Below are 56,579 nucleotides of genomic sequence, written 5' to 3'. Positions count from 1 at the left end.
GTGGTCGTCCCAGTGGCCGTCGTGAGCCGCGCGCCGGTGGCCGTCGTGGGCATGGTCCACGTGGTCACCGTGCGGGACCGCCACGTGACCGCGTTGGCGATTCTCCAGTGCGCGCGTTCATGTCCCGGGACGCGGCGTCCGTGCCTGCGACAGGTCAGCGCACGCGGCGTTCCTCCAGGGGCGCCGCGTGCAGGATCTCGTCACTCACGTACGGGAGATGCGGCGTGTGGTTGACCAGGCGGGCGGAGTTGCCGACGACGGCGATGCTGCTGGTGTTGTGGAGCAGCGCCGCGAGGACCGGGTTCATGGAGCCGCCCGCGCCCGCGACGAGACCGAGCAGGTTCACCCCGATGGCGAGGCCGTAGTTCTGGCGCACGACGCGCAGGGTGTGGCGGCTGAGTTCGACGACCGCGGGGACCTGGCGCAGGTCGTTGCCGGCGAGGGCGATGTCGGCGGTCTCCAGGGCCACGTGCGAGGAGTGTTCGCCCATGCTGATGCCGACGTCGGCGAGGGCGAGGGCGGGGGCGTCGTTGGTGCCGTCACCGACCATCGCGACGACGTGGCCCTCGGCCTGGAGGTCGCGGATCAGCTGGAGTTTCGCCTCGGGCAGCGCGTGCGCGTGGACCTCGGTGATGCCGAGTGCGTCCGCCACGACCTGGGCCGTCTCCGGTGCGTCGCCGGTGAGCAGGACCAGCCGTGAGACGCCGAGTTCGCGCAGTTGCCGTACGACGGTGTCCGCGCCCGCGCGTACGGCGTCGGAGACACCGAGCAGGCCGATGAGGTCGGCGTCGTGGGCCAGGCAGATGACGGTCTCCCCGCCGCGGCGCAGGCGGTCGGTCCAGTCCTGGGCGGCGTCGGTGAGGTGGATGCCGTGGCTGCGCAGGAGGGCGGGGCTGCCCACGAGGAGTCGGCTGCCGTCGAGTTCGGCGCGCATGCCCATGCCGAGGACGACCTCGCACGCCTGGTGGAGAGGGACGTGCAGGTGCTGTTCCTCGGTGTGGGCGACGATGGCCTGGGCCAGAGGGTGGCGGGCGTGGAGCTCGCCGGACGCGGCCAGGCTCAGCACCTCGTCGGCACCGAACTGTTCGCTGAGCGTGACAACGCTGGTGACCAGGGGCCTGCCGAAGGTGAGTGTGCCGGTCTTGTCGAAGACCACGGCCGTCACCCGGCCGACGCCTTCGAGGTGGGTGCCGCCCTTGATCAGGGTGCCGCGCCGTGCGCCGTTGCCGATGGCGGCGCTGATCGCGGTCGGGGTCGCCAGGCCCGCGGCGCAGGGGCAGGCGATGAGAAGCATCGTCATCGCCCGGCGCGCGTCACGGGTCACCGCGTACGTGAGCGCGGACAGGGCGAAGGAGACCGGGACGAAGCGCCGGGTGAAGCGGGCGGCGACGGTCTGGATGGGGGCCCGGTCGCTCTGCGCCTCCTCGACCCGGGTGATGATCCGGCCGACGGTCGTGTCCCGGCCGACCGAGTCGGCCCGGACGGTCAGCGAGCCGGAGGTGACGATGGTGCCGGCGTACACGTGGGCACCGGCACGCGCGTACACCGGCAGGGCCTCGCCGGTGACGGCGGCCTGGTCGACGAGTGCCTCGCCGCCGGCCACGTGCCCGTCGACGGGGATGCGGTGGTGCTCGTACACGGCGACGGTGTCACCGGGTTCCAGCTGATCCAGCGGAACCTCGGTCTCCGCGCCATCCTCCCCGACCAGCCGGACGCGCTCCTCGCCGATGGTGAGCAGGTCCTCGATCGCCCGGCGGGTGCGGCGCAGGGTGAGGGTCTGGAGGAATTCCCCGATGTTGAGCAGCCACAGGACGGTCAGTGCGACGACGTTCTCCCGCAGGATCAGGGAGATGACCGTGGCGGCGGTGACAAGGGTGTCCGTACCGGGACTGCTCCGGCCGCGCATGGTGCGCAGGGCACCGCGGAAGAACGGCAGCCCGGTGAAGACGGTGATCGCGCCGAGGACACCGGAGGAGCCGACGCCGATACGGGGGCGGGCGAGCAGCCTGCGCACCGCGACGACGGCCAGCACGGCTCCCCCGATCACGAGCCGGGCCACCTCTCCGGTGGACGAGTCGGGTGCGGAACGGGTGGGCTTGGCGGGTACGGACTGTGGCGGCTCCTCCTCGAGGGCGGCGACCAGGGCGTCCACGTCGAGACCGGCAGGGTCCATCCAGACGACGACGCTGCCGGTACGGGGGAAGACGCGCAGCGCGCGGAACCCGGACAGACCGGTGAGCCGGTCGTCGACGAGCCCGGCGCAGCCGGGACGGTCCCGCAGCCAGGGCACGGTCAGCCTTGCCCGGCCCGTCGCGACCGAGCGGACGAGCACCGTCGGCATGATCAGTGCCCGTGGCCGTGATCGTCGTGGTCGACCTGGACGGCCGAGGGCGGCGGAGCCTCCTCGCCGAGCGAGGTACGGGCCTCCGCGAGCAGGTCCCCGGCCTGCAGCCGGGCCTCCTCTGCGGCCGAGGACAGCCACCGGCTTGCCACGATGCCCCCGGCGAGCCCTCCGACGAGCGCCTTCCGGGCGGCCGGCTTCGCATCAGGCAGCTTCTGCACGATCAGTGCGCCCACGACACCGGACACCGCGTAGTGGGCCAGCTTGCCGGCGGTAGCGCCGACGACGGCGAGGGGATGCATGAAAGCCTCCTTCCGCGCACCCCGGGGGGCGCTACGGACTCCCCCTCCAGTCTGGCTCCCCGGGCAGCCTCAGTCGAATGGGCCCTCTCAGGCTCCGGGAACGCGCGGGCCCTCGGCGGCCGGGACGGATCGAGCGGTTCCGGCGGCCCTGCGCGCGCCCACGAGGCGACAGGCCAGATAGATCAGGAACGCGAGGGTCGTCACGTACGGGCTGATGGGAATGGAGCTGCCCAGGGAGAGCAGGATGCCGCCCTCCATGGAGACCAGTGCGAACAGGACGCTCAGCAAGGGCAACAGCACCGGGGAGGTGGTGACCCTGGCCGCGGCCGCCGCGGGGGTGACGAGCAGGGACAGCACGAGCAGCGCACCCACCATCTGCACGCACAGCGCCACCGCCAGCCCGAGGACGACCATGAACGCCAGCGAAAGGGTCCGGACGGGCACTCCTCGGGCCTCGGCCACGTCGGGGTCGGCACTGGCGAAGGTCAGTGGCCGCCACAGCACGGCGAGGACGGCCAGCACGACCACGGAGGTGCCCACGAGCCAGGCCGTCTGGGGGGTGTCGACGGCCACGATCTGCCCGGTCAGGATGCCGAACTTGTTGGCCGCGCGGCCCTGGTACAGCGAGAGGAACAGCACCCCGAGTCCCAGCCCGAACGGCATGATGATCCCGATCACCGAATTGCGGTCGCGGGCGCGGACCCCCAGCAGGCCGATCGCGGCGGCCGCCAGCAGTGAGCCGGCGATCGACCCGGCGACGATGTTGACCCCGGCCAGCAGGGCGGCCGCCGCACCCGCGAACGACAGCTCGCTGATGCCGTGGACCGCGAAGGGCAGGTCTCTCATGATCACGAAGACGCCGACGAGGCCGCCCACGAGGCCGAGCAGGGCTCCGGCCAGCAACGAGTTGTGCACCAGGGCCAGCAGCTCTCCGTAGTCCGTGAAGTCGAAGATCCGCTGCCAGAGGCCCGGATCGCCGCCGTCGACGGTGGGCGGCGGGCCGGTCGGGATGCTCATGGCGGTGCGGCCCCGTTCGGCCGGGCGGCGTGGTGCCGGGAGGAGGCCGCGTCCGGCGCCCCCACGACCACGATGCGGCCGCGGACCCGGAGGACGTCCACCTGGGTCCCGTACAGCCGTGACAGGACGGCGCTGGTCAGCACCTCTTGCGGTGGGCCGATCCGGAAGCCGCCGCCGGCCAGGTAGAGAACCCGGTCGGCCGGTCCGAGGACCGGATTGATCTCGTGGGTCACGAAGACGACGGCGGTGCCGGCAGCCCGGCGCCGCCGGTCGACGAGGCCGGTGACGGTGCGCTGGTGCTGGAGGTCGAGGGAGAGCAGCGGCTCGTCGCACAGCAGGACCCGGGGATCCGTCGCCAACGCCTGGGCGATGCGCACCCGTTGCTGTTCACCGCCGGAGAGCCGGCCGACGGGGACGTCGGCGTACGGGAGCGCTCCGACGGAGTCGAGCAGTTCGTCCACTCTTCGGTGGACCTTGGCCCGGGCGAGCGGGAGGCCCCAGCGGTGCCCGTCGAGGCCGAGCCGGACGAGGTCCCGTGCGCGCAGCGGAGTGTGTGCGAGCAGTGCCTTCTGCTGGGGGACGTAGCCGACGAGTCCGCCGCTGCGGCAGGGCGGGCGGCCGAGGACCGCGACGGATCCCGAGGTGAGGGCCAGTCTGCCGAGGAGGACGCGCAGCAGGCTCGTCTTGCCCGAGCCGTTGGGGCCCAGCACGGCGAGGAACTCGCCCGGTCGCACATCGACGTCGAGGCCGGTCCACAGGACGCGCTCGCCGTAGGAGAGCGCGGCGCCCCGGAGGCTCACCGCGGGCGCGTCGCCGGCGCCGCCTTCGCCCCGCTCCGTCCGAAGGGGCCGGGGCTGCGGCTCGGGGACGTCGGTGCGCCGCATCAGCGGTCCAGGGCGCGGTCGACGGCCGTGATGTTGGCTCCCATCCAGCTGAGGTAGTCCTCCCCCTGGGATAGCGTCTCGGTCACGGGTACCACGGGTATCCCGTTGTCCTCGGCGGCCGCCCTCACCCTCTCCGTCTGCGGGCCGGTGGTCTGCTCGTTGTAGACCAGTGCCCGCACGCCGCGGTCGTTGAACAGCGCCAGCGTCTCGCCGAGCACCCGGGGCGGCACGTCGTCGCCCTCCTCCACGGCCTCGCTGAAGGCCTCGGGGGTCTTGTTGACCATGCCGCACGCCTCGGTCAGGTAGAGCGGGACGGGTTCGGTGACCGCCACCGGCGTGCCGGCGTGGTCGGCCTCGATCTGGTTGGTCCGCTGTTCGAGTCCGGCGAGTCCGTCCTTGAAGTCCTCGGCGTTCTTCTCGAAGACGTCGGCGCCGGCGGGCGCGATCGCGGCGAGGGTCCGGGCGATCCGGTCGGCGAGAAGGCTCATGGAGGGCAGGTCGTACCAGACGTGCTCGTTGAACTCCCCACCGTCACCGGGCGACTTGCCCGAGACCTGCACAGCGTTGATCACCTCCGCCGATGCGTTGTCCGTGCTGCGCAGCATGGTGCCGACGAAGCCGTCGTAGCCGCCGCCGTTCTCGACGACCACCCTGGCCCGGGAGAGCTCCAGCTGGGTACGTGTGTTCGCCTCGTAGGAGTGCGGGTCCTGCGCGGGGTCGTTGATGATCGAGACGACGGACACCCGGTCGCCGCCGATCCGCTCCACCACGTCTCCGTAGACGTTGGTGGAGGCGACCACGGGGATGGGGGCGGGCGCCGCGGACACGGGGCCCGGCGTCCACGCGCACATCAGGGCCACCGAGGCTCCGAGGAGAAGTACTCGCGGGGGGCTGATCGACACGCCACGCATGGATCCTCCCTGGTCAGGGGATCTGAAATGGAAATCACTTCGATTGTCCACCCGTACACCCGGGCTCTCCAGTGGACCGCGCGAGGGACTCGCGTCGACGGTATTGAAAATGGATGCCATTGGCGCTTAGGGTCCGACCGTCCGCGCGTGGCGCACCCCGGGCCCGCGAGGGGGGCCGGCGGAGCCACGCGCGGACACCTCGGCGCCCCGGGGCCGGACCGCACAGGCCCCCCGGGGCGGAGCGCGACCGGCAGCCGTCGCCCGCCTGCCCGCATGCGCGGCTCGCCTCCACCGCCGGCACCGCGGAACGCACATCCCCACGGCCGCCCCTTCCGGGGCCACGACAGGGCGCGAACGGCTCGGCACCCACACCACGCTTTACGACAATGATTATCATGTGAGCTACCGTGAGGTCTCGTGCCGGACCGCTCCATGTCGGCCGACCGACACCGTTCCAACCGGCCCCCGCTCCCCGGGAGGTGGGCGTCCTGCGCGACGCACCGACACCGAAGCGATCCGCGCCTCCGCGCAGCACCCGGCAGCGGCAGGCCGTTCTGGGCGCCCTGCACGCCCGTGGCACCTTCACCTCCGCGCGGGACCTCCACGAGGCGCTCGAAGCCGACGGGGTCGCCATCGGCCTGACCACGGTGTACCGGGCGCTGCACGTCCTGAACCAGTCGGGACAGGTGGACGTCATTCGCGAGAGGTCGGGGGAACGGCTCTACCGGCCACGCCCCGTCGACGGACACCGCCACTATCTCGTCTGCCGTACCTGCGGTCTCAGCACGGTGGTGGAGGCGGACGCGGTGGAACGCTGGGCCGAGAACGTGTCCGAGGCCACGGGATTCGCCGAGGTGGAGCACACCGTGGAGCTGACGGGCGTCTGCACCGACTGCCGCCTCGGTCCGGCCGCGCGGGAGCCGGCCGGCCAGACCCTCCACCCGGTGGAAACCTCCCGCGCGGGGCGCGCCCGCCCACGGCGGAGAACGGGCGACACCGGACCGCTCAGCGGCCGGTGAGGACGGCGGTCGGCCCGCTGGTGCTCTTCGACGGGGTGACGCCGCGTAGCTTCCTCCCCGACTCCTTGTCACAGGCGTGCAGTTGGCGCCTGCCTCGCCCGGACACGTACGCGATGCGGTCGCGATGCGGTCGCGATGCGGTCGCGGACGAAGGTCCGGCCCGGCCTGCCGCCAGTCCAGCGGCCCCGCCGGTCGCCCGCGGCTGTGGGCCTGCCGGTCAGTCCTTCACGGCCACGAGCACGCAGCTGTCCCCCACCTGCCACACCGGCGCGACATGACGGAATCCCGCCTGGCGCGCAGCAGTTCGGCGTGCCGGTGGACCGGCAGATGGTGGTTGGCTCCACCGGCACCGGCACCGGCACCGGCACCGGCCTGGGGACGGCCCCGCCCCCGGCGTTCGAAGGAGTCCGCCAGTTCGGGGTCCGCCGCGGCCGCCAGCCACCACGACTCCCGGCCCTCGTACCGGTGACCACCCGCCCGCTCCGCCCGGCGGCGCCCCACGTGGGAGGTCGGATGAGAGCAGGGCCCGAGGCCGGCGGTGCGCCCGCGTCCCGCCGGGCGACGGCCGCGAGCCAGAGGAACTCCCGGCCCTTTCGGGGCCGGTCGCCATCACCCGATCACCGGTGAACCCGCAGCTCAACGCGTGCCGCAGCTCCTCCAGAGAGGCCACGTCGATCCCCACGCCGGCGGGATCGCAGGCGGCCGGCCGCCGGACCAGGGCGCTGGACCGGTGCGTCTTGTGCGCGAAGTACACCCGGCCGCCGAGGTGGTGACGCCGGTGGACGGATTGGAAGCGGGCGGCGTTCTCCGCGACGGCCTCCGGCAGCAGCACGTTCAGCGGCGACCCCAGGGCGTCACACAGCGCGTGCAGGAACGGCCCGTCCCGCAGGAGCGACGCGAGCGCCGCATCCACCCGCGGCCGCAGGTACAACGGCTCCTCGTCCACCAAACCCCCCTGGCCCAACGGTCACCGCCCCGGCGTTCACGGCAACCGCTCCCCCGTAGTCGTTTCCCGGGGCAGGTGCCGCCAAGCCCGGAGAGCCGGAGAGGACGGAAATCAACTATTCACCCCGCGCGACGGATCGGCCCCTCGCACGACACCTCGCGCTTCCCGGTCCCGTCCCCCGGGCACCATGATATAAAAATGGGAACCATTTTCATTAGGGGCATCGATGCGCGAGACCGGACACGACACGGCGGGCGGGGAACACTCCTGCCCCTCCTCCCGCAGCAGCCGCGCCGCGCGCGGCGAGCGGACCGACGAGGCGGTCCGCCGCATGCCGCACGCCGCATGCGCGCCGAGCCGGCAGGCCACCCCGCGCCCCGGGCGCACTCGGGGCGCGTGATGCCGACCGACGGCCCCAAGGGGCTGTTGAGCGTCGTGGTCGGCAATACGCCCGGGATACGCGGCGAACTCGTCGCCCAGCTCCAGCGGACCCATCCGGAGTCGCTCACCCTCTCCGTGTCCGTACAGGAGAGCGCCTCCGGCCACCACCCCGTGGTCCAGCGCATGATGACCACCGCCGACGGGCGGCCCGCCGCCACGGCGAGCCTGGGCGCGACCGGCGACCCGGCGATCATCCTGCGGCAGGACCTGGTCTCGCTCCGGCGGGCGCGGAAGTCCGTCCACGTCATCCTGGCCCTGCCCGAACACCTCGACCCGCTGCCCTTCCTGCTGAACCTCTGGCGCTCCCGCGTGGGGGCCGACAACCTGGAGGACCACTACGACGCCGCTCTCGTCCTCGCCGGCGTCACGGCGAGCACCTTGCTGGCGGACATCACGTGCGTCCACCGGGCGGTCCGCGTCTGGAGCGGTGACGGACACAGCGAACCGCTCACCCCCGCCGAGATCGCCGCCCGCCAGGTGGAGGCGGCCGACGCGGTCGTCCTCGCGGGCACCCCGACGGAGGACGGAGCACATACGCAGGAGGCCGCCACACTCCTCCGCCACCTCAACCCCCGCGCCGGCATGGTCACCCTCGACCGGGTCATCGCCAGGCAGCCGGCGTCCGGCCGGGTCCTCGCCCGCGCACAGCCGCACGCCCCCATGCGCGCCCAGTGGGAGGCCCGACTGAATCCGACGGGCTCTCCCTACGCGGCCCCGGACCCCGGCCTGAACGTGTCCACGGTCGTCTGGCGGGCCCGCAGGCCGCTCCATCCGGAGCGCCTGGCCGACGCGCTGGGCGAGGTCATGCTCGGCGTACTGCGCAGCCGCGGCCATCTCTGGCTCGCCAGCCGCCCCGACGCGGTCGTCACCTGGCGCTCGGCGGGCGGCCACCTGGAGCTCGTCGAGGCGGACCGCTGGCTGGAGGCCCACGCCTCGCCGGCCTGGGAGGCCGCCTCTCCGCAGCGCCGCACCCTGGCCTGCTGGTTCTGGGACGACCGGTACGGCGAGCGGCGCAACGAGATCGCCTTCACGGGCACGGGTCTGGACACCGGCCGCATCACCGGCGCACTGGACGGCGCCCTGCTGGACGAGGCCGAGGTGGCCCTCGGCCGTGAGAGGTGGAACCGCTGGGACGACCCCCTGCTCGGGAACGCATGAACCCCCTGCCGGGTCGGGCGAACCGGAATCCCGGTCCCCCTCGGCCGGAACGGTACGAAAACGACCGGGCCCACACCCCGCCAAAGGTGTGGGCCCGGTCCACCTGCGCCGACAGCTACCAGGAGGACTTGGTGACTCCGGGCAGGAATCCGGCGTGCGCCTGTTCGCGCATCCGGACGCGCGAGAGGCCGAACTTCCGCAGGTGCCCGCGGGGCCGGCCGTCGACGCTGTCGCGGTTGCGCACCCGGGTGGCGCTCGCGTTACGGGGCTGCTTGCGCAGCTCCGCCTGGGCGGCCGCACGCTCCTCCTCCGTGGAGGACGGCCGCCGGAGGATCTCCTTCAGCTCCGCGCGCCGGGCGGCGTACCGCGCGACGACCACCTTGCGCTTCTCGTTCTGCGCGATCTTGCTCCTCTTGGCCATCAGACCTTCACTCCCCGGGCGCGGATACGGGCCACCGCGGCCTCGATACCGATGGTGTCGACGGTCTTGATCGCCTTGGCGCTCAGCGTCAGACGGACATGACGTCCCTCACTGGGCAGCCAGTAGCGCTTGCGCTGGATGTTGGGGTCGAAGCGACGGGAGGTCCGCCGGTGCGAGTGGGAGATGGTGTTGCCGAATCCCGGCTGGGCGCCGGTCAGCTGACAGTGGGCGGACAAGGTGCTACCTGCCCCTCTCTGGATAGCTATTGGAAACGATTTCCATTCCCGTATAGTACCGGCATGGCACGCAACGAAGTACGCCCGGTCATCAAGCTCCGCTCCACGGCCGGCACGGGCTACACCTACGTCACCCGCAAGAACCGCCGCAACGATCCCGACCGCATGGTGCTGCGCAAGTACGACCCGGTTGCCCGTCGCCACGTCGACTTCCGCGAAGAGCGCTGATCCCCTCCCCCCTCCCCCGCCCCACCAGCCCCGAGGACACTCATGAAGCCCGGCATCCACCCCGCCTACGGCCCCGTCGTCTTCCGCGACAAGGCCGCGAACCACGCGTTCCTCACCCGGTCCACCATGTCCAGCGAGAAAACCGTCGAATGGGAGGACGGCAACACCTACCCGGTCGTCGACGTCGAGATCTCGAACGTCAGCCACCCCTTCTACACCGGCACCGCCCGCGTCATGGACACCGCCGGACGCGTCGAGCGCTTCGAGCGCCGCTACGGGGGCCGCAAGTGACCCTGCCCGTCGTCATCGTCGCCGGGCTCCACAGCGACGCGCGCGGCGAGGTCGTGGAGCGGCTGCTGCGCACCGTCCCGGGCAGCGTCGCCCTCCACCACGACCTGTCCACGGCGGCCGACGGCACCGTCCAGCGCGTCGTACGCGATGCCACCGGCGAGCTGTCCCGGGGCGAGGCTCCCCTCGTCAACGACTGCGCCTGCTGCGCGCTCCGCGAGGACCTGGTGCCCGAGCTGGAGCGGCTGGCCGACGGCGACCTGACCCGGCTGGCCGTCGTCGAACTGTGGGACTCCGTCGAACCCAAGGCGATGGCCGAGGTCGTCGCCCAGCACGGAGCCGACGCGCTCGACCTCACCGGGGTGATCACCGCGGTGGACCCGGCCCTCGTCCTGCCCTACCTCGCCAACGGAGACGACCTGGCGGAAGCGGGCCTCGCGGCGGCCGCCTCGGACCAGCGCACGGTCGGCGACACCTGGGCACGCCAGCTGGAGTACGCGCCCGTACTCGCCCTCGTCGACAGCGGGGAGGCCGACGACGAGGACCGCGCCCTGCTCGCCCAGCTCCACCCGACCGCTCGACGGGTGGATGCCGGATCCGGCGAGCTGGCCGCGCTGGCCCTCGCCGGCTTCGACGTGGAAGCGGCGGCCGCCGCACAGCACCCGGCCTGTGCTCTGCTGCCCCAGGAAGCCGACGAAGCAGGCGTCACCACCTTGGTCTGGCACCGCCGCCGCCCCTTCCACCCCAGGCGCCTGTACGAGGCGCTGGAGCACCTGTGCTGCGCGGCGGCCCGAAGCCGGGGACGGTTCTGGCTCGCCGACCGCCCCGACACCCTGCTGGCCTGGGACGCCGCCGGCGGCGCCCTGTGCGTGGAGAACGCCGGCCCCTGGCTGGCCTCCCTGCCCGACGCCGCCTGGGAGATGGTCCCGCCGATGCGCAGGGCGGCGGCCGCGCTCGACTGGCACCCGGAGCACGGCGACTGCTGCCAGCACCTCGTCTTCACCTCCCCCGGCCTCGACCGCCAGGGCCTGGAACAGCTCCTGGAGTCCTGCTTGCTCACCGACGCCGAGTACGCGGCGGGCCCCGAGGCATGGAGGTCCCTCCCCGCCGCCTTCGACTCCCTTCTCGACCCCGTCTCCTGACCGAGCGGCCCGACCCGAGGACACCGACCCATGGCACGCCGGCAGAACCCCCAAAGGCCGCTGAAGTCCCGCCCCAATCCGCTCGACGCGGCAGGCATCACCTACATCGACTACAAGGACACCGACCTGCTGAGGAAGTTCATCTCCGACCGCGGCAAGATCCGCAGCCGCCGTGTCACCCGCGTCAGCGCCCAGCAGCAGCGACAGCTCGCCGCCGCGATCAAGAACGCCCGGGAGATGGCCCTCCTCCCCTACAGCAGCGCCCGATAGGACGTCACCCACCGGGTGACCGATCCCCGGCACCGTCTCTGGCTGGCTGGCGGACATGAACGAGGACGACGCTCTCCGGTTCCTCCACTTCACGCACTCCGATCAGGTCACCCCGGAGCTGCGGGCCGAACTGATCGACTGCTGGGAGACCGTGACCAACGCGGGCCGTGATCGCCGCCCGCTTCCCCCTGCCGCCCGTGACCTCCCGCGACGTCGGTCCGGCCGTCGACGACCTCACCCGGCGGCTCGACCCCCGGCACAGCCGGTTGCTCGTCGCCACCCTCCGGGGCGTGCCGGCCGGCTGGCTGGTCATCCACCGCGATCCCCACCCGCTGGTGGCGCACTGCGGCACCGTCAACCACCCGCAGACCCACCCCCGATGCCGTCGGCGCGGCATCGGGGGCGGCCTCCTGAGGCAGGTCCAGGAGACCGCCCGGGCGGACATGGGGCTGGAGCGCCTGCGGCTCACGGCGAGAGCCGGTCCCGGGCTGGAGGACTTCTACCGCACCCTGGGCTGGGTCGAAGTGGGCCGATGGCCCGGCGCGCTCCGGGTGGCCCCGGGCGACGACCGGGACGAGATCCTGATGAGCCTCGCTCTCTGACACCGGGAGCCGGCCCGCAGCCACGGCACCACACGGCCCGGATCTCCCCTCGGCACCGGCTTCGGCGGCATGACGCCCGTGCCGTCGGGCCCGCCGCGACGGTCCCCCCGGTCATCCAGGGGGCTGAAGGAACGCGGCGGTGGCAGCGGGCGCCCGGGCGGTCAGCGCCGCGCTTCCCCGGGGTCGGCGGAGGCCAGGAGGCGGCGCTGGTCCGCCAGGAAGCGCCGCTGGTCCGCCAGGAAGCCCTCGGCGAAGAGGGACCGCGGCGCGAAGAGCGCGGTCAGGGTCAGGCGCGGCGGGGAGGTCTCCACGTCGTACTTGACGAGGCTGTGGGCGGCGTCGGGGTAGTGGGCGACCCGCAGTCGTGGTGAGGGAAGCAGGCGGCGGTAGGCGGCCTCGGTGTCGGCGGTGTCCACATTCACGTCACGGCCGGCGAGCACCAGCAGGACGGGGACCTCGCGCAGGGCCGGCAGGTCGGCGGTCGCGTCGGCGGTGTGGTTCCTGGAGACGAACCGCCAGCGGGCGGCCGTCATGGTCTGTGCGTCCCCGACGGCCCGCTGGTACTCCTCGTACGAGGCGCCCCGGCCGAGGAGTTCGAGGACGGTCTCGCGGCGACGGAGCGCGGCGGCGGTCTCGGCGGCGGAGGCACCGTCGCGGCGCAGTTCGGCGAGAAGGTTGTAGCGGCCCTGCTGCTCCCAGTCGATTGCGGGCGAGACGGCGACGACGAATTGGATCCGGCCGTCCTTCGCGACGATCTTGGGCAGCACCCATCCGGCCTGGCTGGCGCCCCACAGGCCGATCCGGTCTCCGTCGACGTCCGGGCGCTGCCGGGCCCAGGCGATGGCGTCGGCGGCTTCCCGTGCACGGTCGTCCATGGTCTGGTCGAGCCAGTCGCCCGGCGCGCCGTCCACGCCCGGCTTGTTCCAGGACAGCGAGGCGTATCCCGCCCGGGCGAAGGCCTCCCACATCGGCCGGTAGAAGGTGTCGTGGGTCGCGTCCACGGGGCCGTCCCCGTGGACGAAGACCACCAGGGGGAAGGGACCGTCGCCCTGTTCGGGGCGGGCCAGCACGCCGTGCAGGGTCCGCCCGTCGTGCCGCAGGGTCACCGCCTCTTCCCGGAGGTCGTACGTGTGCTGCCAGACCACCAGCCCTGCCAGGCCACTTGCCACGACCGCCAGGGCCGCCACGGTCGCGAGCACCGCTCGCACCGCACGGCGGCGTGCCGGGACCTTGCGTTGCGGTTCCACCGGTCTCCCCACCCCAAAAGTATCGAATCCAAAACGCTCGTTCTCGGTACGACCGTATCTCATTCATGCGTAGAATGACGACGGTCGGACGCAGGCGGACGACACACGAGGAGGAGCGATGGACGCAGCACCCACCGTTCGGCGCGGGGTGCCCCACGGCGCCGAAGAGCGGGTGGCCGGCCTGTACTGGGAGGCCTTCGGCCGCAAACTCGGGGCCGCCCTGGGGCCGGCCGAGCAGGGCCGTGCCTTCCTGGCCCGGCACATCCACCACGACCGCGCGGTCGTGGCACTCGCCCCCGGCGGTGAACAGGTCGTGGGCGTGGCCGGCTACCGGCTCGGCGGCCGCGGCCTCACCGGTGGGGGCGCGCGGGACGTGCTCGCCGGCTACGGGCTGCTCCGCGGCCTGCCGCGTCTCGCCGTCCTGGCGCTCCTCGAACGCACGCCCCGCCCCGGGGAGCTCGTCATGGACGGCATCGCCGTCGGCCCGGGCCACCGCGGCAGGGGCATCGGGAGCCTGCTGCTGACGGAGATCGCCGCCCTGGCCGCGGAGCACGGCTGCTCGCGGATCCGGCTGGACGTCGTCGACGTCAACCCGCGCGCCCGCGCGCTGTACGAGCGGCACGGCTTCGTCGCCGCACGGACCGAGCGGACCCCGTACCTCCGGGGCCTGATGGGCTTCGGTGCCGTGACCACGATGCACCGCGCCGTCCCGGGGCACGCGGAGAACGCCGAGCACCCGGAGCACGTCAAGCACCCGGAGCACGTCGAGCACCCAGCGCACGGAAGCGGCACCGTCCCGGACCACCCCGGCCACGGGAACGGCACCGTCCCCGGCGATACCCAGGAGCAGGCATGACCAGCAGGCCCGCGGGTGCCGCCCACGACCCGGAGCCCGCCACGTCCGGGATCGGCACCCGGACCCTGGTGTTCGCCCTCGTCCGCGAGGACGGCACCGTCGACGCCGGCGAACTGTATGCGGTGGCCGCGGACCTCGGCATGACCGACCAGCAGGTCCGCCTCTGCCTCAAACGGCTCGTCGCCGAAGGCCGGTTCATTCAGGAGGGGCGGGGGCGCAAGGCCGTGCTGCGCACCACCGCGGACGCCACCGGCGCCGTCACGCCGGACGTGGAGTACGTCCGCCACGCCTACCGGCAGGACCAGGGGCTGGCCCCCTGGGACGGGACCTGGCACCTGTTCGCCTTCGCCATCCCCGAGTCCTCGCGGCAGGCCCGCGACACCCTGCGCGACACCCTCCTGCACCTCGGCGCGGCGCCCCTGCAGGGCGGGCTCTACGTCAGCGCCAACGCCATCGGGGAGATGGCCGAGGCGCACGCCCGCCACCTGGGCGTCCTGCCGTCACTGACTCGCCTCACCAGCCGTGACCTGCGGATCGGGGACGAGGCCGACCCGGTCCGGCTTGCCGCCCGGCTCTGGCCGCTCCGGCGGATCGCGGACCGCCACGAGGCACTCGCCACCCTGGCCTCGGCCCTCCTGACCCGACTGTCGGGCACGCAACGGCCCACGGACACCGAGCGCCTGAGGTACACGATCGAGCTGGCGGCGTCCTTCACCACCGCCATGGAGCCCGACCCCCTGCTGCCCCCCGAGCTGCTTCCGCAGCCCTGGCCGGGCACCCGGGCACGCGCCCTGACCGCACGGTGCTGGGAAGCCCTCGCCGCCGGAGCCGGTCCGGGACCCGGCCGTCTGCGCCTGTTCCGCCGTTACGACGGCGTGCACCGCACCGGTGTGCCCGCGGCCGCTCCCGGACGGTCCTCGCAGCCCGGGCCGGGGTGAGGCGGAGCGCAAGCAGGACCGAGACCGGCGATTGTGCCGATGCCGCGTCCCGCGCAGCGCCCCCACAGTGGCACCGCCAACGAACACGGCGACGCCACCCGCGGCTCCCCGGCACGCTCCCCCGGCCGTCCCGGCCGGGGCCGGGACCGCTCCGGCCGCCACGACCGAGAGGACGACTCCGTCGTGCACCAGCGCACCCGCAGCACCTCCCCCGGCACGAGCCCCGCACCCCGCCCCGGCGGCCTGCCCGCCGCGGCGCCCTCCGCGCGGCGGCGCCGCCGGTCCCTGACGACCGGTCTGCTCGCCACCGCCGCGACCGTCGCGCTCACCGTCACCGCCGTGCCCGGCGCGGCCCGGGCCGCCGACAACCCGTACGAGCGAGGTCCGGCGCCGAGCAACTCCAGCATCGAGGCGGTCCGCGGCCCCTACGCGGTCTCCCAGACGAACGTCTCGTCGCTGGTCGTCTCCGGCTTCGGCGGAGGCACCGTGTACTACCCGACGAGCACGTCGGACGGCACCTTCGGCGCCGTCGTCATCTCGCCCGGCTTCACGGCGTACGAGTCCTCCATCGCCTGGCTGGGGCCGCGACTGGCCTCGCAGGGGTTCGTCGTCTTCACCATCGACACCAACACCACGCTGGACCAGCCCGCGAGCCGCGGCCGCCAGCTCCTCGCGGCACTCGACTACCTGACGCAGCGCAGCTCGGTCCGTTCCCGCGTCGACGCCTCCAGACTGGGCGTGATGGGCCATTCCATGGGTGGCGGCGGTTCGCTGGAGGCGGCGAAGAGCCGCCCCTCGCTCCGGGCCGCGATCCCGCTGACCGGGTGGAACACCGACAAGACGTGGCCCGAGGTGCGGACGCCCACCCTGGTGATCGGGGCGGACGGCGACACCGTGGCGCCCGTCTACTCCCACTCGGAGCCGTTCTACGAGTCGTTGCCCTCCTCGCTCGACAAGGCGTACCTGGAGCTGAACGGGGCCTCGCACTTCACGCCGAACACGTCCAACACGACGATCGCGAAGTACAGCATCGCCTGGCTGAAGCGCTTCATCGACGAGGACACCCGGTACGAGCAGTTCCTCTGCCCGGTGCCGCGCCCGAGTCTGACGATCGAGGAGTACCGGGGCACCTGCCCGCACGGATCCTGACGCGCAGTCACCCGGACGGCCGTGCACGCGGGACCGCCGCGTGCACGGCCGTCCCGTCCTACGTGTGGCCGGTGCCGGGGGGACCGGCCGCCACGGCAGGGCCGGCCGGGCACCGCGCACCGGACCGCCGACGGAGGGCCGTCGCCCCGGCCGGGCCGCCCGGCAGAAGGGGGAAGGGGAAGGGGAGCCTCGCTCGGGAAGGGGAGGGGCCGCGCTCGGGAGGGGGCGGGGGCGCGTTCGGGATGGGGAGGGGGCGCGTTCGGGATGGGGGGCCTCGCTCGGGAAGGGGAGGGGCCGCGCTCGGGAACGGCGGGCCGCACGGGCTCCGCCGCGCCCGGCCGGGTCGCCCTTCGGCCGGCTGTGCCGGCGCACAGGATCGCCGCGCCGGGCCTGGGCGCCCGCCCCGGGTCCCGGCGCTCCCCGGGGACCGTCCGACCAGGCAGGAGGGGGTGCCGGGCCTGCCGCCGGCGAGCCGGGCACGCCTTCCCGGCCCGTCGGCGCGGACGTACCGTGCCGGCGTGACCGGAGAGACGACCGCACCGGACCTGCGGCTGTACGGCCGCACCACCGAACGCGCCCGCCTGGCCGCCTTCCTGGAGAGGACCCGCGCCGGGTCCGGGGGCTGCCTCGTCCTCACCGCGGACACGGGCCTCGGGCGCAGCGCGCTGCTGGAACACGCGGTGGAGTCCTTCGCCCCCGGTGCCGCGGTGCTGGTGCGGGCGGTACCGGACGAGCGGGACGTGCCCTGCGCCGGTCTGCGTGCCCTGGCCGAGGCGGGCCGCGGCCGGCTCGGCGCCCCGCTCCCCCCGCATGACGCGGCTCCGGGCCCTGGGGTTCTGCTGGACGCCCTCGGCGCGGCGGCGCGCCGGCCCCTCCTGGTGTGCGTGGACGACGCGGACCTGTGGGACACGGGATCCCGGGCCGCGCTCGGCTTCGCGGCCCACCGCACCGAGCGGCTGCCAGGTGTCGGGCTGCTGCTGTCGACCGCGCCGCGCCGGGCGCGCGCGCCGGAGTTCGACTCCCTCCCCGCCATGGCGCTCGGGCCCCTGGACGGTTCCGCGGCACGGGAGTTGCTCGACGCGCTCACCGACGGGTCCGCCCCAGCGTGTGTGCGGGAGGAGCTGCTGCACGAGGGGGCGGGGAACCCCGCCCTCCTGGCGGCACTCGTCGCACGGCTCGCACCGGACCAGCTCTGCGGTCGCGCACCACTGCCCAGACCGCTGGCCGACGCGGCCGTCCTCGCCCGCGTGGCCGGGGGCAGGCTCACCGGTCTGGCCGAGGACACACGCCTGTTGCTGCTGCTGGTGGCCGCGGCCGAGGAGATCTCACCGGACGGGGCGGGCGCGGAGGCGGCGCTGGTCCTGCGCGCTGCGGGGGCCGCCGGCGTGCGCGCCGGAGCGCTCGACCTCGCGGAGGCCGCCGGGATCGTGCGCTGCACCGGCAGCCGTGTCCGCTTCGACGACCCGCGGCTCCGCCGCGCGGTGCACCTCGGCGCCCCGCCCTCGCGGCGGCGGGCGGCACACGGCCTGCTCGCCGCGGCCCTCGACGGCGGCTCCCACCGGCTGGCGCGGCTGGTGCACCGCGCCATGGCGGCCACCGGACCGGATCCGCGTCTCGCAGCCCTGGTGGCGGCCGCCGCCGAGGCCCCCGGGCTGCGGGCGGGACCCGGAGAGCTGTCGGTCGCGCTGGCCCGGGCCGGGGAACTGTCCGCGGCCGGGAGCGCCCGGACCGCGCGGCTGACGGCGGCGGCCGAGCACGCCCGGCTGGCAGGACAGCCCCACCGCGCGCGTGAGTTGCTCGCCGCCGCGGACGGCACGCCCGCACACGACGCGGTGCGCGGGGCCGCCGAACTGGTCCGGGGCACGCTGGCCCTCCAGGACGGGCCGGTGGGCGATGCTCTCGGGAGTCTGCTCCTCGCGGCGTCGCTGCTCGGCCCCTACGACCCCGAACGGGCGCTGCGCGCGCGGCTCGTCGCCCTGGAGGCGGCCTGGGCCGCCGGGGAACAGGCAGCGTGCGTCGCCGTCCTGGAGGACGGCGGGGCGCATCCCGCGGACGACTACCGGACGGGGATGCTCGCCGCCCTGCGCACCCGCCTGGACCTGGCGCGGGCGCCGCTGCGCCGGGTGACCGAGCGGGCGGCCCGGGACCATGACCCGGAACGCCTGCTGCGCGCGGGGAGCGCGGCCCTGGTCCTGGGGAACGTCGCCGAGGCGAGCCTGCTGGGGGCCCGGGCGCTCGCGGCGGCCCGGTCCCACCGGGTGCCCACGTACGTGCCGAAGGCGCTGGAACAGCTCGCGTACGCGGAGCTGCGGACGGGTCGGCACGCGAGGGCCCGTACGCACGCCGAGGAGGGGCTGCGGGCGGCCGTGCGGTCGGGGCACCGGAACGCAGCGGCGCATCACCACGCCGTGCTGGCGCTGGTGGCCTCCGTGGAAGGGGAGGCGGCGGCCGTGACGAGGCACGCGGGCGCGGCGCTCGCGGTGGCCGGCCCGCACGGGCTGGTCCAGGCGGCGACACTCGCGGAGTGGGCCCTGGGACGGGCCGACCTGTGCCGGGGGCTGGCCTCGGAGGCCGTGGCCCGGCTGGGGCCGCTGGTGCGGCCGGGGCACCGCTGCGGGCACTTCGCGATCCGGCGGCTCGCGCTGCCCTGCTTCGTGGAGGCCGCCGTGCTGGCGGGCGAACGGGCCCACACGTCCGCGGCGGTGGAGGAGTTCGCCCTGTGGGCGGCGCAGGGCGCGGACCCCCAGGCGGCGGCCCAGCTGGCCCGCTGCCGGGCGCTGCTCGCGCCGGTCTCCCGGGTGGAGGAGCTGTACGCGCACTCCCTGGAGCGCCACGAACTCGCGGGTGGCGACTTCGAACGGGGGCGGACGCTCCTGCTGTACGGACGGTGGCTGCGCCGCCGCCGCAGGCTGCGCGAGGCCCGCGGCCGGCTGCGGGACGCGCTGTACGCGTTCGAGCGGTCCGGCGCCCGCGCGTGGGCCGGGCAGACCCGGGCGGAGCTGCGCGCGACGGGGGCGGCCACCGGGGAGAGCGCGGGGCCGCTGGACCGGCTGACGCCGCAGCAGCTGCGGATCGCACGCTGCGTCGCGGACGGCGCGACCAACCGGGAGGTCGCCGTGCGGCTCTCGGTGAGTCCGCGGACGGTCGACCACCATCTCCGCAACGTGTTCGCCGTCCTGGGCGTGCGCTCGCGCGTCGAGCTCTCCCGCCTGGTCGACCGGGCACAGCAGGCCGGACCGCCGCCGGGGTGAGCCCTGCGGCGCCGCGCCCGATCCGCGGCGCACGGTCCGACGGCCCACCACCGGCCGGGGTTCCGGAGCGCCGGGCCGTGACGCGTGCGGGGCGGGGGTGCACCGGCGCCACGTGGCAGCGGGCGCGGGTGCGGGTGTGGACGCGGGCGGGGCAGGCGCGGGCGCAGGTGCGGGTGTGGACGCGGGCTGGGCAGGCGCGGAATCGGGCGGGGCGGCCCGGCGGTGACGGACGGCGGCCGTGCCCGCCGGGCCGCGGGACGGTGAGCGCGCGGCTTCCAGGTGCCGCCGCGCGAGTGCCGTCCGCGCGCGAGCGGACCGGAGGAAGGGGGCCGCCCGGCGCACTGCGGGGGAACCGAGTACGCCGGACCCCTGGGGACCGACCGGACGGTATGCCATCCTTCGGACTCGACGCTCGTCCGGCGCGCGGGTCAATCCCGGCGGCGGACCCGAACGAGTTCGGTGGAGGGCCGCGATGCAGCAGCACGTCGTACGAAGCCGGTTCCGGACCGTGCCCGAGGCCCCGTCGGCCGCGGCCGGGCCGGCCCATCCGTCCGCCCGGCCCGGCCTCGCCGGTCCGGGCGCCCCGGCGGCGCCGGGGAGAGGGCCGGTGCGTACCCGGTCCCTCGTCAACGCGGAGGCCCTCGGTGCCCTCCACCGGGCGGCACGGGTACTGCTGGACGACCTCCCGGACCTGACCGACCGGCTGGTCGCGGAGCTGCGGGACCAGGAACCCGCCTACCAGGCGGCGATCGCCGCGGACGCGGCCGACGTGTGGCAGGAGGCCCACCGGTCGCTGCGTCACAGCGTCGGCTCCTTGATCGACCCCCGCAGCACCAGGGACGCGGCCCGGCGCTGCTCCTGGAAGATCGGCGCGGTACGGGCGGAACAGGGGCTTCCGCTCGACGCCCTGCTGCACGCGTTCCGGATCGGCGGCGCCCTCGTCTGGCAGGGCCTCGTCGAGGAGACCGCCCGTCACCGCCCCGAGGACGTACGGCTGCTGGTGCACGTCGCCGCGGACGTGTGGAACTTCGTCGACGAACACTGCACGCTCGTCGCCGAGGCGTACCGGCAGGTGGAACGCCGGCTCGTCTGGCGCCGGGAGAACCGTCTGCGGGTCATGACGGCGACACTGCTCGACGGCACGATCCGGGTCGCCGACCTCGCGGAGGTGTCCGCCGCCCTGGACCTGCCCGAGCACGGCCGGTACGCGGTCGTGCTCGTCGACGGCGGCCCCGGCGCGCCCTACGCGGGCGCCCGCCCCGCCGCCCCGGGCCCGGGCCCCTGCACGGCCGGGGGCACGGGGGCGGGTACGGGCGTCAGGACGGTGTGGCACCCCGGCGCGGAGGTGGAGCTGGGCATCGTCCTGCTGCCGGGTGAGGGACCGGCCGGGGAGGCGCTCGACGCGCTCGTCGCGGAGATCGCCGGGCCGCCCGGCACACGGATCGGTATCAGTTCACCGGTGGACGGGCTCGCGGCCGTCGGGGACGCGCGCCGGCTGGCGGAGACCGCGCTGCGGGCGTGCCCGGAGGCGGGCGGCACGGTGCTGCTGGAGGAGCACCTGCCGGCGGCGCTGGTGGTCAGCTCGCCCGCGCTGGGGGCGGCGCTGGCCGACCGGGTGCTCGGCCCGCTGCTGCGTCTCGACCCCTCCGACCGGGACCTGCTGCTGGACACGATGGCCGTCTGGCTGGACTGCGCGGGCTCGGCGCAGCGCGCGGGCACCCGGCTGTACTGCCACCGCAATACGGTCCTCAACCGTCTGCGGCGCTGCGAGCAGCTCATGGGCCGCTCCCTCGCACGGCCCGCCGACCTGGTCGAGATCTCCCTGGCCCTGACCGCCCGCCGACTGCTCGGCACCTGACGCGCCGTCGTCCTCCGGTCGGACCTGCTCGCCGGCCGCGCGCGCCCGGTACCCGACGGGGGACCGGAGCGCGACGGTCGCCCGACCGCGGCCGGGCGTCAGGGTCCCCGCCCTCCCCCGGCCGCCCCGGGCCGCCGCCCGCTCACCCCCGGCCGCCACCGCGAGCCCCGCCCGCGCAACCGCCGCGTCCCGCGGGCCACGGACCGCGCCCGCCGTCCGCGCGGCTGCCGGCCCGCGGGGCGGCGCGGACGACAGGGGCGACGCGAGCGGCACGGACGGCACGAACGGGCACGGGCGACGCGGGCGACGCGGACGACGCCGACACGGGCGGCCCGGACGGCGGACCGGTGGGGGCACTGGGCAGCCGCACAACGGTGGCCCGTTCGGCCTGGGAGGCGGCCCTGAGCACGCGGTGAAGCCTGTACCACCCCGGCGCCACCGTGTTCTCGTTGCGCCGTCTCCCCCCTTCCCCGGTCGGCCGCTGCGCGGTACCGGCCGTCCGTCGTCCGCCGCCGTGCGGAACCGAGGAGCCGTGATGCCCCAACCACCCCCCGACAGCAGCCGTCCGGCCCTGCGGGTCGACGCTCTCGACGTGCAGTACGGCCGGGCCGTCACCGCACTGAGGGGTGTCCGGCTCGACGTGCCGCACGGCGGCGTCGCGGCCCTGCTCGGCGCGAACGGCGCGGGCAAGACGACTCTGCTGCGCGCCGTCTCCGGAACGCTGCGGATGCACCACGGCGCGATCACCGGCGGGACGGTCCGCTACGGCGATGTGCTCCTGGACGGGCGGGATCCCGTCGCCGCCGTACGCGCGGGGGTGGTCCAGGTCCCGGAGGGGCGCCGCGTGTTCGCGGGACTGAGTGTCGACGAGAACCTGCGGGCCGGCGGCCTCGGGCAGCGGGCTCCCGCGCAGGTGCGGAAGGCGCGCGAGAGGGTGTTCGGCCTCTTCCCCCGGCTCGCCGAGCGCACCGCGCAGCGCGCCGGTCTGCTCTCCGGCGGAGAGCAGCAGATGCTGGCCATCGGCCGGGCCCTGATGGCCGCTCCCCGGCTGCTCCTCCTCGACGAACCGTCCCTCGGGCTGGCGCCCATGATGGTCGAGCGGATCGCCGACGTGGTGCGGGAGATCAACGCCCAGGGCACCTCGGTCCTGCTGGTGGAGCAGAACGCGGCCATGGCCCTGGCCCTCGCCGACCGGGCCTACGTGCTCGACGTGGGCGAGGTGCGGCTCAGCGGTTCCGCGGCGGAACTGACCCGTACCGACGCGATCCGCCGGCTGTACCTCGGTGAGGACCCGGGCGGGCCCGTCCCGGACCACGCGGGCACAAGCGACGGCACGGCCGGGAGGGAGGCCGACGACGAGGCGGACGGCGCCGGCAGGCGGGGACCCGCGGCCGGGACGGGCCGCACGGGCGACGACACGGTCCCGGCCCAGGCGCCCCCGTCCGCCGAGCCGGCCGGGGCGGGCACGGCCGCCCCCGCGACGCCGTCCGTCCGGCCCTCCGCGGGCGCGGACGACGAAGGGCGGGGAGGCCGGTGACCGCCCCTCCCCCGCTGCACGTGCGCGGCATCACCGTGCGCTTCGCCGGACTGACCGCGCTCGACGACGTGTCCTTCACGGTCGCGCCCGGCAGCATCCACGCCCTGATCGGCCCCAACGGGGCGGGCAAGTCGACCTGTTTCAACGTCCTGTCGGGACTCACCCGCCCCGACGCCGGCACCGTCCACCTCGGCGAGCGGGAGCTGACGCGGCTGCCGGTGCACCGGATCGCGGGGCTCGGCATGGCCCGGACCTTCCAGAACATCGTCGTCACCGCCGGAACCGTCGGGGACAACCTGATGCTGGGCCGCCACACCCTGTCACGCGCCGGGTTCACGGCGAGCGCCCTCGGACTGCCCCACGCGGTGCGCGAACAGCGCGCACACCGGGCGCGGGCCCGGGAGATCGCCGAACTGACCGGTCTGGGGCCGCTGTTCGACAGCCCGGTGGCACTGCTGTCCTACGGGGACCGCAAGCGGGTCGAACTGGCCCGCGCCCTGTGCCTGGAACCGCGGGTCCTGCTCCTCGACGAGCCGGTCGCCGGCATGAACGCCGGGGAGCGGGCGCGCACGGTCGGGATACTGCGCGCGGTACGCGCCGAACTCGGCCTGTCCGTCCTGCTGGTGGAGCACGACATGGCCCTGGTGATGCGGCTGGCCGAGGACGTGACCGTCCTCGACTTCGGGCGGCGGATCGCCGCCGGAACGCCCGGCGCCGTGCAGGCGGACCCCGAGGTCCGCCGCGCCTATCTCGGCTCCGCCGCCACCGAGGAGCGACCCTCATGACCACCGTGCTCGACATCGTGCTGAACGGCCTGGCCCTCGGCTCGGTCTACGCCCTCGTGGCGCTCGGCTTCGTGATCATCTTCAAGGCGTCGGGGGTGATGAACTTCGCCCACGGTTCGCTGCTGCTGCTCGGCGGCTACCTCACCGCCGTCCTCCACGACGACCTCGGCTTCGCCGGGGCCCTGGTGGTGGCGGTGACGGCCACCGCCGTGGTGGCGGGGCTGGTCGACCGGCTGCTGCTGCGCCGTCTGGACCCGCATGCCGCGCACGTCCTCACCATCCTGACCATCGGTGTGGACATCGTGCTGATGACCGATCTGGCCCGGCGGATCGGCGGGGACCTCCTGTCCCTCGGCGACCCGTGGGGCGGGTCGGTGGCCGCCCTGGGGCCGGTGACCGTGGCCCACAGCAGGATCGCGGCGATCGTCACCTCGGTGCTGGTCATCGGCGGTGTGTTCGCGCTGTTCCGGTACACCGGCTGGGGGCTGTCGCTCCGGGCCGCTGCCGAGGACCGGGAGGCCGCCGCCCTGATGGGCATCCGGCTGGGCCGGATCCGCACCCTCTCCTGGTGCCTGGCGGGGCTGCTCGCGGCGCTGGCCGCGGTCTTCCTGGCCGCGTTCCCGGCCCCCGGGCTGGAGCGCACCACGGGGCAGATCGCGCTCAAGGCGTTCCCCGCGGCGATCCTCGGCGGGATGACGTCACCGCCGGGCGCGCTCGCCGGAAGCCTGCTCATCGGGGTCACCGAGGCCGTGGTCGCCGGCTACCAGTCCGAACTCTCCGTCCTCGGCGACGGGTTCGGTGACGTGGCGCCGTACGCGGTGATGGTGCTGGTGCTTCTGGTGCGGCCCGCGGGGCTGTTCGGGACGAAGGAGGCCGTCCGTGTCTGAAAGGACTTCCTACCGGGTGTCCGACCGTGCCCTCGGCCGGATCGCCCGAGGTGCGGGGCTCGTGGTGCTGTGCGCCCTGCCGCTCTACGCGGAGGCGTTCTGGCTCCAGATGGGCCTGTTCGCGATGGCCGCGGCGATCGGCGCGGTGGGGCTCAACCTGCTGTCGGGCACCGCCGGGCAGCTCTCCCTGGGCCACGCGTTCTTCCTCGCCGTCGGGGCCTACGGGTACGTATGGCTGGCGGGAGAGCCCGGCCCGGGTCTGCCGCCGGCGGTGGCACTGGTCCTCGCGGTGGCCATGGCGGGTGCGGCGGGCGGACTGTTCAGTCCGGTCGCGGCCCGGGTGCGGGGGATCTACCTCGGGGTGGCCACCCTGGCGCTGGTCTTCCTCGGGCACCATGTGATGCTCGGCGCCGAGTCGGTGACCGGCGGGTTCAACGGCCGCTCCGTGCCGCCCATGGAGATCGGCGGCTTCCGCTTCGCCGCGACCGATCCCCCCGTCGTGGTGCTCGGAGTGCCCTTCGGCGCCGAGGAGCGCCTGTGGTACCTCGGGCTGGCCCTTCTCGGGCTGACCTGGTTCACCGCGCGAGGGGTGCTGCGCGGGCGTCCCGGCCGCGCGCTCGTGGCGCTGCGGGACAGTGAGACGGCGGCCGCCGTGATGGGCGTGTCCCTGGCCCGGTACCGCTCGACCGCGTTCGTCCTCTCGTCCATGTACGCGGGGCTCGCCGGGGTGGTGCTGGCGCTGGCGTTCCGCAGGATCGTGCCCGACTACTTCTCGTTGGTGCTCTCCATCGACTACCTCGCCATGATCGTCATCGGCGGGCTGGGCTCGGTCGGGGGCGCGACCGCCGGCGCCGTGTTCGTCACCGCTCTCCCGCTGCTGATGGCCCGTTATGCCGACCAGCTCCCGCTGGTGGCGGCGCCGGGCTCACCCGGTCACGCCGTCGGCCCGACCGAGGCGTCGCGCTATCTCTACGGCGCGGCGATCATCCTCGTCCTCATCTTCACCCCCGACGGACTGCGCGGTCTCGCGCGCCGCGCGCGGCAGCGTCTGCGCCGCCGTACGGGGCGGACGCCCCCGTCCTTTGCCGCCACGCCCCCCGCCGCCGCACCGCCGGACTCCCCCGGCCGCGCCGACCGACCCAAGGAGCAGATCTCGTGAACCGCCTCGCCAGAACCGCCGTCGCCGCCTCCTGCGCGGCCCTCCTCCTCGCCGGCACCGGCTGCAGCACGAAAGCCGGCGACGCCAAGCCCTCCGCCGACGGCGACGACGGGGTCAAGGGCGGCCCCGGCGTCACCGCCGACACCATCACCCTCGGCGCGCTGACCGACCTCAGCGGCCCCTACGCCACGCTCGGCAAGAGCATCGTGCAGGCGCAGCAGATGTGGGCCGACGAGGTCAACGCCAAGGGCGGCATCTGCGGCCGCAAGGTGTCCATCACCGTGAAGGACCACGGCTACGACGTGCAGAAGGCGGTCTCCGCCTACACGGAGATCTCGCCCTCGGTCCTCGCGCTGCCCCAGGTGATCGGATCGCCGGTGGTCGCGGGTCTGCTCGACGACATCGAGCGGGACCAGGTCCTCACCTTCCCGCAGGCATGGGCCGCCTCGCTGCTCGGCAGGGACGCCGTGCAGGTGCTCGGCACCACGTACGACATCGACATGATCAGCGCGGTGGACTTCCTCACCCGGACCAAGGGCGTGCGGAAGGGCGACCGGATCGGCCATGTGTACTTCGAGGGCGACTACGGCGCCAACGCGCTGGAGGGCTCGACGTGGGCGGCCGGGAAGGCCGGGGTCACCGTCGTCCCGCAGAAGATCAAGGCCACGGACACCGACCTGTCCGCGCAGGTGACCGCGTTGCGCAAGGAAGGGGTGAAGGCGGTGCTGATCAGCGCGGGCCCCGCGCAGACCGCCTCCCTGGTGGGGGTGGCGGCGTCCCGCGGCATGAAGGTGCCCGTCGTCAGCAGCGCACCCGGTTTCGCCCCGCAGCTCATGGCCACCCCGGCGGAGCCGGCCCTCGCGGCGATGCTCCACGTGGTGAGCGCGGCGCCGCCGGTCAGTTCCGATCTGCCGGCGGTGCGGAAGATGGTGGCCGACTACGGCAGGAAGTACCCGGATGCGCTGGTCGACTCGGGGGTGCTCTCCGGGTACAACGCGGCACACCTCATGGGCGCGGACCTTCGGGAGGCGTGCGCGGCCAAGGACCTGAGCCGTCAGGGGCTGGTGACGGCGCACCGCTCGCAGTCGGCCGTGGACACGGGCCTGGGAACGCCGCAGGATTTCTCCGACGTCTCGCGGCCGGCGACGCTCCACACGTACATCACCCGGCCCGACAAGGACGCGGTCGGCGGCACGGTCCTGGTGGAGGACGCGCACGAACTGCCGGCGGCCAGGGAGTTCGTGGACCGGCGGGACTGACGGGGAGGGAACACGGGCGCGGGGCTCCTGCCCAGGGGCGCGTCCCGGGGGCGTGTCCCCGCGGCGGGCCTTTCCCCGGGGCGCGAGGCCGTGGGCTCGGCGCCCCGTTCCAGGGCCTCGTGCACGCCCCCGGCCGGTACCGCGGCACGACGCGGCGGTCGGCCGTTCGCGGTGATCCGCGGCGGTCGGCCGTTCGCGGTGATCCGTCACGGTTGGCCGTCCGCGGTTGAACGTCCCCGGGCCGCGGCCCGTACCTCTCCTCAACGGGTCGGCAATGGGACCTGCCGTCGAGAGGAACATCATCATGACCGGAACGCAGGCGACCGCACCGCCGCTGGCGCGGCGCACCGTCGTGGCCGCGGGTTGCTGTCTGGGGCTCACCGCCCTGACGGCGTGCGGGGGTTCGGGGGAGGCGGCGCCTCCGGCGAACGGGACCGCGGGCGAAACCGGCGGCACCGGCGGCACGGACACCGGTGGCGGCGGGACCGGCGGGGACGTCCTGGTGCGGACCGCCGAGATCCCCGAGGGAGGCGGAAAGGTCGTCGGCGACGTGGTCGTCACCCAGCCGCAGGCCGGGGTGTTCAAGGCGTTCTCCTCGAAGTGCACCCACCAGGGCTGCGCGGTGAAGGACGTGGCCGACGGGGTGATCGTCTGCCCGTGCCACAACAGCCGGTTCGACGCCACCGACGGCAGCGTCAAGGGCGGTCCGGCGACCATGCCCCTGCCGGAGCAGGCCATCGCGGTCGAGGGGGACGCGATCAGGCTCGCGTGAGGCGTGCCCCGCCCGCCGTCGGGGTCAGCGGCCGGGCGGGGCACGCGGGTCACGCGTGACGGCCGGGCCCGGCCGCACCCCCGGTCTGCGGGGGCGCGGCCGGGCAGGCCGGATGGAGCGTCCGGGGCGCGCTGGTCGGCCGCGCCCCGGACGGCCCCGAGGTGCCGGGCCGTTCAGGAACGCACGTGGGGCACCGGGCGGCGCACCGGACGGGTCACCGGCGGGTCACCGTGGTGTGCCCGCCGCCGTGCGCAGCGCCTCCCCCGCCGCCCTGATGGAGGGCCTGCGGTCCGCGTCGGCCCGCCAGACCGCGTAGACGTGCCGGAGCATCCGCTGCCGCACCGGTACCAGGGCGACACCCTCCGGGACCGGCCCCCGGCCGAGCCTCGGCGCGACGCACACCCCGAGCCCTGCGGCGATGAGCGCGAGCTGGGTGTGGTGTTCCCCCGCCCGATGCGCGATACGCGGCTCGAAGCCCTTGGACCGGAGGGTGAACACCAGCCAGTCGTGGCAGAACTCCCCTTCCGGCCAGGACACCCAGTCGTCGCCGGCGAAGTCCTCCAGGTCCACCTCCGCGCGCCCGGCGAGCGGATGGTCCGCGGGCATCGCCACGTCCGGCACGTCGTCGAGCAGCCGGGCGTGGGAGAGGCCGCCGGGCACCGGGAGGCGTTTGTTGCTCCAGTCCAGGACCACGGCCACGTCCAGATCGCCCCGGATGACGGACTGGATACCGCTCTCGGGCGCCATCTCCACGGTGGTGACCCGCAGGTCGGGATGGCGGTCGCGCAGCGCGGCGAGGGTGCCGGGGAAGAGCCCCCGCGCGGCGGTGGGGAAGGCACCGAGACGCACCTCGCCGACGACCTGGCCGCGCTGGGCCTCGATGTCGGACTGGGCCAGCTCGACCTGGGAGAGGATGCGGGCGGCGTGGTCGGCGAGGAGCCGCCCGGCGTCCGTGAGGCGCACTCCCCGCCCGTTCCTGGCCACGAGTTGCTGCCCGACCTCGCGCTCCAGCTTGGCCATCTGCTGGGAGACGGCGGAGGTGGTGACGTGCAGGCCGTCCGCGGCGGCGCTGACCGAGCCGTGGCGGGCGAGCGCGTCGAGGGTGCGCAGGCGCTCCAGATTCAACATGTAAGCAATGCTACGAGGAAGGGTTCATCTTTTCTCGCTTGTTCTACGAGGTTGCGGGCGGGAGGGTGGACCCATGACCGCCGCTGCCGCCGCCGGATCCGCGCCCGATCGCGCTCCCGGCCCCGCCTCCGCCACTGCCTCCGCCACCGCCCCGGCCGCTCCCGTCACCGCCGGTCCGCCCGGCCGGCGGGCCGTGGACTGGCGCATCCGCTTCGCCGTCCTCTCCGCGGTGTGGGGCTTCAGCTTTCTGCTGATCAAGGTCGGGACCGAGGCGTACGCCCCGTTCCAGGTGACCTTCGGCAGGCTGCTCTTCGGCACGGCGGTACTGGCCGTCGCGATGGCCGTCCGCCGGGACCGGCTGCCGACGGGGCTGCGGACCTGGGGGCACCTGACGGTGGCCGCGCTGCTGCTCAACGCCCTCCCGTTCTCGCTCTTCGCCTACGCCGAGCTGACCATCCCGTCGACGCTGGCGGGGATCTGCAACGCGACCTCGCCGCTGTGGGGCATGGCCCTGTCGCTGGTGGCGCTCTCCGAGGACCGCCCGACCCGCCGCCGGGTGGCCGGTCTGGGGCTCGGCTTCCTGGGCGTGCTCACCGTGCTGGGCGCCTGGCAGGGCTTCGCGGGCCTGGAGGTGCGCGGGACGGCGATGGCCCTGCTGGCCTCGCTCTGCTACCCGATCGGCTGGATCTACGTCCGGCGCACCCTGGCCGGCTCCCACCACTCGCACCTCTCGCTGACGGGTGCGCAGCTGGGCCTCGCCACCCTCCAACTGGGCGTGGTGACACCTCTGTTCACCTCGGTGCCGAGCACCTTCCCGCTGGTCCCGCTGCTGGCGGTGGTCGCGCTGGGCACGCTGGGGACGGGGATGGCGCTGCTGATCCAGTACGGGCTGGTGGCCGAGGTGGGGCCGACGACGGCCCAGATGGTCACCTACTTCATCCCGGTCATCGCGACGGGCGCGGGTGTCGCGCTGCTCGATGAGCAGCTCGCGTGGAACACGCCGCTCGGTGCGCTGATCGTCCTTGTGGGAGCCGCCCTGACCCAGAGCCGCCCGCGCCGCGCCCCGGCGGTCGCGCCCGCCCCGACGGCCCCGGAGGGCGCCCCGGAACCGGCCCTGTGCGCGGCCGCGCCGGCCGCCGGTGCTCCGGCGGCGGAAGCCGCGCCGCCCGCGCCCGCGCGCTGAGGCATCGCCCCGGCCCCTGGGCCCCGCCCCTCGGCGCGCTCAGGACCGGGCCCCGGCCCACCCCCGCACGTCCCCACACCCCCTCACCCGTAACTCCGCGTCGGCACCGGCCCCACCGCCTCCGCCACCGCCGTCGCCAGGGACTCGATGTCCGCCGGGGTCAGGCCGGAGACGGTGATCCGGATCGCGGGCGGGGTCGCGGTCCGGAAGCGGGCGCCGGGGGCGACGGCCCAGCCCGCCCGGAGGAGCCGGGTGACCGCTCCGGTCTCGTCCGGTACCGGGACCCAGACGTTCATCCCGCTCCGCCCGCGCGCCGCGACCCCGTGGCGGGCGAGGGCGTCGAGGAGGGCCGCGCGCCGCTCGCCGTACGCGCGGGCCACGGCCTGCGGGTCCACCGCCCCCGTGCGCCACAGATGGGCGACGGCGCGCTGGAGGATCCGGCTGACCCAGCCCGGCCCGAGCCCCAGCCGCCCCTGCACCCGGTCGACGGTCACGGTGTCGCCGGTGAGGTGGGCGACGCGCAGGTCGGGCCCGTACGCCTTGGCCGCGGAACGGACCACCGCCCAGTGGGCCGTGGCGCCCGCGAGGGGGTGCAGCGGCTGGTCGACGATGGCGTGGCCGTGGTCGTCCTCCACCACGAGGGTGCGCGGGTACCGGCCCAGCACGGCCCGGAGTTCCGCCGCCCGGCCGGCCGTGATAGCGGCCCCGGTGGGGTTCTGCGCCCGGTCGGTGACAACGATCGCCCGCGCGCCGCCGGCCAGCGCGTCCGCCACCGCCTCCGGCAGCGGCCCGTCGTCGTCCAGGCCGACCGGCACCGCCTTGAGGCCCAGCGAGGTCACCAGGTCGAGGAGGCTCCCCCAGCCGGGATCCTCGACGGCGACCGCGTCCCCCGCGCGCAGATGCGCGACGAGCACTCGCTCGATGGCGTCGAGCGCCCCGGAGGTGGCGGCCACGGGCCCCGGCGGGACGCCGTCCGCGTCGAAGCGCTCGCGCGCCAGCCGGGCGAACTCCGGGTCGAGCTGGCCCTCCCCGTAGAGCACGGGGGCGGCGTCGTGCGAGCGCGCGGCGGCGGCGAACGCCTCGGCCAGGGGCGGCAGCAGGGCCGTGTCCGGGTTCCCCTCGGCGAGACTGCGCCCGCCCGGCGGCGGCTCCACCCGGATCGCGTTGCGCGGGGTGGTGGCCGGACGCGAACGCACCCGGCTCCCCCGGCGCCCGTCCGTCTCGATGACCCCGCGCTCGCGCAGGGTGCGGTACGCGGCGGCGACGGTGTTGGGGTTGACGCCCAGATCGGCCGCCAACTCCCGCATGGGCGGAAGCAGTTGACCCGGCTCCAGCTCGCCCGAGCCGACCGCGCCCTCGACGCTCGCGGCGATCTCCGATGCGCGCCGCCCGGCGATCCGATACTCTCCTAGCACAAACCACATTATGCACTAGTGCAATGGAGTACGCAATGCCGGTCCCCGCCCCGCAGGACACCGCGACCGCCTACGAGCCCACCGGCCGCACCGTCCCCACCCGCTCCCGGGAGCGGGCGTCCTACGACCGCGCGACGGTCCACGCGATACTCGACGCCTCCTACCTCTGCCACCTCGGCTTCGTCCGCGACGGCGCCCCCGTGGTGCTGCCCACGCTGTACGCCCGCGTCGGTGAGGCCCTGTACGTGCACGGTTCCACCGGCTCCCGCCCGCTGCGGGAGGCAGGCCGGCCGGACCCGGGCCTGGCCGTCTGCCTGACGGTGACCCATGTCGACGGCCTGGTCCTCGCCCGGTCCGCGTTCCACCACTCGATCAACTACCGCTCCGTGGTGGTGCACGGCACCGCACGCCAGGTCACGGACCCGGCGGAGAAGCGGACCGCCCTGGACGCCCTCGTCGACCAGGTCGTGGCCGGCCGCTCCGCCGACTCCCGCCCGGCGAACGCCAGGGAGCTGGCGGCCACGGCGGTCCTCCGGCTGGACCTGGCCGAGGTGTCGGCCAAGTCCCGCACGGGCGACCCCAACGACGACCCGGAGGACCTGGGCCTCCCCCACTGGGCGGGCGTGGTCCCGGTGGCCCCGGCGTACGGAGCGCCCGTCCCCGCCGGGGACCTGGAGCCGTCCGTCGCGCTCCCCGCGTATCTGAGCGCCTGAACCGGGCCCGGCCGCCCCGGCCGCGCCCGAACCGGCCCGACTACCCCCGGCGGGCCCGAACCGGCCCGGCCACCCCGGCGGGCCGGGTCCGGGTCCCGGGGCGGGCGGGCCCCGGAGCCCGGACCCCGCCCGCGCCCCGGCTACACCGGCGCCGGCGTGCGCCTGCCCGCCGCCGCACCCCGCGCCTCCGCGGCGACCAGCCCACCGACCGCCGCCAGCAGCAGGACCGTCCCGCCGGCGGTCGCGGCCGAGAGCCGCTCGCCGAGGAGCGTCACGGCGATGGCCGCCGCGCTGACCGGTTCGAGCAGCATGATCACGGAGACGGTCGCGGCCCGCACCGCCGCGGCGCCCGTGAAGTAGAGCGCGTACGCGAGGGCGGTGGGCACGGCCGCCACGTACACCAGCAGCCAGAGCACCCGTACCGGATCGGTCGTGTAGGGCAGCAGCCCCTCCGCCGCAGCCAGGGGCAGCAGCCCGGCCGTGCCGATCGCGAACGCCCAGGCCGTGGTCGAGAGCGGGTCGCCGCCCCCGCCGTCGCGGCCGAGCCACCGGGTGAGCAGGGTGATCGCCGCGTAACCGGCGGCGGACAGTACGGCGAGGGCCACGCCCAGCGGCCGGACCGTACCGCCCTCCCCGCCGAGGACCAGCACCGCGAGCCCGGCCAGGGCGCCGCCCACCGCCAGGAGGCCGCCGCGGCCCAGGCGTTCGCCCATGGTGAGCCGGGCGCCGAGGGCGATGAACACCGGTCCCGCACCGAGGGTGACGACGGTCCCGACGGCGAGCCCGGTCGCCTCGACGGCGGCGAAGTAGGCGCTCTGGAACAGGGTCAGGCCGATACCGGTGCCGAGGACGCGCAGCAGCCGGCGGCGGCGCGGCTCGGGCGCGGGCGCCCCTTCGGCCCCGGGCGCCGGACGCCCCCGCAGCCGGGCCCGCACCGCGAGGACCGGCAGCAGCAGGAGCAGGCCCCCGGCGCAGCGCCAGAACGAAAGGGCCAGGGGGCCGAGGTCGCTCGCGGCGAACACCAGCGAGGCGGCGGCGCCGGCGGTGCCCCAGGCGACACCGGCGAAGACGAGGTAGACGAGGCTGCGGCCGACGGGCACACCGACGGGGGCGGCAGAGGATTGCGACACGTTTCTTCTCCGTGCGAGGAACAGGCGTTCAGGTCACTGGACTCCGGCACGCGGGCAGCGACGAACCGCCCGGGGACGACCCCGGGCCCGGTCCTCGTCGGAAGGACTGCCGCCCGCCTCAGGCGGCGGGCGGCGGAAGCACGGTCAAACGCATGATCGCCACCCTAGGCCGGGTCGCTCCCGGCCGGCAACCCGCCCGCGTGGACCTCCCGGCACCCACCGCCCGCGAGGGCCGCCGAGGTCTCCGGGCCGCCCGCCGCCACCGGCCCGGACGGCGGCTTCGGCGCCCGGGAACGGGCCGTCTGGGACTGCGCGATGAACGCGCCGGCCAGCACCACCGCCCCGCCCACGATCTGCGGCGCGGAAAGGTGCTCGCCGAGCAGCACCCAGGCGAGCACGGTCGCGATCACCGCCTCCAGGCAGGCGACCACCCCGGCCACCTGCGGGGAGAGCCGGCGCACCGAGACGACCCCGGTGACATACGCGAGGACGGTCGCCACCAGCACGATCCAGCCGAGCAGCAGCGCCGCCGGGACCTCGGTCCCGTCCATCCCCGCGCCGCCCGCCAGCAGCGCGAAGTCCATGCCCCAGGGCCGTGCGACGACCGTGAGCACCAGCGCCCCGATCAGCAGCCCGTACGCGATCACGCCGAGCGGGTCGGGCGCGTCCTCGGTGTCGCCGCCCTGGGCGGACAGGACGAAGTAGCCGACCTGGCAGCAGGCCGCCCCGAGCGCGAGCAGCAGGCCGATCGCGTCGAAGCTCAGCCCGGCCCACACCTCGACGACGCAGGCGAGCCCCGCGACGGCGAGGACCACGCCCACGGCGGCGGCCCGGGTGACCGGACGGCGCTGCACGAAGCGGACCCAGCCGAGGACGAGCGCGGGGGCGAGGTACTCGATGAGGAGGGCGACGCCGACGGGGATGCGGGAGATGGCGGCGAAGTAGCACGCCTGGACCCCGGCGACGGCCAGCAGACCGAACCCGGCGAGCAACGCGGGCCGGCGGCGCAGCAGATCGCGGTGGCGCCAGGCCACGGGCAGCATCACGAGCGCCGCGCCGGCCACGCGCAGCCAGACGACATGGAGCGGGTCGAGTCCCGCTTCGATCAGTGGCTTGGCCGCCACTCCCGAACCACCGAAGGCGAAGGCCGAGACCAGGGCGAGGCCCAGGCCGGCGCTTCTCACCGAAGACGCGTGCATCGGGCCATGATGTCAGCGCGCGTCAGGAGCGCCATCCCCGTGACACATGTCGAGACGGGCTCGCCAGCCGGTCCGCCAGCAGTTGGGCGTCGATGCCGGCTCGCCGCAGTACCTCGGCGGCCCGGCAGTCGGGGTCGGCGGTCAGGCAGGCGAGGACATCGGTCCCGGCGGCACGCGTCTCACCGCGCCGCCCGGCCCGGGCGACCGCGCCGGTCAGCGCACTCGCGGCGGACGGGGACCAGCCGGGGGTGCGGGCCGCGCTCCCGATCGCCCGCAGCGCCCCGGAGTCCTCGACGCGGCCGCGCCAGCGGAGCCCGTAGCCGATGCTGCGCTGCACCAGGTAGCCCTGCAGCCGGGCCAGTCGAGGGCCCTCGCCGACTGCGGCGCGCACGGCGGCGTCGGACTCCAGCAGGGAGTGCAGGAGATGGGCCGTGTCGATCTGCCCGTCCGCGTCGCGCAGCGCCCGGCGGCGCGCCCCGGCGACGACCGCCGCCAGCTCGTCGGTGAGCGCGGCGCCGGCCCCGGACGGGACACGGGCGATCCCGGAAGAAGCACGGGCGGTCCCGGACAGGGCGGGGGCGATCCCGGACGGGGCGGAGGCGGACGGGTGGGCCGGACGCGGAACAGGGAGGGGCACATCCTCCACTTCATCAGCCCCGGACGCCCAGGGCATCGCCGCGCGGGAGCATCCGGACATCCGACGAAGGGTGGGCGCACCCGCCCGGCCCCTCCTCCTTCCGGAGGACGGCCGGCCCGCCGGCCCCCACGCCACGGCGCCGCCGCGCGGTCCGGGGGCTTGGGTTCCAGGGGCGCACGAAGGGGCCCGCGTCTCGCGGACCCCTTGCGCGGCGCCCCGGCGCCCGGCGGGCGGCGAACCGGCCCGCCGCTGACCCCGCCACGGCGTCAGTGCTCGTCGGCGAGGATCAGATACAGCTTCTTGCGCGCCTCGTTGATGACGGCGACGGCCTTGTCGCGCTGCTCCTTGTCGCCGGTCTTCCAGACCTGCCCGAAGGCCTCCATCAGCCCGAAGCCCGCCTGCCTGATCTCGTTGACGCTCTCCCAGTCGACGCCCCGGCCGGCGTCCTCCCAGGGCGCGTCCGGCCCGGACTCCGCCTCGGCGCGGCCGGCCTCCGTGAGGGTGAACAGCTTCTTGCCGCCCTCGCTGGCGCTGATGATCAGCCCCTCGTCCTCCAGCAGCTGGAGGGTCGGGTAGACCGAGCCGGGGCTGGGCTTCCACGCCCCGCCGCTGCGCTCGCCGATCTCCCGGATCATCTCGTAGCCGTGCATCGGCCGGTCGGCGAGGAGCGCCAGGATCGACGCGCGCACATCGCCGCGCCGCGCCCGCCCCCGGCCGCCCCCGCGACCGCGTCCGCCGCCGAACGGCCCGCCGAAGGGAGGCCCGAACGACCCGAACGCCGCGCGCCGCCCCTCCCGCTCGCCTTCCCGCCCGTACTGCCCGGGCCCGCAGTGCCCGCGACCGGGTCCTTGCCCGTGTTCGTGTCCATGAGAACGCATGATGCATCTCCTTCTATCGTTGACCTGTCGTGATGCATCAACGATATATCGGAAAGTATCGCGCAACAAGACCCGGCGATATATCGCCGGGCACCACCCCCTCCCCGCACGCCCATCCCACCCCGTCCCGTCCCGCGAATCAGGCCGCCGGACGCCGATTGGCCTTGTCCCCCGGGCCCGCGCCGGCCCTACCGTCGCCGTATGCGGATTCGTATCGTCGACGCCTTCGCCGACCGCCCCTTCACCGGAAACCCCGCCGGGGTCCTGCTCCTGGACGCCGGTCCGTTCCCCGACGACGCCTGGCTCCAGAGCGTCGCCGCCGAGGTCAACCTCTCGGAGACCGCCTTCGCCCACCCCCTGACCGGGGACCCGGAGGCCGACTACGCGCTCCGCTGGTTCACCCCGGCCACCGAGGTCGGCATGTGCGGGCACGCCACCCTCGCCACCGCGCACGTCCTGCACTCCGCCGGGCTCGCGGCCGGTGCCGTGCGCTTCCGCGCGCGCTGCGGGATCCTCGGCGCCGAGGTTCATCCGGACGGCGCCCTCACCCTGGACTTCCCCACCTCACCGCTGCTGCCGGTGACGCCCCCCGCCGGGCTCGCCGAAGCTCTGGGCGCCGAGCCCGTGAGCGTCCACGACACCGGGGAGCACATCGGCGACCTGCTGGTGGAGCTCGCGGACGAGCGCACGGTCCGCGCGCTCGAGCCGGACCTGCCCGCCCTCGCCGCACTCTCCGACCGGGGCGTCATCGCCACCGCCGCCGCGGAAGCGGCCGGGAACGGCCACGACTACGTCTCGCGCTGCTTCTTCCCCCGGGTCGGCATCGACGAGGACCCGGTGACGGGCAGCGCCCACACCGCGCTCGCCCCGTTCTGGTCCGCGCGCCTCGGCAGCCCCCGCCTCACCGGCCTCCAGGCGTCCCCGCGGTCGGGCACGGTACGCACCGAACTGCGCGGCGACCGCACCCTGCTGACCGGCCGCGCCGTCACCGTCGTCGACGGCGAACTCCTCACCGCCCCCTGACCGCCGCCGACGCCGTGGCGCGCCGGCACCGGCCCCGCGCGCTACGGCGTCGGCAGCCAGTCCACCCGACCCGCGAGCAGCCCGTACCCCACGAACGCCACGATGTCGAGCAGCGCGTGCGCCGCCACCAGTGGCCCGACCCTGCCCCACCGCCGGTACAGGAGCACGAAGACGACTCCCATCACCATGTTCCCGATGAACCCGCCGATCCCCTGGTAGAGGTGGTACGTGCCGCGCAGCACCGAACTGGCCGCCAGCGCGGCCATCGGCGACCAGCCCAACTGGTCGAGCCTGCGCAGCAGATAGCCGACCACGATCACCTCCTCGACCACCGAGTTCTGCACGGCGGACAGGATCAGCACCGGGTACTTCCACCACACGTCCGGCAGCGACTCCGGAACGACGGTGAGGTTGAAACCCGTTGCCCGCGCGACGAGGTAGAACGCCAGGCCCGCGCTGCCGATACCGGCCGCGACGACCGTCCCCCGCCCCAGATCCGACCACGGCCGCCTGAGGTCGAAGCCGATGACGCCGACCCCAGCCCGCTCCCGGATCAGCAGATGCGCGACGAGCGCGACCGGCACCAGCGCCGTGGCCACGCCGAACAGCTGCCAGGCGAGATCGAGCCAGGGACGGCCGGGCGCGTAGGAGCTGTTGAGGTTGGCCGCCTGGTCCTTGAGGCCACCTGGCCTGGTCAGCGCCCCGGTAAAGCTGATCAGCGAGGACACCGCGCTGGCACCCAGCGACAGGGCGAGGACGAGCAGCAGCTCGGACCGCAGGATCCTCCGCGGCAGCACCTCCCCGGGCAAGGAACCGGCCACGCCTTGGGCCTCCGTCTGCACACCAGCCTCCCGTTCGGTAATCCGCCCTCGTATACGTGCCGACCCCGCCAGGGTCTCGACAGCACCTACGAAGATCGCGCGCGACAGGCCGGGGGTCCCGCGTCATCCCGCTGATGACGCGGGTCCCTTTCCTCGCAGACCGCACAAGGAGGGGCACCACCGCATGGGACGTCTCAGCTTGCCCGATGCCGCGACGCCCGGCGGAGCCGGGCCCCGGACACACTCGTCGACGGGACCGGACTGACCACCGACGAGGGCCGTGCCGCGACGCGTTTCGCCGCTCTGCTCGGGGAGCCGCCGGCGCGGCGCGCGCCCCGGAGCGTGCGCAGCTCCGGCCGCCCGACCAGGCGGCGGGCGCTGACCAATTCGCCCGGAGGAGGAGATCGTGCTGTGGGAGTTCGCCACCAGCCCGGACGGCGAGAAGGACTACCGGGAACCGTCGCGACCCGCGGTGCCGGCCACCAGGTCGGCGACCCCGCCGAAATCGAGTCCGTGATCCTCCAGGCGGTCATGACGGTGGCCGAGAAGGAACGCGCGGCCCAGGGCGGCCAGTGAGCCCCGGCTCCTGTGCGTCGGGCGGGTGACCGGGCGTGCCGACCTCGTCGTACGCTCGTTACCCGGGCATGAAGAAGATCATCGCCCTCGCCGCGCTGGCCCTCGCCGGCGCCTCCGTCGCCACTCCCGCGCACGCCGACGACGACGACTCGAACTTCGGTGGCGGCGTCAACGCCGCGAACAACTGGGACTTCACCGCCGCCGCCGTGTGCCTGCAGGAAGTCGCCGTCGTCCCCGTCACGGGCGACTGGGTCGGCGACCACGCCAACAACTGCTCCAACGGCCACGTCGTCGATCACTCGGGCCGCTAGGCATACGCGTCACGCGGCGGCCGCCGGTCCGCGCACCGGCGGCCGCCTCCGCATCCTCGGCACAGCCGTCGATCACCTGGTGCGGTGACGGCCCACCGCCGTCACCAGGCCCCCCGGCGGCCCCACCGGTCCCGCCCCGCCCGCCGGGCGTCAGCCCGCGGCCGCCCGGCCGCTCTGCCCCGGGAACCCGACGGGCCAGGTGTGGACCGGCTCGCCCTCCCGCATCAGCTCCGTGTACCGCCGGGTGGTGGCCGCGAGCGCCGCCTCCCGTTCCAGCCCGGCCTCCACCGCGCGGTGGAAGGTGTCCGCCTGCCAGGAGGCCCCGTTCACCCGGCGCTTGCAGCGCTGCTCGATGACCCCGAGATAGCGGTCCCGGTCGGCCGGTTCGATGTTCCAGGCGTCCAGGCCCGCCGCCGCGAGCGGCAGCAGTTCGTCGCGGACCAGCTTGACGACCGGGACGGTGGTGAACCCGCCGCCCCGGCCCGGTCGGGGCCACAGGATCTCGGCGTCGATCCCGTGGCGGCAGGCGTTCTCGAAGTTCTCGTGCGCGGCCTCGAACGGCAGTCTGGTCCACACGGGCCGCGCCTCCTCGGCGAGGGCGCGCACCAGACCGTAGTAGAAGGCGGCGTTGGCGATGACGTCGGTGACCGTGGGACCGGCCGGCAGGACCCGGTTCTCCACCCGGAGGTGCGGGACGCCGTCCACGACGCCGTACACCGGCCGGTTCCAGCGGTAGACCGTGCCGTTGAGCAGGACGAGTTCCTTGAGCTGCGGCACTCCCCCGTCGTCCAGGACCCGCAGCGGGTCCTCGTCGTCGCAGATGGGCAGCAGCGCGGGGAAGTAGCGCAGGTTCTCCTCGAAGAGGTCGTGGGCCGAGTCGATCCAGCGCTCGCCGAACCAGGTCCGCGGGCGCACACCCTGCGCCTGGAGTTCGGGCGGCCGGGTGTCGGTGGCCTGCTGGAAGAGCGGCGGACGGGACTCGCGCCACAGCTCCCTGCCGAACAGGAAGGGCGAGTTCGCCCCGACGGCGACCTGGACGGCGGCCACCGCCTGGGCCGCGTTCCACACATCGGCGAAACGGTTGGGCGTGACCTGGAGGTGCAGCTGCACGGAGGTGCAGGCCGCTTCGGGCGCGATGGAGGAGGAGGTGGCCGTCAGCCGCTCGACACCGGCGATGTCGAGGGTGAAGTCCTCCCCGCGCGCGGCCACGATCTGGTCGTTGAGCAGCGTGTAGCGGTCCACGTCGGAGAGGTTCGCGGTGACCAGGTCGTGCTGCGTCAGGGTCGGCAGGATTCCGATCATCACAATCCCGGCGCCGGCCTCCCCGGCTTTCCGGTCGGCATAGGCGAGACCGGTCCGCATCTCCTCAGCGAGCTGGTCGAGCACATGCCCGTCCAACCGGTGCGGAACGATGTTCACTTCGAGATTGAACATCCCGAGCTCGGTCTGGAAATCCGGACTGGCGATACGGGAGAGCACCTCGGCATTCATCATCCGCGGCATTCCGTCCGTACCCGCGAGATTCAGCTCTATCTCCAGCCCCATGAGATTCCTGGGCCGGTCGAACCGCTTCTCCGCCAGGAGCCTGTCCAGCGCCTGCAGGCACTGCTGCACCTTGCGCCGGTACCGCTGCCGATCGGACAGGTCGAATCCGCCTGCCACGACCTTCTCCCCCATCGGGCGTCCTCCTCGCTCGGGCGACCACACGGCGGGGCCGCCCGTGTCACGGACGATAATGCCCAGACTCTTTGATCCGTAACGTCCCGGAGCCCGACCCGCTCCGGATAGGCTGGAGTCAGTACCCACGGGGCACATTCATCCGGTATCTTCCCCCGGCCGGAGCCGGTGGCATTTTCCGGGTGCCGGTGGTGAGAATCACCGACCGGATTCGGCCGACCGCAGAATGAGAGAATCCGCAGGCCGAACGGGCGGCGACGGCGCGAGCGCCATGAAAAGCGCGATTCCGGAGGTCCGGTATTCGCCTTGCCGGAAATATGCGCGTCGGCTAACGGAAACACCGCGTGAACACAGGTCGTATAAACTCCCGAACGGGCCGACAGTCGGCGCCCGGCGGTCTTCCGGCCCCGCGCGGCCCCCCATGCCGACAGTGCCGTCCGCACCTCCCCCGCATCACCGTGTCTCCAGAGCGAGAGGCGACCCACCATGGCCCTCCATGTCCCCGCGGCCCCCGCGCCCGCCCTGCGCAGCGTTCTCACTGCACTCGGATCGCCCACGGCCGTCCGTGAGGCCCCGACCCCCGCTCTGCGGTCCGTCCAGGGACCGCTCGGCGCCGAACTGCCGCTGCCCGTCCATGTCCTGGACCGGGTGGTGCCCAGCGGCGGAGCCCCGGTCACGCGGCTCGCCGGCTGGCGGTTCCACATCCGCAGCGGCGGCCGCGCCGTGGCGGCCGCGGACACCGTACTGACGCCCGACGGCTGGGCGTTCTCCCACTTCTTCGAAGGGCCCTATCTCGCCTCCACCGAACTCGCCCTGCGCCAGGCCGAATCCGCGGGCGCCCACGGGCAGGCGCGGCTGCTGTCCGTCCCCGAGCTGTACATGCTCACCCTCTGGCTGCACGCGGACACCGGCGCCGACGCCGCCGCGGGCACCCTGCTGCCCACCGACGTCCTCGTCCCGCTGGCTCCCGCCCCGCCGGGAATCGCCCCGAACCGGCCGCACCCGGCCGCCGATCTGCTGCCGCTGATGAACCTGCGGCTCGGCCCGCGCCCCCTGCTGGACACTCCCGCCGCGTGACCCGGCGCGCGCCGCGCACCCGCACCACGACGCGCCCCGCACGACCCGCGCACGCACCCTGAACACCTCCTACGCCCCGCGACGGCACCGTCGCGGGGCGTATGCGCGTCCGAGGGGTGGCCCACACGGACTAGCCCCTTGGTGTCATGCCGAACCCCCCGAATTGACGGGCGGGTTGGGCTGAACCGCCCTGGCGGGTGATGCGTCATGAATCAGTAGGAAGAGCTGCTGTGAAATCCCTGCGGACAGACGTCCGGAGGGGAACACTGGGACCGGACCGACAGATACGGGGGGCGGCCATGAACAGCTCATCGAGCCGCAGGACACTCACCACATCGCAGCGAAAGAACCCATCCATGTGCCAGCACCAGCCAGCCTGCCCGACATCCGACTCCGCCGACCGTGAGGCGGCCCGCCTGGTGGCCCACCACCCGGAGCAGGGCTGGAGCCTGCTGTGCAACGGTGTCCTCCTCTTCGAGGACACTGGGGAACTGCTGCCGGACGGACAGATCATCGCCCCGCACCGGCCGCTCGGCGCCGGTCAGGTGGCGACCGCCGCGTAACCGTCCGGCGGGTGGCGCAGCGAGGGCCGGTACGGAGACTCACGCCTCCGCACCGGCCCCTGATGCGTTCCCGGCCCGGCCCGGGACCGGTCATACGCAGAGTCCGGTCACACGCCGGGCGCGGCACCCGGCCGGGCGCCGCGCCTCGTCCGTCAGGCGTCGTACTCGTCCAGCGGCGGGCAGGAGCAGACCAGGTTTCGGTCGCCGAAAGCGCCGTCGATCCGGCGGACCGGCGGCCAGTACTTGTCGGCGGCGCTCACCCCGGCCGGGAAGACGGCCTCGTTGCGCCCGTACGCGTGCTCCCACTCCCCGCCGAGCGCGGCAGCGGTGTGCGGGGCGTTGACCAGCGGGTTGTCGTCGGCGGGCCAGACCCCGGTGGCGACCTTCTCGATCTCGGCACGGATCGCGATCATCGTGTCGCAGAAACGGTCCAGCTCCGCCAGGTCCTCGCTCTCGGTGGGCTCGATCATCAGCGTGCCGGCCACCGGGAAGGACATCGTCGGCGCGTGGAAGCCGTAGTCGATCAGGCGCTTGGCGATGTCGTCGACGCTGACGCCGGTCGCCTTCGACAGCGGGCGCAGGTCGATGATGCACTCGTGCGCGACCAGCCCGCCCGGGCCCGTGTAGAGCACCGGGTAGTGCGGCTCCAGGCGCTTGGCCACGTAGTTCGCGGCCAGCACGGCGACCTGGGTGGCCCGCTTCAGGCCCTCGCCGCCCATCAGACGGACGTAGGCCCAGGAGATCGGCAGGATGCCCGCGGAACCCCACGGCGCGGCCGAGATCGGCCCGACGCCGGTCTCGGGTCCGGCCGTCGGCTGGAGCGGGTGGTTCGGCAGGTACGGCGCCAGGTGGGCCCGGACACCGACCGGGCCGACACCGGGGCCGCCGCCGCCGTGCGGGATGCAGAAGGTCTTGTGCAGGTTCAGGTGGGAGACGTCGCCGCCGAACCGGCCCGGCTTGGCGAGGCCGACCAGCGCGTTGAGGTTGGCGCCGTCCACGTAGACCTGGCCGCCGGCGTCGTGCACCTGGGCGCAGATGTCGGCGACGTGCTCCTCGAACACGCCGTGCGTGGACGGGTAGGTGATCATCAGCACGGACAGCTCGTCGCGGTACTGCTCGATCTTGGCCCGCAGGTCCTCGACGTCGATCTCGCCGTCGTCGGACGTCTTGACGACCACGACCTTCATCCCGGCCATCACGGCGCTGGCGGCGTTGGTGCCGTGCGCGGAGGAGGGGATCAGGCAGACCGTGCGCTGCTCGTCGCCGTTGGCCCGGTGGTAGGCGCGGACCGCGAGCAGACCGGCCAGCTCGCCCTGGGAGCCGGCGTTCGGCTGGATGGAGACCTTGTCGTAGCCGGTGACCTCGGCGAGGCGCTCCTCCAGCTCGGTGATGAGCGTGAGGTAGCCGCCCGCCTGCTCGACCGGGGCGAAGGGGTGCATCTGGCCGAACTCGGGCCAGGTGACCGGCTCCATCTCGGTGGTCGCGTTCAGCTTCATGGTGCAGGAGCCGAGCGGGATCATGCCCCGGTCCAGCGCGTAGTCCCGGTCGGCGAGCCGGCGCAGGTAGCGCAGCATCGCGGTCTCGGAGCGGTACTGGTGGAAGACCGGATGGGTCAGGTAGTCGTCGGTGCGCCGCAGGGACGCGGGCAGCGCGTCGGCTCCGGCGGCGTCCAGGGCCTCCGCGTCGGCCTCCACGCCGAAGGCGGCCCACACGGCGGCGAGCTGCGCCCGGCCGGTGGTCTCGTCGCAGGCGGCGGAGACGTGGTCGGCGTCGACCCGGCGCAGGTTGACGCCGTTCTCGCGGGCGGCGGCGACCACGTCGTCGGCCCGGCCCGGCACCCGCAGGGTGATCGTGTCGAAGAAGCTGTCGTGGACGACCTCGACACCGCCCGCCCGCAGGCCGTCCGCGAGGACGGTCGCGTAGCGGTGGGTGCGCTCGGCCACGGCCCGCAGGCCCTCCGGGCCGTGGTAGACCGCGTACATGCCGGCCATCACGGCGAGCAGGACCTGCGCGGTGCAGATGTTGCTGGTGGCCTTCTCGCGGCGGATGTGCTGCTCACGGGTCTGGAGCGCGAGGCGGTACGCCTTGTTGCCGTCCGCGTCCACGGAGACGCCGACCAGGCGGCCGGGGAGGGAGCGGGCGTAGGTGTCGCGCACGGCCATGAAGCCGGCGTGCGGGCCGCCGAAGCCCATGGGGACGCCGAAGCGCTGGGTGGTGCCGACGGCGATGTCCGCGCCCAGCTCGCCGGGCGGGGTGAGCAGGGTGAGGGCCAGCAGGTCGGCGGCGACGGTGACGACCGCGCCCAGCTCGTGGGCCCGGTCGACGAGCGGCTTGAGGTCCCGCACCGCGCCGGAGGCGCCCGGGTACTGGAGGAGCACGCCGAAGACACCGCGCTCGGCGATCTCGGCGGGGATGCCCTCGGACAGGTCGGCGACGACGACCTCGACCCCGGTGGGCTCGGCGCGCGTCTCGATCACGGCGATCGTCTGCGGCAGGGTGTCGGCGTCGACGAGGAAGACGCCCTTCTTGACCTTGCCCACGCGCCGGGCGAGGGCCATGGCCTCGGCGGCGGCGGTGCCCTCGTCCAGCAGGGACGCGCCGGAGGTGGGCAGCCCGGTGAGGTCGGCGACGACGGTCTGGAAGTTGAGCAGCGCCTCCAGCCGGCCCTGCGAGATCTCCGGCTGGTACGGCGTGTACGCGGTGTACCAGGCGGGGTTCTCCATGACGTTCCGCAGGATGACCGGCGGGGTGAAGGTGCCGTAGTAGCCGAGGCCGATCATGGGCGCGAGGACGCGGTTGCGTTCGGCGAGTTCGCGCAGTTCGGCAAGGACCTCGGCCTCGCTGCGCGCCTCGGGAAGATCGAGCGCCTCGGCGCTCTTGATCACGTCCGGTACCGCGGCGCCGGTCAGCTCGTCGAGGGAGCCGAAGCCCACCTGCGCCAGCATCTTGGCCTGCGCGGCGGCGTCGGGCCCGATGTGGCGCCGCTCGAACGGGGTACCGCGCTCGAGCTCCGACAGCGGGATGCGGTTGACGGTCATGTGGGAGGCCTCCTGGTCTGGTAACGACCTGCGAGGGGCATCGCGACGCGGATGCCCGGACGGCCTCCCCCTCTGTCATCTCGACCTGAGAGCTTCACCGGGGCACGCGGAACGTGCTCCGGCTTTCACCGTCGGTGAGAGCGGATGCCGTCCGACGCCCGCTCTGCTTTCCAGAGTGACCTCGTCCGCGCGGTACAGGGGCCTGAGAGATTCCGGGGAGGATTTGCTCCTTCGGCGCCGCCGGCGGTGTTTCGCCGGTGGACTCTCCCGCGCGGGGTCAACAGCCGCTGCCAGGGTACCAGCGCCGCCCGCGGGTCCCCCGAGTGGCCGACACCCGGGATGTGGCCTTTCGTAGTGACAGGAGAGCAGTTGCGACCACTGGAGGGACCGTGCAGACCGACATCGATCCGCGCAGCCTGATCGGCCGCAAGGCGTTCGACCGCGACGGCAACAAGATCGGCACCGTCGACGAGGTGTACCTGGACGACGCCACCGGCGTCCCCGAGTGGGCCGCCGTCCGCACGGGCCTCTTCAGCAGGGACGCGTTCGTCCCCCTGGAACCGAGCGAGATCGTGGACAACGCGCTCCATGTCCCCTTCGAGCGCTCCCTGATCAAGGACGCCCCGGACTTCAGGGTGGGACGGCACCTCTCTCCCGAGCAGGAGCTCCAGCTCTACCACCACTACGGGCTCGATCTGGCCGCCCCGCCCCCCTCACCCGCCTCCGGCGACAGGTCCTTCGGCCGGGTCGCCGGCCAGGAGGACTGACCCGCCGCGGCACCCCTCGGGCCCGTCCGCGCCCACCAGCGGCAGCGGTTCGGACGGGGTCAGGTCCTCGTCGTCCACCCGGAAGGTGCGCACCCTGCCGGGCGGCGAGCCGGGCTGTTCGAAGCGGACGGTGACCCGGCCGACGCCGCTCCCCTGCACCCAGCCGGGCCCGTACACGACGTGCCGGACGTCCTGCCCGGCCGACCAGTGGCGTACGGGGTGCGGTTCCGCGGCGGCCTCCGCCCGGGGCCCCGGCCCCTCGGCGTCCGCCGCGGGCGTCTCCGCCTCCCCCGCAGGCTCCGGTGCGGCGGCTTCACCGGCCGCGGCGGCGGTGGCAGCCTGGGCGAACAGGTCCTCCTGGGTGTAGTCGGCGAGCCCCGTGACCCCGACGCCGAGCAGCCGCACCCCTCCCGTGGTGTCCACCGAATCCAGCAGCCGCCCGGCCGCCTCCCGCACCACCGCGGGGTCGTCGGTCGGGCCGCGCAGGGTCTCGGAGCGGGTCAGGGTGGAGAAGTCGTAGCGGCGGACCTTGAGCACGATGGTGCGCCCGGAGTGGCCGCCCGCCCGCAGCCGCTGGACGCACCGCTCGGCGAGCCGGCCGACCTCGGTGCGCACCCGTACCCGGTCGTGGAGATCGGTGTCGAAGGTGTCCTCCACGGAGACCGACTTGGCGTCCCGCTCGGCGACCACGGGCCGGTCGTCGTGCCCGAGGGCCATCCGGTACAGCGCGGTCCCGTGCGCCCGGCCGAGCAGCCGCACGAGCTCGTCCTCCCCGGCCTCGGCGAGGTGTGCCACGGTCGTCATCCCGGCCCGCCGCAGATGCTCCCCGGTGGCCGGGCCGACCCCGGGCAGCACCCGGACGCTCATCGGCGCGAGGCGGTCCCGTTCGGTCCCGGGCTCCATCAGCACCAGACCGTCGGGCTTGGCCTGCTCGGAGGCGATCTTGGCGAGCATCTTCGAGCCGGCCAGTCCGACCGAGCCGGTCAGTCCCGTCGCGGTGCGGATGTCCTCGCGCAGCCGGATGCCCGCCGCGCGTGCGGCGGCCGGGGTGGCGGGCGTGCCCCCGGCCTCCAGGTCGACGAAGGCCTCGTCGAGGCTGAGCGGCTCGACCAGCGGCGACAGACGCCCGAGGAGTTCCATCACCCGGTCGCTGACCGCGCGGTACAGCGTGAAGCGGGGGACGAGGTAGGCCGCGTTCGGCGCGAGGCGCCGGGCCTGGGCCATCGGCATCGCGGAGTGCACCCCGAAGCGCCGCGCCTCGTACGACGCGGTGGCGACCACACCCCGCGGGCCGAGGCCCCCGACGACCACGGGCTTGCCGCGCAACGAGGGCTTCGCCGCCTGCTCGGCTGCGGCGTAGAAGGCATCCATGTCCAGATGCAGGATCGTCGGCGCGGACCTCACACCACCGATGCTGCACCACGCCACTGACAGACGGCGCCGTATGCCGCCCCGGCGCGCTTGTGGCCCGGGGCCGGCGCCGCTGCCACGCCCGGACGGCGCGGTCCGGTCAGACGGCGCGGTCGCGCCGGCGCCGGGCCAGTTCGTCCGAGGGGTTGTTCCCGACCAGGGTCTCGCCGGTGTCCACGCGCTCACCGTGCAGCTGCGAGAGGGCCGTCTCCACGTCCCGCCGGACGACGCCCACGGCGATCCCGAAGACCCCCTGGCCGCCCTGGAGGAGCCCCACGACCTCGTCGGGCGAGGAGCACTCGTAGACCGTGGCGCCGTCGCTCATCAGCGTCATGCTCTCCAGGTCCCGGCCACGCTGCTGAAGATGCTGCACCGCCGCGCGGATGTTCTGGAGGGCGACGCCCGTGTCCAGGAAACGCTTGACGATCTTCAGGACGACGACGTCCCGGAAGCTGTAGAGCCGCTGTGTGCCCGAGCCGTAGGCGGCCCGCACGCTGGGCTCGACCAGCCCCGTGCGCGCCCAGTAGTCGAGCTGCCGGTAGGTGATGCCCGCCGCCGCGCACGCTGTCGGACCCCGGTAACCGATGGTGTCCGTCGGGGTGGCGGCGGCCGTGCCGCTGTGCAGCGGATACGGCCCGCCTTCCACCGGACTGATCCCGGGGCCGCCCCCAGCCGTACTGTCGCCGCTGCTTCTCACGCCGACCTCCGTCCTTGACCTGCCACCTCGAAGGTAGGGAGTCACCAGGGGCGCGTCAACGATCGCCACACTCGGCACGCCGAGTGATAATCACCCAGAGAGTGGTTTCTCGTGCCCCGTTACCGGGTACGGCTTACCGGATGCGCTGAACGCGACACACGATCATCACTACCTGTCGACGTTACCCACCGTTACCCGCCATCACCGTCACGACGGGTGATCACATCCCGCCGGAGGGGCCCTGCCGCACGGAGCGACCGGCGCGGGAGGCGGTCACTGGTTGCTGCTGCCGAAGTCCTCGGGGGAGATCTGGTCGAGGAACTCGCGGAACTTCTCCACCTCGTCCTCCTGCTCGTCGGGAATCGCGATCCCCGCGTCGTCCAGCACCCCGTCGCTGCCGTAGATCGGCGTCCCGGTGCGCAGGGCCAGAGCTATGGCGTCCGACGGGCGGGCACTGACCTCGACCCCGCTCGCGAAGACCAGCTCGGCATAGAAGACGCCCTCGCGCAGGTCCGTGATGCGGACCTCCGTGAGCTCCTGGCCCACGGCCTCAAGGACGTCCTTGAAGAGGTCGTGCGTCAGCGGCCTGGCAGGAGCCATGCCCTGCTGGGCGAAGGCGATAGCGGTCGCCTCACCGGGACCGATCCAGATGGGGAGGTACCGTTCGCCTCCCACTTCACGCAGGAGAACGATCGGCTGGTTCGAGGGCATTTCGACCCGGACACCCACAACGTCGAGCTCGTTCACACAGCAACCCTAGGACGTGCGTGAGGTGTTTGGGTAGTCGGGCCGGGCCCGGTCAGGTCGAACGGGTCCCCAGAGCGCTTCTCACCAGGGCCGCGTGCAGCCGCACGGAAAGCGCCGCCAGCTCCTTGGTGGTGGCCTCGGCATGGGCCCGGGTCTGCGGATTGCGATGCCGGCGCAGGGGGGCGACGACCTGTTCCACCAGGCCCGCGTCCCGTTCGGCGGAGGCTCGCATGGCGCGCAGATGACGCGGCTCCAGCCCGAACCGGCCGAGATCCGCGATCAGCCTGGCGACGGTGATCGCCTCGGTGTCGTAGGAGCCCTGCCCATCGGGCGTGACCAGGCCGTACGCCTCCCACTCGGCCAGCTCGCCCTCGGTGACCCCGGCGGCCGCCAGCAGCTCGGCACGGCCCAGCCTGCGGACCGTGGGCTCCTGCGCCCCCGGCTCCCAGCCGCCCTCGCCCGGGGAGCCCTGCGCGGGAAGCTGCACCTGTTCACCGCGCTCCAGGGCGTCGAGCTGCTCCCGGATGACCCGCAGGGGAAGGTAGTGGTCCCGCTGCATCCGCAGCACGAGCGCCAGCCGCTCCACGTCCTGCGGGCTGAACTTCCGGTACCCGGACGGCGACCGGCTGGGCTCGACGAGCCCCTCGGCCTCCAGGAACCGGATCTTGGAGATGGTCACCTCCGGGAACTCGTCCCGCAGGCGTGTCAGCACCGCTCCGATGCTCATCGGCCGGTCACCCGGTCCGGCGGTGCCGTGACCGGCACCGCCCGTCGGTGTGCGCAACATGGAACCTTCCCCTGGAGTGCCCCCGGGCATCGCCCGGGGGCGGGTCAGACGCCCCGCTGGCTCGCGTAGAACACCAGCCGGTACTTGCCGATCTGGACCTCGTCGCCGTTCGCGAGGACCACCGAGTCGATCCGCTCACGGTTGACGTAGGTGCCGTTGAGGCTGCCGACGTCGGAGACGGTGAAGCTGCCGTCCTGGCCGCGCCGGAACTCCACATGACGGCGGGAGACGGTCACGTCGTCCAGGAAGATGTCGCTCTGCGGGTGGCGCCCCGCCGTGGTCAGCTCGCCGTCGAGGAGGAAGCGGCTGCCCGAGTTGGGGCCGCGGCGCACCACGAGGAGGGCGGAGCCGAGCGGCAGCGCGTCCACCGCGGCCTGGGCCTCCGGGGACAGCGAGGGGAGGGCGGTCTGCCCCGTCACCTCGGAGTCGTACGCCTCGATGCCGGAGATGGAGATCGTCGAGGTGGTCTCCGAGGCACGCTCGGCGGGAGCTCCGCCGCGCAGCGGCGCACCGCAGTTGGAGCAGAACCGGCCGGCCTCGGTGTTCCGGTGGCCGCACCTCGTACAAACCGGCAAGCCCGCCATGGACGGATCCTCCTGCCGCGGCTGGCCCGCGTGCGGGTTGGTCGCATACGGGTCCTGGGCAAACCCTCCACCCGTACTTGATGGTTCCCCGAAACCTATGCGGCCGGCACCGGCAGGGTCAACAGCCGACGCGCCCGGTCCGCCCGGATTGTCGCCACCGGCGACCTCGTCGCGGAACAGCGGGCGCTCGCCGCCCTGCTCCTCGTTCTGACCGTGACGCGGAGCGCGGTGGCGGGCGTTGCCCTCCTCGCGCGCGCTCTTGCCGAACAACTTCCCAAACAACTTCACGGGCGTTTCCCCTTGACCGAAATAGACCCGCCCGTGGGGCAGGACGACCCATCCACGAACACACCTGCCGCCCCGGACACCCTCACAACGTCCGTGACCACCTGACAGTTTCCACCACGCACCGCCAATCCCGTGCGCCGCCCCCCTGCACTCTCCTGCCCTGGCCCGGAAGCCCCCATGTGCCCCCGCTTCACCTCGACGACGACCGAGCGTAGTCAGGCCGCTCCGCCGGTCGCAAGGCATCGACAATGATCTTCTCCGAACGAGCCACAGTAGCCGTGGCCTGCTCCTTCTCCAACGTCTGGACGACACCGCCCGGGATGTTCAGCGCCGGTTCCAGGTCCTGCGGCTTGCCGATGACCTTGAACGTGTACGGCGCGGAGATCCGCTTGCCGTCCACCTCCACCTCGCCCGCGCTGCCCGAGAAGTACGTGTCGGCAACCACCCGGATCCCGTTGACCTGGATCGCCTCGGCACCCGCCGCCCGCAGCTCCTGGATGGTGTCCAGCAGCATGTCCGGCTCGACCGCCGCCGCGGACCCGGCGATGGTGAGCGTGATCCCCGGGCCCTGCGCCGCGACCGTGCCCGCGAGGATGCCGAGCTGCTGCTCCTTCTGGAGTGTCTGCTTGCGCGCCTCCTCGGCCTGGTCCGAGCTGTTCTCCAGCTCGGTGCGCTGCTCCTCCAGTCGCTGCTTCTCGTCCTGGAGGCGCTGGGTGCGGTTGTCCAGCTCGTCCAGGATGCGCACCAGGTCCTCCTGCCGGGCGCCGCGCAGCGCGCTCTCCTCGCTGTTGGAGCGCACCTGGATCGCCAGGCCGAGCCCCAGAACGAACAGCAGCAGCGCCACGATGAGTTGGGCCCGGGTCACCCTCGGCGGCCACAGCGCCGCACCCAGCCGCTGGCGGCCGCTGGGGCCGTCCGGCTTCTCCTCCGGCGCGCCGGTGCCGGGCTCGTCCTCGGGCGGGGGCGCCATCGGCGGCAGCGGCTCGCGCTTCGGCTGGGCGGCACCGCCCTGCGGCAGGTCCTCGTTCTCGTTGGCCATGTGCGTCACGCCCGGAAGACATGGCGGCGGATGGCCGCCGCGTTGGAGAAGATCCTGATGCCCAGCACGACGACCACACCCGTCGACAGCTGGGCGCCGACGCCGAGTTTGTCGCCGAGGAAGACGATCAGCGCGGCCACGACCACGTTCGAGAGGAACGACACCACGAAGACCTTGTCCACGAAGATCCCGTCCAGCATGGCGCGCAGCCCGCCGAACACCGCGTCCAGGGCGGCCACGACCGCGATCGGCAGGTAGGGCTCGACCACGGCCGGCACCTCCGGCCGGACCAGCAGGCCGACCACGACTCCCACGACGAGGCCCAGTACGGCGATCACGATGCGTCCTTCTCTGTGTCGGCCGCCCCCGACCCGTCGCCGTCCCCGGCGCCGGCGGTCATCGGCTCTGCTGTACGTACGATCAGGCTCGGCGCGGCCGGCAGCCGTACCGTCTCCTCCTCCGAGAGACGGGTGCGGATGCCGTAGTCCTCCCGCAGCACGTCCAGGTACTGGCCGTCGACGCTGTCCCGGAAGGAGCTCGCGAGGTCCTTCGCGTCGCCCACCGCGAGCACGGTGTACGGCGGGACCAGCGGCCGGTTGTCGACCAGTATGGCGTCGCCCGCCGCGCGGATGGCCGACAGGGAGGTCAGGCGCTGCCCGTTGACGGCGATCGCCTCCGCGCCCGACTCCCACAGCCCGTTCACGACCCGCTGCATGTCGCGGTCGCGCACCCGCCCGGTGTCGGAGAAGCCACTGCTCTCACGGGGCCCGTCACCGCTCTGGTCGGTGCCCTTGGCGTCGTCGACGACGAGTTCGACGCCCGGGCCCTCGACCGGGGTGGCACCGGCCAGCAGGCCGACCAGGTCACCCCGCTCCCCGCCCACGTCGCTGAGGGCCTTGCGCTGGCGTTCCTGCACATCGTCGCGGAGGGACTCGACATCGCGCTGGAGGGCGTCCACCGCGCCGGTCTGCGCCTGGACGCGGTCGATCAGGTCCTCGCGTTCCTTGGCGAGCACCGGCGCCGAGATCCGCGCCTCGGCCGCCCCGACGGTGACGACGACGGCCGCCAGCACCAGGCCCGCGGCGAGGCCGAGCTTGGCCCGCAGGGTCCGTGGCAGGCCGCCGTTCTCTGCTCTGCGCGCGGCCGCCTCGGCGTATCCGTCGTCGAGACTGTGCTCCATGACGTTGGTCAGCAGCGACATGGACGCGTCGGGACGCGCAGGCGGAGAACCGGTGCTCCGAACGGGGGGCGGCTGCGACATGCCGCACATCGTCGCATGTCGCAGCCGCTACCGCCGAATGGCCCCATCGTTTCCGCACCGGCCCCGGAGCGCGGGCCGGTGCGGACGGCTGGCTCCGGTGCGTCAGTTCCCGGCGCTGTCCACCACGGCGGCCCACTCGTCGAGCAGGGCCTGTGCGGAGGCGTCGTCGGGGCCCTCGGCCCACAGATGGGTGACGGCCTCGGCGGGGTCGGGCAGGACCATCACCCAGCGCCCGTCGGCCTCCACCACCCGCACACCGTCGGTGGTGTCCACGTGCCGGTCCCCGGCGGCCTCCACGACCCGGCGCATCACCAGACCCTTGACCGCCCACGGCGTCGCCAGGTCCCGCTTGAGGACATGGGCGCGCGGGATGCGTGCGTCGATCTGGCTCAGCGTGAGCTGGGTCCGCGCCACGAGGCCGACGAGCCGTACGAAGGCCGCGGCACCGTCGAAGACCGAGCTGAACTCGGGGACGATGAACCCGCCGCGCCCGTCGCCGCCGAAGATGGTGGTGTCCTCGCGGCCGACCCTGGTGAGGTCGTCGGGTGAGGTCGTCGTCCACTCCACCTGGGTGCCGTGGTAGGCGGCCACCTGCTCGGCGATCCGCGTGGTGGTCACCGGCAGGGCCACCCGGCCGCTGCGCCGCTCGGCAGCGACGAGGTCCAGCAGCACCAGCAGGGCCCGGTCGTCCTCCACGATCCGGCCGCGCTCGTCCACCAGCGACAGGCGCTCGCCGACCGGGTCGAAGCGGACACCGAACGCGGCCCGCGCAGAGGCCACGATCTCCCCGAGCCGCACCAGCCCGGAGCGCCGCCCGTCCGCCGTCTCCGTCGGACGGGACTCGTCGAGGCCCGGGTTGATGGTCAGGGCGTCCACGCCGAGCCGGCCGAGCAGGCTCGGCAGAACCAGGCCCGCGCTGCCGTTGGACGCGTCGATGACGACCTTCAGCCCGGACTCGGCGATACCGGTGATGTCCACGTTCCGCAGCAGGGAGCCGGTGTACGAGTCGAAGACACTGGACGGGAAGTGCAGGTCACCGATCTCGCCGGGGAACGCGCGCCGGTACTCCTGCCGCGCGTACACCCGGTCCAGCTTGCGCTGTCCGCCGGCGGAGAGGTCGGCGCCGCGTTCGTCGAAGAACATGATGTCCACGGAGTCCGGGACGCCCGGAGAGGTGCGGATCATGATGCCGCCCGCGCTGCCCCGTGCGGTCTGCTGGCGCGCCACGGGCAGCGGCACGTTCTCCAGGTCGCGTACGTCGATCGCGCTCGCCTGCAGCGCGGAGATCACCGCCCGTTTGAGCGCCCGCGCACCACGGGAGTGGTCGCGCGCGGTGGTGACGGTGGCCCCCTTCTTGAGGGTGGTCGCATAGGCGCCGGCCAGTCTGACGACCACTTCGGGGGTGATCTCGACGTTGAGGATGCCGGTGACGCCCCGCGCCCCGAAGAGATGCGCCTGCCCGCGCGACTCCCAGATGACCGAGGTGTTGACGAACGCGCCGGCCTCGATCGTCTTGAACGGGTAGACCCGGACGTTGCCCTGGACGATCGACTCCTCGCCGATCAGGCACTCGTCACCGATGACCGCCCCGTCCTCGATCCGGGCCGCCCGCATGATGTCGGTGTTCTTCCCGATGACACAGCCGCGCAGATTGCTCTGCTGCCCCACGTAGACGTTGTCGTGCACCACGGCCCGGTGGAGGAACGCACCCGATTTCACGACCACGTTGGACCCGATCACGGTGTGCTCGCGGATCTCCGCACCGGGCTCGATCTTGGCGTAGTCACCGATGTACGCCGGTCCGCGCAGCACGGCGTCGGGGTGTACGTCGGCGCCCTCGGCAACCCAGACGCCCGGGGAGATCTCGAAGCCGTCGATGTCGACGTCGACCTTCCGCTCCAGGACGTCCGCCTGCGCCTTCACGTAGCTCTCGTGGGTGCCGACGTCCTCCCAGTAGCCCTCGGCGACATAGCCGAAGATCGGCTTGCCCTCCTTCATGAGCTGCGGGAACACATCGCCGGACCAGTCGACGGGAACGTCGGGCTCGACGTAGTCGAAGACCTCCGGCTCCATCACATAGATGCCGGTGTTCACGGTGTCCGAGAAGACCTGTCCCCAGGTGGGCTTCTCCAGGAACCGCTCGACCTTGCCCTCCTCGTCGACAATCGTGATGCCGAATTCAAGGGGGTTGGGCACACGTGTCAGGCATACGGTGACCAGAGCGCCCTTCTCCTTGTGAAAGGCGATGAGATCGGTCAGGTCGAAGTCGGTGAGAGCATCTCCGGAAATGACGAGAAAGGCGTCGTCCTTCAGCGCCTCCTCGGCATTCTTCACACTCCCCGCGGTGCCGAGTGGCTTCTCCTCATTGGCATAGGTGAGCTCCATTCCGAGCTCTTCGCCGTCACCGAAGTAGTTCCTGACGAGTGAGGCGAGAAACTGCACGGTGACCACGGTCTCGGTGAGCCCGTGCCGCTTGAGCAGCCGCAGCACATGCTCCATGATCGGCCGGTTGGCGACCGGCAGGAGAGGCTTGGGCATGCTCGAGGTCATGGGGCGAAGCCGGGTGCCTTCGCCACCAGCCATCACGACGGCCTTCATGTCGGAAGCGTCCTCCTTGAAGAGATGACGGTTGAGCCGACTTCACCCCTCCGGGGAACCCTGTGGTGGCATCCGTGGCCGGCGACTCTGCACGGCCACACGTCGACGGGGGTCAATCGGCCACTGGGTCCGCCTTGACGAGGCGGCGGACCTGGACCACATAGAGGATCCCTGCCCACCAATACAGAGTTGTACCCCATCCGGCGAACGCCCATCCGAAAATCGCCGCCAGTGACGCGAGCCAGCCCGTTCCGTCACTCAGGAGCAGCAGGGGGAAGGCATACATGAGGTTGAAGGTCGCGGCCTTCCCCAGGAAGTTGACCTGCGGGGGCGGATAACCGTGCCGGCGCAGGATCCCGACCATCACCAGGAGCATCAGTTCCCGGGCGAGAAGAGCGGCCGTCAGCCAGAGCGGAAGAATCTCGCGCCAGGTGAGACCGACGAGAGTCGACAGGATGTACAGCCGGTCCGCGGCGGGGTCGAGGATGCGCCCGAGACTGCTGATCTGGTTCCAGCGGCGGGCCAGCTTTCCATCGAGGTAGTCGCTGACGCCACTGAGCATCAGCACGAGCAGCGCCCAGCCGTCGGCCTTCGGCCCGCCGAACTCGGGCAGGAGGATGAGCCACAGGAACAGCGGCACGCCGAGAAGACGCGCCATGCTGAGAATGTTGGGGATGGTGAGCACCCGGTCCGTCTGAACGCGGGTCTCCTGGACCTCCACCCGAGGGCCTCCTGTGCGGAACTGTGTCGACGATGCTCCCCGACCTTACCCGCCGCCGGCCGAGGTCCCGGCACGGGGGTCCGGGGCAGGCCGGGCAGCCGGAGAACCGTCCGGGTCCGGAAATGCAGAAGGCCCCGGAACAAAGTTCCGGGGCCTTCTGACAAAAATTGTTCGGCGGTGTCCTACTCTCCCACAGGGTCCCCCCTGCAGTACCATCGGCGCTGAAAGGCTTAGCTTCCGGGTTCGGAATGTAACCGGGCGTTTCCCTAACGCTATGACCACCGAAACACTATGAAACTGTACGAACCAACCACCCGGCCAACAGTATTGGTGGTGTTCGTTGTTTCAGAACTAACACAGTGGACGCGAGCAACTGAGGACAAGCCCTCGGCCTATTAGTACCGGTC

General features: G+C 73.6%; 51 protein-coding genes, 1 rRNA gene, 3 pseudogenes and 1 riboswitch. Of the genes and pseudogenes, 26 read left to right on the top strand and 29 right to left on the bottom strand.

Annotated elements, in window-relative coordinates:
• Positions 1–154: 154 nt before the first annotated feature.
• The 5 genes from C593_RS0125865 to C593_RS0125845 all read right to left on the bottom strand — a co-directional run bounded on the left by C593_RS0125865 (position 155) and on the right by C593_RS0125845 (position 5,395).
• On the bottom strand, positions 155–2,341 hold the full coding sequence (locus C593_RS0125865; RefSeq protein ID WP_018850232.1) for a heavy metal translocating P-type ATPase: 2,187 nt from the start codon (positions 2,339–2,341) through the stop codon (positions 155–157).
• Positions 2,342–2,343: 2 nt separating this feature from the next.
• Positions 2,344–2,643, bottom strand: a complete 300-nt coding sequence (locus tag C593_RS0125860; protein ID WP_018850231.1) for a DUF1490 family protein — start codon at positions 2,641–2,643, stop codon at positions 2,344–2,346.
• An 87-nt stretch (positions 2,644–2,730) separates the two neighbouring features.
• Positions 2,731–3,660, bottom strand: a complete 930-nt coding sequence (locus C593_RS0125855; protein WP_018850230.1) for a metal ABC transporter permease — start codon at positions 3,658–3,660, stop codon at positions 2,731–2,733.
• Complete coding sequence (locus C593_RS0125850) at positions 3,657–4,544, bottom strand: metal ABC transporter ATP-binding protein (protein WP_018850229.1); 888 nt, start codon at positions 4,542–4,544, stop codon at positions 3,657–3,659. The genes C593_RS0125855 and C593_RS0125850 overlap by 4 nt, the downstream gene beginning before the upstream one ends.
• Positions 4,544–5,395: a metal ABC transporter solute-binding protein, Zn/Mn family gene (locus tag C593_RS0125845; protein ID WP_051093805.1), complete on the bottom strand. Its 852-nt coding sequence runs from the start codon at positions 5,393–5,395 to the stop codon at positions 4,544–4,546. The genes C593_RS0125850 and C593_RS0125845 overlap by 1 nt, the downstream gene beginning before the upstream one ends.
• Before the next feature lie 467 nt (positions 5,396–5,862).
• Here C593_RS0125845 and C593_RS0125840 point away from each other — a divergent pair, with 467 nt between their 5' ends.
• Positions 5,863–6,474, top strand: a complete 612-nt coding sequence (locus tag C593_RS0125840; protein ID WP_486591187.1) for a Fur family transcriptional regulator — start codon at positions 5,863–5,865, stop codon at positions 6,472–6,474.
• A 563-nt stretch (positions 6,475–7,037) separates the two neighbouring features.
• On the opposite strand, the pseudogene C593_RS33970 reads toward C593_RS0125840, so the two are convergent.
• Positions 7,038–7,387, bottom strand: a pseudogene (locus tag C593_RS33970) (Y4yA family PLP-dependent enzyme); the annotation flags it as partial.
• Between the two features lie 432 nt (positions 7,388–7,819).
• Here C593_RS33970 and C593_RS0125835 point away from each other — a divergent pair.
• Positions 7,820–9,019 (top strand): GTP-binding protein, encoded by a 1,200-nt coding sequence (locus C593_RS0125835; protein ID WP_078521921.1) that lies wholly within the window; start codon positions 7,820–7,822, stop codon positions 9,017–9,019.
• Positions 9,020–9,134: 115 nt separating this feature from the next.
• Here the strand turns inward: C593_RS0125835 and rpsN are convergent, their stop codons facing one another.
• Positions 9,135–9,440 (bottom strand): 30S ribosomal protein S14, encoded by a 306-nt coding sequence (gene rpsN, locus C593_RS0125830; RefSeq protein WP_018850225.1) that lies wholly within the window; start codon positions 9,438–9,440, stop codon positions 9,135–9,137.
• Entirely contained in the window at positions 9,440–9,676 is a 237-nt protein-coding gene (gene rpmB / locus C593_RS0125825; protein WP_018850224.1) for a 50S ribosomal protein L28, read from the bottom strand. The genes rpsN and rpmB overlap by 1 nt, the downstream gene beginning before the upstream one ends.
• Positions 9,677–9,739: 63 nt before the next feature.
• On the opposite strand from rpmB, the gene rpmG reads away from it, so the two are divergent.
• From rpmG to C593_RS30530, 5 genes are all read left to right on the top strand, one after another.
• On the top strand, positions 9,740–9,904 hold the full coding sequence (rpmG, locus tag C593_RS0125820; RefSeq protein WP_003964410.1) for a 50S ribosomal protein L33: 165 nt from the start codon (positions 9,740–9,742) through the stop codon (positions 9,902–9,904).
• Between the two features lie 42 nt (positions 9,905–9,946).
• Positions 9,947–10,195, top strand: coding sequence for a type B 50S ribosomal protein L31 (locus tag C593_RS0125815; RefSeq protein ID WP_018850223.1), 249 nt, complete (start codon positions 9,947–9,949; stop codon positions 10,193–10,195).
• On the top strand, positions 10,192–11,334 hold the full coding sequence (locus C593_RS0125810) for a GTP-binding protein (protein ID WP_018850222.1): 1,143 nt from the start codon (positions 10,192–10,194) through the stop codon (positions 11,332–11,334). The genes C593_RS0125815 and C593_RS0125810 overlap by 4 nt, the downstream gene beginning before the upstream one ends.
• A gap of 30 nt (positions 11,335–11,364) precedes the next feature.
• Positions 11,365–11,604, top strand: coding sequence for a 30S ribosomal protein S18 (rpsR, locus tag C593_RS0125805; protein WP_018850221.1), 240 nt, complete (start codon positions 11,365–11,367; stop codon positions 11,602–11,604).
• A 197-nt stretch (positions 11,605–11,801) separates the two neighbouring features.
• Positions 11,802–12,206 (top strand): GNAT family N-acetyltransferase, encoded by a 405-nt coding sequence (locus C593_RS30530; RefSeq protein WP_486591186.1) that lies wholly within the window; start codon positions 11,802–11,804, stop codon positions 12,204–12,206.
• Positions 12,207–12,367: 161 nt separating this feature from the next.
• On the opposite strand, the gene C593_RS30525 is transcribed toward C593_RS30530, so the two are convergent.
• Positions 12,368–13,405 (bottom strand): CocE/NonD family hydrolase, encoded by a 1,038-nt coding sequence (locus C593_RS30525; RefSeq protein ID WP_018850219.1) that lies wholly within the window; start codon positions 13,403–13,405, stop codon positions 12,368–12,370.
• A 166-nt stretch (positions 13,406–13,571) separates the two neighbouring features.
• Here C593_RS30525 and C593_RS0125790 point away from each other — a divergent pair, with 166 nt between their 5' ends.
• The 11 genes and pseudogenes from C593_RS0125790 (at position 13,572) to C593_RS0125740 (ending at position 27,904) form a co-directional block, all read left to right on the top strand.
• Positions 13,572–14,309: a GNAT family N-acetyltransferase gene (locus C593_RS0125790; RefSeq protein ID WP_051093799.1), complete on the top strand. Its 738-nt coding sequence runs from the start codon at positions 13,572–13,574 to the stop codon at positions 14,307–14,309.
• The gene (locus C593_RS0125785) at positions 14,306–15,247 is read left to right on the top strand and encodes a PaaX family transcriptional regulator C-terminal domain-containing protein (protein ID WP_018850217.1); all 942 of its coding nucleotides are present in this window, start codon (positions 14,306–14,308) and stop codon (positions 15,245–15,247) included. Before C593_RS0125790 ends, C593_RS0125785 begins: the two co-directional genes overlap by 4 nt.
• 183 nt (positions 15,248–15,430) lie before the next feature.
• Positions 15,431–16,396: a bis(hydroxyethyl) terephthalate hydrolase gene (gene bdeA, locus C593_RS0125780; protein ID WP_486591190.1), complete on the top strand. Its 966-nt coding sequence runs from the start codon at positions 15,431–15,433 to the stop codon at positions 16,394–16,396.
• A gap of 518 nt (positions 16,397–16,914) precedes the next feature.
• Entirely contained in the window at positions 16,915–19,647 is a 2,733-nt protein-coding gene (locus tag C593_RS0125775) for a LuxR family transcriptional regulator (protein ID WP_026278079.1), read from the top strand.
• A gap of 472 nt (positions 19,648–20,119) precedes the next feature.
• Positions 20,120–21,505 carry a helix-turn-helix domain-containing protein gene (locus C593_RS0125770; RefSeq protein ID WP_018850214.1) on the top strand — a complete coding sequence of 462 codons (1,386 nt, stop codon included), beginning with the start codon at positions 20,120–20,122 and terminating at the stop codon, positions 21,503–21,505.
• A gap of 535 nt (positions 21,506–22,040) precedes the next feature.
• Positions 22,041–22,805: pseudogene (locus C593_RS30520) on the top strand (ABC transporter ATP-binding protein); the annotation flags it as partial.
• 233 nt (positions 22,806–23,038) lie between these two features.
• Positions 23,039–23,827 (top strand): ABC transporter ATP-binding protein, encoded by a 789-nt coding sequence (locus C593_RS0125760; protein WP_018850212.1) that lies wholly within the window; start codon positions 23,039–23,041, stop codon positions 23,825–23,827.
• Positions 23,824–24,714, top strand: a complete 891-nt coding sequence (locus C593_RS0125755) for a branched-chain amino acid ABC transporter permease (protein ID WP_018850211.1) — start codon at positions 23,824–23,826, stop codon at positions 24,712–24,714. Before C593_RS0125760 ends, C593_RS0125755 begins: the two co-directional genes overlap by 4 nt.
• 16 nt (positions 24,715–24,730) lie before the next feature.
• Positions 24,731–25,873 (top strand): branched-chain amino acid ABC transporter permease, encoded by a 1,143-nt coding sequence (locus tag C593_RS0125750; protein ID WP_018850210.1) that lies wholly within the window; start codon positions 24,731–24,733, stop codon positions 25,871–25,873.
• On the top strand, positions 25,870–27,132 hold the full coding sequence (locus tag C593_RS0125745; protein ID WP_018850209.1) for an ABC transporter substrate-binding protein: 1,263 nt from the start codon (positions 25,870–25,872) through the stop codon (positions 27,130–27,132). The genes C593_RS0125750 and C593_RS0125745 overlap by 4 nt, the downstream gene beginning before the upstream one ends.
• Positions 27,133–27,436: 304 nt before the next feature.
• A complete protein-coding gene (locus C593_RS0125740; RefSeq protein ID WP_018850208.1) occupies positions 27,437–27,904 on the top strand; it encodes a Rieske (2Fe-2S) protein in 468 nt (155 codons plus the stop codon).
• Positions 27,905–28,129: 225 nt separating this feature from the next.
• On the opposite strand, the gene C593_RS0125735 is transcribed toward C593_RS0125740, so the two are convergent.
• The gene (locus tag C593_RS0125735; RefSeq protein WP_018850207.1) at positions 28,130–29,032 is read right to left on the bottom strand and encodes a LysR family transcriptional regulator; all 903 of its coding nucleotides are present in this window, start codon (positions 29,030–29,032) and stop codon (positions 28,130–28,132) included.
• A gap of 73 nt (positions 29,033–29,105) precedes the next feature.
• On the opposite strand from C593_RS0125735, the gene C593_RS0125730 reads away from it, so the two are divergent.
• Entirely contained in the window at positions 29,106–30,215 is a 1,110-nt protein-coding gene (locus C593_RS0125730) for a DMT family transporter (RefSeq protein ID WP_018850206.1), read from the top strand.
• An 83-nt stretch (positions 30,216–30,298) separates the two neighbouring features.
• Here the strand turns inward: C593_RS0125730 and C593_RS0125725 are convergent, their stop codons facing one another.
• Complete coding sequence (locus C593_RS0125725; RefSeq protein WP_078521911.1) at positions 30,299–31,630, bottom strand: aminotransferase class I/II-fold pyridoxal phosphate-dependent enzyme; 1,332 nt, start codon at positions 31,628–31,630, stop codon at positions 30,299–30,301.
• 35 nt (positions 31,631–31,665) lie between these two features.
• Here C593_RS0125725 and C593_RS0125720 point away from each other — a divergent pair, with 35 nt between their 5' ends.
• Complete coding sequence (locus tag C593_RS0125720) at positions 31,666–32,343, top strand: pyridoxamine 5'-phosphate oxidase family protein (RefSeq protein ID WP_018850204.1); 678 nt, start codon at positions 31,666–31,668, stop codon at positions 32,341–32,343.
• A gap of 140 nt (positions 32,344–32,483) precedes the next feature.
• Here C593_RS0125720 and C593_RS0125715 read toward each other — a convergent pair whose 3' ends face one another.
• The 4 genes from C593_RS0125715 to C593_RS0125700 form a co-directional block, all read right to left on the bottom strand.
• A complete protein-coding gene (locus C593_RS0125715; RefSeq protein WP_051093798.1) occupies positions 32,484–33,473 on the bottom strand; it encodes a DMT family transporter in 990 nt (329 codons plus the stop codon).
• Positions 33,474–33,637: 164 nt separating this feature from the next.
• Positions 33,638–34,672: an EamA family transporter gene (locus tag C593_RS0125710; protein ID WP_018850202.1), complete on the bottom strand. Its 1,035-nt coding sequence runs from the start codon at positions 34,670–34,672 to the stop codon at positions 33,638–33,640.
• A 22-nt stretch (positions 34,673–34,694) separates the two neighbouring features.
• Positions 34,695–35,309 carry a Clp protease N-terminal domain-containing protein gene (locus C593_RS0125705; RefSeq protein WP_018850201.1) on the bottom strand — a complete coding sequence of 205 codons (615 nt, stop codon included), beginning with the start codon at positions 35,307–35,309 and terminating at the stop codon, positions 34,695–34,697.
• Positions 35,310–35,575: 266 nt separating this feature from the next.
• Positions 35,576–36,187 (bottom strand): PadR family transcriptional regulator, encoded by a 612-nt coding sequence (locus C593_RS0125700; RefSeq protein ID WP_078521909.1) that lies wholly within the window; start codon positions 36,185–36,187, stop codon positions 35,576–35,578.
• 201 nt (positions 36,188–36,388) lie between these two features.
• Between C593_RS0125700 and C593_RS0125695 the strand changes: the two genes are divergently transcribed.
• The gene (locus C593_RS0125695) at positions 36,389–37,210 is read left to right on the top strand and encodes a PhzF family phenazine biosynthesis protein (protein ID WP_018850199.1); all 822 of its coding nucleotides are present in this window, start codon (positions 36,389–36,391) and stop codon (positions 37,208–37,210) included.
• Between the two features lie 41 nt (positions 37,211–37,251).
• On the opposite strand, the gene C593_RS0125690 is transcribed toward C593_RS0125695, so the two are convergent.
• Positions 37,252–38,031: a CPBP family glutamic-type intramembrane protease gene (locus C593_RS0125690; protein ID WP_018850198.1), complete on the bottom strand. Its 780-nt coding sequence runs from the start codon at positions 38,029–38,031 to the stop codon at positions 37,252–37,254.
• A gap of 411 nt (positions 38,032–38,442) precedes the next feature.
• On the opposite strand from C593_RS0125690, the gene C593_RS33120 reads away from it, so the two are divergent.
• Both C593_RS33120 and C593_RS0125680 read left to right on the top strand, forming a co-directional pair.
• Positions 38,443–38,607, top strand: coding sequence for a hypothetical protein (locus C593_RS33120; RefSeq protein WP_018850197.1), 165 nt, complete (start codon positions 38,443–38,445; stop codon positions 38,605–38,607).
• A 68-nt stretch (positions 38,608–38,675) separates the two neighbouring features.
• A complete protein-coding gene (locus tag C593_RS0125680; RefSeq protein WP_018850196.1) occupies positions 38,676–38,918 on the top strand; it encodes a hypothetical protein in 243 nt (80 codons plus the stop codon).
• Positions 38,919–39,068: 150 nt separating this feature from the next.
• Here the strand turns inward: C593_RS0125680 and C593_RS0125675 are convergent, their stop codons facing one another.
• Positions 39,069–40,595 carry a glutamate-cysteine ligase family protein gene (locus C593_RS0125675; protein WP_018850195.1) on the bottom strand — a complete coding sequence of 509 codons (1,527 nt, stop codon included), beginning with the start codon at positions 40,593–40,595 and terminating at the stop codon, positions 39,069–39,071.
• Between the two features lie 486 nt (positions 40,596–41,081).
• Between C593_RS0125675 and C593_RS0125670 the strand changes: the two genes are divergently transcribed.
• Together C593_RS0125670 and C593_RS0125665 are read left to right on the top strand one after the other, a co-directional pair.
• Positions 41,082–41,672 carry a hypothetical protein gene (locus C593_RS0125670; RefSeq protein WP_018850194.1) on the top strand — a complete coding sequence of 197 codons (591 nt, stop codon included), beginning with the start codon at positions 41,082–41,084 and terminating at the stop codon, positions 41,670–41,672.
• A 356-nt stretch (positions 41,673–42,028) separates the two neighbouring features.
• Entirely contained in the window at positions 42,029–42,235 is a 207-nt protein-coding gene (locus C593_RS0125665; RefSeq protein WP_018850193.1) for a DUF5999 family protein, read from the top strand.
• Positions 42,236–42,387: 152 nt separating this feature from the next.
• On the opposite strand, the gene gcvP is transcribed toward C593_RS0125665, so the two are convergent.
• On the bottom strand, positions 42,388–45,273 hold the full coding sequence (gene gcvP / locus C593_RS0125660; protein ID WP_018850192.1) for an aminomethyl-transferring glycine dehydrogenase: 2,886 nt from the start codon (positions 45,271–45,273) through the stop codon (positions 42,388–42,390).
• A 180-nt stretch (positions 45,274–45,453) separates the two neighbouring features.
• Positions 45,454–45,553: riboswitch (glycine riboswitch) on the bottom strand.
• Positions 45,554–45,662: 109 nt separating this feature from the next.
• Here gcvP and C593_RS0125655 point away from each other — a divergent pair.
• Positions 45,663–46,040 (top strand): PRC-barrel domain-containing protein, encoded by a 378-nt coding sequence (locus C593_RS0125655; protein ID WP_018850191.1) that lies wholly within the window; start codon positions 45,663–45,665, stop codon positions 46,038–46,040.
• Here C593_RS0125655 and C593_RS30515 read toward each other — a convergent pair.
• The 11 genes and pseudogenes from C593_RS30515 to rrf form a co-directional block, all read right to left on the bottom strand.
• A pseudogene (locus C593_RS30515) lies at positions 45,956–47,444 on the bottom strand (DNA polymerase IV). The gene C593_RS0125655 and the pseudogene C593_RS30515 overlap by 85 nt on opposite strands.
• Positions 47,445–47,550: 106 nt before the next feature.
• A complete protein-coding gene (locus C593_RS0125645) occupies positions 47,551–48,147 on the bottom strand; it encodes a MerR family transcriptional regulator (RefSeq protein WP_078521906.1) in 597 nt (198 codons plus the stop codon).
• Positions 48,148–48,420: 273 nt separating this feature from the next.
• Entirely contained in the window at positions 48,421–48,894 is a 474-nt protein-coding gene (locus C593_RS0125640; RefSeq protein ID WP_018850189.1) for a bifunctional nuclease family protein, read from the bottom strand.
• A 52-nt stretch (positions 48,895–48,946) separates the two neighbouring features.
• Positions 48,947–49,681: a transcriptional regulator FtsR gene (gene ftsR / locus C593_RS0125635; RefSeq protein ID WP_018850188.1), complete on the bottom strand. Its 735-nt coding sequence runs from the start codon at positions 49,679–49,681 to the stop codon at positions 48,947–48,949.
• Between the two features lie 44 nt (positions 49,682–49,725).
• On the bottom strand, positions 49,726–50,682 hold the full coding sequence (locus C593_RS32065) for a double zinc ribbon and FHA domain-containing protein (protein ID WP_078521919.1): 957 nt from the start codon (positions 50,680–50,682) through the stop codon (positions 49,726–49,728).
• A 61-nt stretch (positions 50,683–50,743) separates the two neighbouring features.
• Entirely contained in the window at positions 50,744–51,592 is an 849-nt protein-coding gene (locus tag C593_RS0125625) for a DUF881 domain-containing protein (protein ID WP_018850186.1), read from the bottom strand.
• 5 nt (positions 51,593–51,597) lie between these two features.
• Entirely contained in the window at positions 51,598–51,930 is a 333-nt protein-coding gene (locus tag C593_RS0125620; protein ID WP_003970459.1) for a small basic family protein, read from the bottom strand.
• A complete protein-coding gene (locus C593_RS0125615) occupies positions 51,927–52,853 on the bottom strand; it encodes a DUF881 domain-containing protein (protein ID WP_078521904.1) in 927 nt (308 codons plus the stop codon). Before C593_RS0125615 ends, C593_RS0125620 begins: the two co-directional genes overlap by 4 nt.
• A gap of 102 nt (positions 52,854–52,955) precedes the next feature.
• Positions 52,956–55,451: a mannose-1-phosphate guanyltransferase gene (locus C593_RS0125610; protein WP_018850184.1), complete on the bottom strand. Its 2,496-nt coding sequence runs from the start codon at positions 55,449–55,451 to the stop codon at positions 52,956–52,958.
• Between the two features lie 112 nt (positions 55,452–55,563).
• The gene (gene clsA / locus C593_RS0125605; protein ID WP_018850183.1) at positions 55,564–56,172 is read right to left on the bottom strand and encodes a cardiolipin synthase ClsA; all 609 of its coding nucleotides are present in this window, start codon (positions 56,170–56,172) and stop codon (positions 55,564–55,566) included.
• Between the two features lie 169 nt (positions 56,173–56,341).
• Positions 56,342–56,458: ribosomal RNA gene (rrf, locus tag C593_RS0125600) — 5S ribosomal RNA — on the bottom strand.
• Positions 56,459–56,579: the final 121 nt, after the last annotated feature.

It is taken from the genome of Streptomyces sp. CNT372, assembly GCF_000377145.1.
This window is presented reverse-complemented; position numbering and strand designations above follow the sequence as displayed.

Excerpts from the sequence above, each read along its gene's own strand:
- C593_RS0125850 (WP_018850229.1), bottom strand. The coding sequence starts at position 4,544 with ATGCGGCGCACCGACGTCCCCGAGCCGCAGCCCCGGCCCCTTCGGACG.
- C593_RS0125700 (WP_078521909.1), bottom strand. The coding sequence starts at position 36,187 with ATGCGTTCTCATGGACACGAACACGGGCAAGGACCCGGTCGCGGGCAC.
- C593_RS0125735 (WP_018850207.1), bottom strand. The coding sequence starts at position 29,032 with ATGTTGAATCTGGAGCGCCTGCGCACCCTCGACGCGCTCGCCCGCCAC.
- C593_RS0125815 (WP_018850223.1), top strand. The coding sequence starts at position 9,947 with ATGAAGCCCGGCATCCACCCCGCCTACGGCCCCGTCGTCTTCCGCGAC.
- C593_RS0125730 (WP_018850206.1), top strand. The coding sequence starts at position 29,106 with ATGACCGCCGCTGCCGCCGCCGGATCCGCGCCCGATCGCGCTCCCGGC.
- C593_RS0125860 (WP_018850231.1), bottom strand. The coding sequence starts at position 2,643 with ATGCATCCCCTCGCCGTCGTCGGCGCTACCGCCGGCAAGCTGGCCCAC.
- C593_RS0125845 (WP_051093805.1), bottom strand. The coding sequence starts at position 5,395 with ATGTGCGCGTGGACGCCGGGCCCCGTGTCCGCGGCGCCCGCCCCCATC.
- C593_RS0125835 (WP_078521921.1), top strand. The coding sequence starts at position 7,820 with ATGCCGACCGACGGCCCCAAGGGGCTGTTGAGCGTCGTGGTCGGCAAT.
- rpsR (WP_018850221.1), top strand. The coding sequence starts at position 11,365 with ATGGCACGCCGGCAGAACCCCCAAAGGCCGCTGAAGTCCCGCCCCAAT.
- ftsR (WP_018850188.1), bottom strand. The coding sequence starts at position 49,681 with ATGTTGCGCACACCGACGGGCGGTGCCGGTCACGGCACCGCCGGACCG.
- gcvP (WP_018850192.1), bottom strand. The coding sequence starts at position 45,273 with ATGACCGTCAACCGCATCCCGCTGTCGGAGCTCGAGCGCGGTACCCCG.
- C593_RS0125740 (WP_018850208.1), top strand. The coding sequence starts at position 27,437 with ATGACCGGAACGCAGGCGACCGCACCGCCGCTGGCGCGGCGCACCGTC.
- C593_RS0125625 (WP_018850186.1), bottom strand. The coding sequence starts at position 51,592 with ATGGCCAACGAGAACGAGGACCTGCCGCAGGGCGGTGCCGCCCAGCCG.
- C593_RS0125865 (WP_018850232.1), bottom strand. The coding sequence starts at position 2,341 with ATGCCGACGGTGCTCGTCCGCTCGGTCGCGACGGGCCGGGCAAGGCTG.
- C593_RS0125790 (WP_051093799.1), top strand. The coding sequence starts at position 13,572 with ATGGACGCAGCACCCACCGTTCGGCGCGGGGTGCCCCACGGCGCCGAA.
- C593_RS0125710 (WP_018850202.1), bottom strand. The coding sequence starts at position 34,672 with ATGCACGCGTCTTCGGTGAGAAGCGCCGGCCTGGGCCTCGCCCTGGTC.
- C593_RS0125855 (WP_018850230.1), bottom strand. The coding sequence starts at position 3,660 with ATGAGCATCCCGACCGGCCCGCCGCCCACCGTCGACGGCGGCGATCCG.
- C593_RS0125680 (WP_018850196.1), top strand. The coding sequence starts at position 38,676 with ATGAAGAAGATCATCGCCCTCGCCGCGCTGGCCCTCGCCGGCGCCTCC.
- C593_RS0125720 (WP_018850204.1), top strand. The coding sequence starts at position 31,666 with ATGCCGGTCCCCGCCCCGCAGGACACCGCGACCGCCTACGAGCCCACC.
- rpmG (WP_003964410.1), top strand. The coding sequence starts at position 9,740 with ATGGCACGCAACGAAGTACGCCCGGTCATCAAGCTCCGCTCCACGGCC.
- C593_RS0125675 (WP_018850195.1), bottom strand. The coding sequence starts at position 40,595 with ATGGGGGAGAAGGTCGTGGCAGGCGGATTCGACCTGTCCGATCGGCAG.
- C593_RS0125665 (WP_018850193.1), top strand. The coding sequence starts at position 42,029 with ATGTGCCAGCACCAGCCAGCCTGCCCGACATCCGACTCCGCCGACCGT.
- C593_RS0125615 (WP_078521904.1), bottom strand. The coding sequence starts at position 52,853 with ATGTCGCAGCCGCCCCCCGTTCGGAGCACCGGTTCTCCGCCTGCGCGT.
- C593_RS0125785 (WP_018850217.1), top strand. The coding sequence starts at position 14,306 with ATGACCAGCAGGCCCGCGGGTGCCGCCCACGACCCGGAGCCCGCCACG.
- C593_RS0125755 (WP_018850211.1), top strand. The coding sequence starts at position 23,824 with ATGACCACCGTGCTCGACATCGTGCTGAACGGCCTGGCCCTCGGCTCG.
- rpsN (WP_018850225.1), bottom strand. The coding sequence starts at position 9,440 with ATGGCCAAGAGGAGCAAGATCGCGCAGAACGAGAAGCGCAAGGTGGTC.
- C593_RS0125610 (WP_018850184.1), bottom strand. The coding sequence starts at position 55,451 with ATGAAGGCCGTCGTGATGGCTGGTGGCGAAGGCACCCGGCTTCGCCCC.
- C593_RS0125770 (WP_018850214.1), top strand. The coding sequence starts at position 20,120 with ATGCAGCAGCACGTCGTACGAAGCCGGTTCCGGACCGTGCCCGAGGCC.
- C593_RS0125695 (WP_018850199.1), top strand. The coding sequence starts at position 36,389 with ATGCGGATTCGTATCGTCGACGCCTTCGCCGACCGCCCCTTCACCGGA.
- C593_RS0125670 (WP_018850194.1), top strand. The coding sequence starts at position 41,082 with ATGGCCCTCCATGTCCCCGCGGCCCCCGCGCCCGCCCTGCGCAGCGTT.